Below are 57,027 nucleotides of genomic sequence, written 5' to 3'. Positions count from 1 at the left end.
TGGCCCTTGCCGACCTCGTGGTCGACGGCGGGGAGCGTGAGCGTCACGTCCTTGCCCGCCTTCGCGCCCTCGACGCGGACGGGCGTGACCAGCTGGGAGGGCAGCACCTGCTGACGGCCGTCGGGGCCGACGTCGTACACCTTGGCGAACAGGACGGCGTCCTCGCTGCTGGAGCGGACGTGGACGGTGGCCGTCGGGGATCCGGTGATGCGCAGGTCCTCGGTCAGCGGCGCCGACTCGAACCGCGCGTGCTGGCCCGGGAAGTCGAGCGAGATGCCGACGCCGAGCGCGGAGAGCTGCGCGAGGCCGCCGCCGGCGCCGAGTCCGGGCAGGGCGGAGACGGCGGGCGGGCCGGCGCCGGGCGGGTTGTCGAACGTCTGCTCGGGTCCGGTCAGGGCCACCGGACGCCGGCCGCTGTCCAGGCCCGGGTAGGTGTCCGCGCTCGCGCCCCGCAGCAGGGCCTCGCCGTCGGTGGAGTCGACGCCGCCGGTGCGGGTGACGCGGAAGGCGGGGCCGGTGCCGGCGCCCTCGTCGCCCTTGAGGTGGCGGTCGAACCAGGCCGTGACGCGCTGCTGGGTCCGGCTCGTCTCCATGTCGCCGCCGTCGTGGCCGCCGGCGATCCAGTCGACGTCCACGGGGGCGCCGTTGGCCCGGATGGCCCGCGCCGCGGCGTCGGCCTGGCCCAGCGGGAACAGCGAGTCCGACTGGCCCTGCACCAGCAGCGTGGGGACGTCGATGCGGTCGCCGATCGCCGAAGGGGAGCGCTCCTCCAGCAGTTCGCGTGCCTCGGTGTCGGGGATGCCGGACTCGGCGACCCGCTCGTACATCTCGCACAGCCGCGGCTCGAACTTGGCGCAGCCGCCACCGGAGTTGACGAAGACGCCGGCCCACAGCTTCTTGAAGACGCCGTTCGGGAAGAGGGCGTCGGCCAGGTTCCAGTAGGTGATCGCCGGGGCGATGGCGTCCACCCGGTCGTCGTACCCCGCGGTCAGCAGCGAGATCGCGCCTCCGTAGGAGCCGCCGGCCATGCCGACGCGGGGGTCGCCGGACCTGTCGAGCTCGACCTGGGGCTGCGTGGCCAGCCAGTCGAGCAGCTTCGACACATCGGCGACCTCGCCCCGGGGGTCGTTCAGGCCGATCCTGCCGGTCGAGCCGCCGAAACCGCGTGCCGACCAGGTCAGTACCGCGTACCCGGCGCGGGCCAGGTCCTCCGCCTGCTGCCGCACGTCGTCCTTGCTGCCGCCGAAGCCGTGCGCCAGGAGCACGGCGGGGCGGCGGCCGGCGGCCGCGGTGGTGAAGTACGAGGTGTCGACGCGCACCCCGCCGGCCCCGGGCAGCACCCGGTCGGCGCGGCGCACCGCGGGCGCCTCGTCGTCGGCGACTGCCGTCCACGTACCGGCACCGGCGAGCACCACGACGGCGACCGCGGCGGCCATCAGCCGTCGTGGCCGCCGCAACAGCCCCCGCAGTCCGGGCGAGCGAAGATCCATGCGTCAACGGTACGCGGCGAACCTGCCGGCCATGGACAGCTCAGGGGCTGAACCCCGTGCCCTCCCACGGGAGTACGGGGCCGGTGCCGCGTACCGCGAGCGCGGTACGCGGCGGGGCGGGTCAGTGGTTGCGCGGGAAGCCCAGGTCCACGCCCGCGGGGGCGTCCGCCGGGTCGGGCCAGCGGGTGGTGACGACCTTGCCGCGGGTGTAGAAGTGCGTGCCGTCGTTGCCGTAGATGTGGTGGTCGCCGAAGAGGGAGTCCTTCCAGCCGCCGAAGGAGTGGTAGCCGACGGGGACCGGGATCGGCACGTTCACGCCGACCATGCCGGCCTCGACCTCCAGCTGGAAGCGGCGGGCGGCGCCGCCGTCCCGGGTGAAGATCGCGGTGCCATTGCCGAACGGGGATGCGTTGATGAGGGCGATGCCCTCCTCGTACGTCTGTGCGCGCAGCACGCACAGGACCGGGCCGAAGATCTCGTCCTGGTAGGCCTTCGCCGACGTCGGCACCTTGTCGAGCAGGGAGATGCCGATCCAGTGGCCGTCCTCGAAGCCGGCACCTTCATAGGTGTACGCCGAACCGTCGAGCACGACCTCGCAGCCCTCGGCCGCCGCGCCCTCGACGTAGGAGGCCACCTTGTCGCGGTGGACCTTGGTGATCAGCGGGCCCATCTCGGACGTCGGGTCGTTGCCGGGGCCGATCTTGATCTTCTCGGCGCGCTCGCGGATCTTGTCCACCAGCTCGTCGCCGATCGCGCCGACCGCCACCACGGCCGAGATGGCCATGCAGCGCTCGCCCGCCGAACCGTAGGCCGCCGAGACCGCCGCGTCGGCCGCCGCGTCCAGATCGGCGTCGGGCAGGACGAGCATGTGGTTCTTGGCACCGCCGAGGGCCTGGACGCGCTTGCCGTTCGCGGAGGCCGTGGTGTGGATGTGGCGGGCGATGGGGGTGGAGCCGACGAAGGACACGGCCTTGACGTCGGGGTGCTCCAGGAGGCGGTCGACGGCCACCTTGTCGCCGTGCACGACGTTGAAGACGCCGTCGGGCAGACCGGCCTCGGCCAGCAGCTCGGCGATCCTGATCGACGCCGACGGGTCCTTCTCGGACGGCTTCAGCACGAAGGTGTTGCCGGTCGCGATGGCGAGCGGGAACATCCACATCGGGACCATCGCCGGGAAGTTGAACGGCGTGATGCCGGCGACCACGCCGAGCGGCTGGCGGATGGCGGCCACGTCGACGCGGTGGGCCACCTGCGTCGACAGCTCGCCCTTGAGCTGCACGTTGATGCCGCAGGCCAGGTCGACGATCTCCAGGCCGCGGGCCACCTCGCCGAGGGCGTCGGAGTGCACCTTGCCGTGCTCGGCGGTGATCAGCTCGGCGATCTCGTCGCGGTGCGCGTCCAGCAGGGCGCGGAACTTGAAGAGGATCGAGGTGCGCTGGGCCAGCGAGGACTGGCCCCAGGTCGCGAAGGCCTCCTTGGCGGCCGCGACCGCGGCGTCCACCTCGTCGGCGGAGGCGAAGGCGACCTTCGTGGTGACCGCGCCGGTCGCCGGGTCCGTGACCGGCCCGAACGTGCCCGACGCGCCTTCGGCGGTCCTGCCGCCGATCCAGTGGTTGACGATCTTCGTCATGACCGGTTACTCCTTCACAGATGGCGGCGTCGGGTCGAGACGTGCCGTTCGTACAGCTCACGGGCCTTGACCGCGGACGGTCGGGTCGCGGTTTCGGCCACGGGTACATCCCACCAGGCCTGCGCCTCGGGCGCGCCCGACACTGTGTCGGGCGTTTCGGTCTCGACGTAGACACATGTGGGAGTGTCCGCGGCCCGCGCCTCGGAGAGCGCGCGGCGCAGGTCGCCGACGGTCCGGGCGCGCAGCACCCGCATGCCGAGGCTCCCGGCGTTGGCGGCCAGGTCCACGGGGAGCGGGGCGCCGCAGAAGGTGCCGTCGGCCTCCCGGTAGCGGTAGGCGGTTCCGAAGCGTTCCGCGCCGGTCGCCTCGGAGAGGCCGCCGATGGACGCGTAGCCGTGGTTCTGCACCAGCAGCACCTTGATCGCGATGCCCTCCTGCACGGCGGTGACGATCTCCGTCGGCATCATCAGGTAGGTGCCGTCGCCGACCAGGGCCCACACCGGCCGGTCCGGCGCGGCCAGCTTCACGCCGATCGCCGCCGGGATCTCGTAGCCCATGCAGGAGTAGCCGTACTCCAGGTGGTACTGGTCGCTGGACCGGGCCCGCCACAGTTTGTGCAGGTCGCCCGGCATCGATCCGGCGGCGTTGATGATCACGTCCGTCTCGTCCACCAGCGCGTCCAGCGCGCCGAGGACCTGCGGCTGTGTCGGCCGCGCTTGCGGGTCGGCGGCCTCGTAGGCGGTGTCGACGCGCCGCTCCCAGCGCGCCTTCTGCTCGGTGTAGCGGGTGACGTACGCCTCCGCAACGCGGTGGCCGTGCAGTTGCAGCGCCTCGGTCAGCTCCGCCAGGCCGCTGCGGGCGTCCGCGATCAGGGGCGATCCGGCGAGCTTGTGGCCGTCGTAGGCGGCGATGTTGAGGTTGAGGAAGCGGACGTCCGGGTCGGCGAAGAGCGTTCCGGAGGCGGTGGTGAAGTCGGTGTAGCGGGTGCCCACGCCGATCACCAGGTCGGCCGCGCGGGCCAGTTCGCCCGCGGTGGCGGTGCCGGTGTGGCCGATGCCGCCGACGTCCTGCGGGTGGTCGTACCGCAGGGACCCCTTGCCGGCCTGGGTCGAGGCGACCGGGATGCCGGTGGCCTCGGCGAACTCCGCCAGGGCGCCCTCGGCGCGGCTGTGGCGGACGCCGCCGCCGGCGATCAGCAGCGGCCGCTCGGCGGCCCTGATCGTGCGGACGGCTTCGGCGAGTTCGGCCGGGTCGGCGCCCGGCCTGCGTACCGCCCAGGTGCGTTCGGCGAAGAAGTCCTCCGGCCAGTCGTACGCCTCGGCCTGCACGTCCTGCGGAAGCGCGAGCGTGACCGCGCCCGTCTCGGCCGGGTCGGTGAGCACCCGCACGGCCTGGAGCGCCGCCGGGATCAGCGCCTCCGGGCGGGTGACCCGGTCGAAGTACCGCGACACCGGACGCAGGCTGTCGTTGACCGACACATCGCCCGCGTACGGCACTTCGAGCTGCTGCAGGACCGGGTCGGCGGGGCGGGTGGCGAAGATGTCGCCGGGCAGCAGCAGCACCGGGAGGTGGTTGACGGTGGCGAGGGCGGCGCCCGTGACCAGGTTCGTGGCGCCGGGACCGATGGAGGTGGTCACCGCGTGCGTGGACAGGCGGCCGGACTGGCGGGCGTAGCCGACCGCCGCGTGCACCATGGCCTGCTCGTTGCGGCCCTGCAGGTAGGGCATCTCGTCCGCGTACTCGACGAGCGCCTGGCCGATCCCGGCGACGTTGCCGTGGCCGAAGATGCCCCAGGTGGCGCCGATGAGCCGCCGGCGTACGCCGTCCCGCTCGGTGTACTGCGCGGACAGGAAGCGTACGAGCGCCTGCGCGACCGTGAGCCTGGTGGTCATCGATATCCCTCCGTGTGGTCCGGGTGGAAGCAGATCCGCCACTCCCGGGTCCGGCCAGGTCCCGCCATGACGTTCAGGTAGTACATGTCGTGGCCCGGCTGCGCGATGGACGGCCCGTGCCAGCCGTCGGGGACGAGGACGGCGTCACCGGTGCGGACCTCGGCCAGCACGTCGGCGCCGCCCTCGCGGGAGGGGAACACGCGCTGGTAGCCGAAGCCGTTCGGGCCGTCGATCTCGAAGTAGTAGATCTCCTCCAGCTCGGACTCCTCGCCGGGCCGGTGCTCGTCGTGCTTGTGCGGCGGGTACGAGGACCAGTTCCCGCCCGGGGTGATCACCTCTACGGCGATGAGCTTGTCGCACGCGAAGGCGTCGGCGGAGGCGAAGTTGCGGACGTGGCGGGCGCAGGTGCCGCTGCCGCGCTGCTCGACGGGGACCTCCGGCGCGGGGCCGTAGCGGGCGGGGAGTCGTCGCTCGCACCTCGCTCCTGCCAGGGCGAAGCGGCCTGTCGCGCCGGAGGTGATCTGTGCCTGGGCGTCCCGGGGCACGTACGCGAAGTCGGAGACCGACGCGAAGACGCTCTCCCGGCCCAGCAGCTGGAACACCGCGTCGGCCACGCGCACCGTGCAACCGCCTTGCAGGGGCAGCACGATCCACTCGCTGTCCCCGGTGGTGAAGGTGTGCGTCCCGCCCGCCTCCAGCTCGACGATCCGCAGGCTGCTGTGGGTCCACCCGGCCCGCTTCGGGTCGATGTCGAGCGCGTGGCAGGCGTCGGCGGTGGCGCCCTTCGGGACGTGCAACTCCTTGCTCATGCGGCCCTCACAGCAGTCCTACGGCGGTGTCCACGGCGGCGGCCACGTCGCCGTCCGCCGGGTACAGCAGCGACCGGCCGGCCACCAGCCCCCGCACGGTGGGGAGCCGGAGGGCGCCGCGCCACTTCTCGTACGCGCTGTCCTGGTCGTCCCCGACGTCGCCGCCGAGCAAAACGGCGGGCAGGGTCGTGGTCGCCATGACCTGGGCCATGTCGTCGGGGTTCTCGGTGACCGGGACCTTCAGCCAGGTGTACGCCGAACTGCCGCCGAGGCCCGAGGCGATGGCGATGGACCGGGTCACGGCGTCGGCGGACAGGTCGTTGCGCAGCCGGCCGCCGGTGTCGCGGCGGCTGATGAACGGCTCGACGAAGACCGGCAGTCTGCGTGCCGCCATGGCGTCTATGGCGCGGGCGGTGGACTCCAGGGTGGTCAGGGAGCCCGGGTCCTCGTAGTCGATGCGCAGCAGCAGCTTGCCGGCGTCGAAGCCGAGGCGCTGGATGTCCTCGGGCCGGTGGCCGGTGAACCGGTCGTCGAGCTCGAAGCGGGCGCCCTGGAGGCCGCCGCGGTTCATGGAGCCCATGACGACCTTGCCGTCGAGGGCGCCGAGCAGCAGCAGGTCGTCGAGGATGTCGGCGGTGGCGAGGACCCCGTCGACGCCGGGGCGGCCGAGTGCGAGGCAGAGGCGCTCGAGCAGGTCGCCGCGGTTGGCCATGGCCATCTTGCGGTCGCCGACGCCGAGCGCGCCCCGGGCGGGGTGGTCGGCGGCGACGATCAGGAGGCGGCCGCCGGCGTCGACCAGTGGGCGGCGGACGCGGCGTGCGGCGGCCTCGGCGATCGCCTCGGGCCGGTGGGTGCGGGTGCGGACGAGGTCCGCGATGTCGACGGTCACCGCGAGGCTCCCGTCCGGTCGGCGGGGGCCGGGGTGCCGGCGCGCACGGCGCCCGCGCCGAGGGCAGCCGCCACCTCGGCCTGGGTGGGCATCGCGGAGGAGCACTCCAGGCGGGAGGCGACGATGGCGCCGGCGGCGTTGGCGTGCCGCATGGTCTTCTCCAGGTCCCAGCCGGCCAGCAGGCCGTGGCAGAGCGAGCCGCCGAAGGCGTCGCCGGCACCGAGGCCGTTGAGGACCTCGACCGGCAGCGGCGGGACCTCGACGGACTCGCCCGCGCTGCTGACGGCGAGAACGCCCTCGGGTCCCTGCTTGACGACGGCCACGGACACGCCCGCGTCGAGGAGCGCCGCCGCCGCCGCGTGCGGTTCGCGCAGGCCGGTGGCGACCTCCACCTCGTCGAGATTGCCGACGGCGACGGTCGCGTGCTTCAGGGCCTCGGCGTAGAAGGGGCGGGCCGCCTCCGGGTCCCGCCAGAACACGGGGCGCCAGTCGAGGTCGAAGACCGTGGTGCCGGATCTGTCGCGATGGGCGAGGGCCGCGAGGGTCGCCGTGCGGCTGGGCTCCTCGCTCAGGCCGGTGCCGGTCACCCAGAAGACGCGCGCCGCGTGGAGGGCGTCGAGGTCGAGCTCGTGGGTGTGGATCTCCAGGTCGGGGGCCTTGGGCTGCCGGTAGAAGTACAGCGGGAAGTCGTCCGGCGGGAAGACCTCGCAGAAGGTCACCGGGGTCGGCAGTCCGGGCACGGGCGTGACCCAGCGGTCGTCGACGCCGAAGCCGCGCAGCGCCTCGTGCAGATAGGTGCCGAACGGGTCGTCGCCGGTCCGGGTGATCACCGCGGTACGGCGGCCCAGACGGGCGGCGGCCACGGCGACGTTGGCCGCGGATCCGCCGAGGAACTTCCCGAAGGACGTCACCTGTGGGAGCGGGACGCCGGTCTGGAGCGGGTAGAGGTCCACGCCGATCCGCCCCATGGTGATCAGGTCGTACGCCATCGAAATCCCTTCGCGTTCCCCGTCTCGCCTCCGTCGGCGGCTCTCTCCCGGTTTCTAGTCTCCGCGCGGGAGGCCTGTCAATAGTTTGTCCGGACATTCTGACCAGTGGTTCATTCCCGCCGGGCGGGAAGCCGGTGGCGCCGCCCTGTCAACACGCCTCGCCCGGCATCCGCGTGCGCCCCTTTGCTTCACCTCTGTCACAAGCGCCACTCCCTTGTCACGCATGTCCGGCCTACGCGGGCCGCGCGTCACACCCGGACCACAGCCGCATGCTCGCCGTCACTCTCCGTCGTTGGGCGGGCACAGGCTTGGTGATTGATCGCCAGCGCAGCGCCCGGCTCCCCCGGACGGCCGCCCCCGGCCGCCGCCGCGGCGCGCGCAGGGAGGTGCACCCATGACCGACCGAAGGCTCTGGTCGTACAAGGAGATCGCGGCCCACATCAAAGTGCAGCCGGACACCGTGCGGTCGTATCGCAAGCACGGGCTGCTGCCCCCGCCCGACCACGTGGAGGGCGGCAAGCCCTACTGGTACGCGGACACCGTCCGCGCCTGGGTGGCGTCCCGGCCCGGCAACCGCGGCCGGCGGACGGAGTGACGGGCCGCAGATGAGCCGCCGGCCCGGCGGAATATCCGTGGTGCCCCACGTCCGCGTGGGGCACAGTCATGCGCATGAACTTCTCCCACAAGCCCGTACTCACCGGCGAGAGGACCGTGCTGCGGCCGTTCACGGCGGCCGACGCGGACACCGTCTGGGAGATCCTGAGCGACCCCGAGGTGATCCGCTTCACCTTCGACCCGGACACCGAACTCACGCGGGAGAGCGTGCGTTCCTGGTACGCCTCCCGGTCGGAACAGCCCGACCGGCTCGATCTCGCCGTCACGGACCGGGTCACCGGCGAAGTCGTCGGCGAGGTCGTCCTCAACGAGTGGGACCCTCACACCCGCAGCTGCAACTTCCGCACCCTCATCGGCCCCGGCGGCCGGGGCAGGGGCCTGGGCACGGAGGCCGTCCGGCTCATCGTCGGTCACGGCTTCGAGCAACTGGGGCTGCATCGCGTCCACCTGGAGGCGTACGGCGACAACCACCGCGCCCTGCGGGTCTACCGCAAGGTCGGCTTCGTGGTCGAGGGCGTACGGCGGGAGTCCGCCCGGCGGGACGGGCAGTGGGTGGACGAGGTGCTCATGGCCGTACTCGACCGGGAGTGGGCCGTCCATCGGGGCTTCGCCGAGGTTGCGGAGGCTTCGGGAGGTGTGGGGGCCGGCTGGGGCGCGACGGGGGGCGCCGACGCCGGCTTCTCCGACGGCTGAGTCGCGGGCCCGGACGGCCGGCCGGCTTCAGGGGGCTCCGACGGCTCAGTCGCGCGGGCTCGGACGGCCGGGCGGTCACGCGGGCCGGGGGCACGGGCGTGGTGCCCGTCTCCCGTGGACCTCGCTTCGCCCCGACCTGTTCGGGACCCGGCGGCACCCGGTGTCCAGGTCGCCGGCCGCCGGCCCCTGCGCACTCCTCGCTCCACCCGGGGCCGGCCTGCGCCACACGCCGCACCCGCTTATGGTTCGGACAAATCACTCCATCAGGAGTACCTCCGGAGCACGAGGGACCCGCCGTGACCCACCCCCCGCCACCCGGCGCGCCCCGGGCCCGCATCCCCCATCCGCAGCAGCCTCCCCCGTCACACCCCCGGGTCCGTACGGAGCTGTGGCGGCGCTTCCTGTGGAGCGGGCTGGCGCTCTGGACACTGGCCGCGGCCGTCACCTACGGCACCGGGAACGCCGCTCTGCTGCCCGCGCTCATCCTGCTCGGCAGCTTCCTGGTGCCCGTGGCCTTCGTACTGTGGGCGTACCAGCGGCACGGCCGTGACCTGGGCGTCAACGTGATCCTCGGCTGCTTCCTGACCGGCGGGACGCTCGGGGTGCTGGGCGCCTCGCTGACGGTGGACCGCCTGCTGCACCCGTCCCTGCGGACGTTCGCCGGCGTGAGCCTGGCCGAGGAGGCGATGAAGCTGGGCGCGCTGGTGTTCCTGCTGCGCCGGCGGACCCGGATCCGCGGCCTGCGGGCCGGGCTCGTGCTGGGCGCGTCCGTCGGCTTCGGCTTCGCGGCCATGGAAGGCGCCGGGTACGCGTTCCAGGCGACCGTGGCCACCAGGGGTGTCGAGCTGGGAGCGCTGCTGGAGACCGAGATCCTGCGCGGGTTGCCGGCGTCCCTCGGGCACGGCCTGTGGACGGCGATCGCCGGAGGCGTCCTGGTCGCCTGCCGTCACCCGGACGGACGCTTCCGTCTCACCGGCGCGGTGGCCGGGGCCTGTCTGGGCGTGACGCTGCTGCACACCCTGTGGGACTCCACCCACGGCGTCGCCGTCTGGCTGGTCGTGCGGCTGACCGGCACCGGGCCCGGCCGGCCGCTGTTCGCGGAGGGCTACATCCCGCACCCCACCGAGGAGCAGCAGCATCTGTTCACCGTGCTCTCCCTGGGCGGACTGGCCCTCGTGGCACTGCTCGGCGTCGCCTGGGCGCGTTCGCTGACTCGCCGCGACCCCTCCTGGAGAAGTACCCCCTAGGGGTATAGTCTTGAGTGTACCGGGGACCTTTCTGGGCCCCGCCCGTCCCACCTGCCTCGACGAGGAGTACGACATGACCGCGCAGACCGACACCCCGGGTTCCGTCACCGCCGTCTACAAGGTGAGCGGGATGAGCTGCGGGCACTGTGAGGGCGCCGTCTCCGGCGAGATCTCCCAGCTGCCCGGCGTGAACTCGGTGAAGGCCGTCGCGGCCAGCGGCGAGGTCACGGTCGTCTCGGCGGCCGCGCTGGACGAGGAGGCCGTCCGCGCGGCCGTCGACGAGGCCGGCTTCGAGCTGGTCGGCCGCGCCTGAAGCACGCTTCCCGCACCGGGCCGTACCGGAGCAGGCCGACCCCCGCGCCGGCCGCGTACGGTCCGGTCCGTCGTCTGGAGTCGGAGTCGGACATGACCAGCACCACCACGCGGACCTCCATAGAAACGACCGCAGGGACCTCCATAGGCACGCCGCCCTCCGAGGTCGAGCTGCTGATCGGCGGGATGACCTGCGCCTCCTGCGCGGCCCGCGTCGAGAAGAAGCTCAATCGGATGGACGGCGTCAGCGCCACGGTGAACTACGCGACGGAGAAGGCCCGGATCAGCTACCCGGCCGGGACCTACGTCGCCGACCTGATAGCCACCGTCGAGAAGACCGGCTACACCGCGGAGGAGCCCGCACCGCCCCGGCCGGAACCGCGGGAGGAGACGCCCCGGGATCCCGAGCTCGCCTCCCTGCGGCAGCGTCTGATCGTTTCCGTTCTCCTCGCCGCCCCCGTCATCCTCCTCGCGATGGTCCCCGCCCTCCAGTTCGACAACTGGCAGTGGCTGTCCCTCACGCTCGCGGCGCCCGTCGTCGTCTGGGGCGCCCTGCCCTTCCACAAGGCCGCCTGGACCAACGCGCGGCACGCCTCGGCCACCATGGACACCCTCGTCTCGGTCGGCACGCTGGCCGCGTTCGGCTGGTCCCTGTGGGCGCTGTTCTTCGGCCACGCGGGCATGCCGGGCATGCGGCACCCCTTCGAACTCACCGTCTCGCGCACGGACGGCGCCTCGGCGATCTACCTCGAAGTGGCCGCCGGAGTCACCGCCTTCCTCCTGCTCGGCCGCTATCTGGAAGCCCGCTCGAAGCGCCGCGCGGGCGCAGCGCTTCGGGCCCTGATGGAGCTCGGCGCGAAGGACGTCACGAGGCTGCGCGACGGGCGCGAGGTGCGGGTGCCCGTCGCCGATCTGGCCGTCGGCGACCGGTTCGTCGTCCGCCCCGGCGAGAAGATCGCCACCGACGGCACGGTCGTGGACGGCGCTTCCGCGGTCGACGTCTCGATGCTGACCGGTGAGTCCGTGCCGGTGGACGTGGCGGCCGGGGACGCGGTGGCCGGCGCGACCGTGAACGCCGGGGGCCGGCTGGTCGTCGAGGCCACCAGGATCGGCGGCGAGACCCAGCTCGCGCGGATGGCCCACCTGGTCGAGGAGGCCCAGAACGGCAAGGCGGAGGTGCAGCGGCTCGCGGACCAGGTCGCCGGGTTCTTCGTGCCCGTCGTACTGCTGCTCGCGACCGCCACCTTCGGCGTGTGGCTCGGCGGGACCGGCGACAGCGCCGCCGCCTTCACCGCGGCCGTCGCCGTCCTGATCATCGCCTGCCCCTGCGCCCTGGGCCTGGCGACGCCGACCGCCCTGATGGTCGGCACGGGTCGCGGCGCGCAGCTCGGCATCCTGATCAAGGGCCCCGAGATACTGGAGTCCACGCGCCGGGTCGACACCGTCGTCCTGGACAAGACGGGCACCGTGACCACCGGCCGGATGACCCTCCAGGAGGTGTACGTCTCCGAAGGCACCGACGAGCGGGAGGTGCTGCGCATGGCGGGCGCCCTCGAGCACGCCTCCGAGCACCCCGTCGCCAGGGCCGTGGCCGCCGGCGCCGCCGAGCGGGTCGGGGAGCTGCCGCAGGCCGAGCGGTTCGAGAACGTGCCCGGACGCGGCGTCCGCGGGTATGTGCAGGGCGTCGAGGTGTCCGTGGGGCGCCTCTTCGAGAAGGTGCCGCAGGAGCTGGCGCGTGCCCGCGACAAGACCGAGAGCAGCGGCCGTACGGCCGTCGTGGTCGGCTGGGACGGGATCGCGCGGGGGGTGCTGGCGGTCGCGGACACGGTCAAGGAGACCAGCGCGCAGGCGGTGCGCGAGTTGCGCGACCTGGGGCTCACGCCGGTGCTGCTGACGGGGGACAACCGGCGGGTGGCCGAGACGGTGGCGCAGGCCGTCGGCATCGACCAGGTGATCGCCGAGGTGCTGCCCGAGGACAAGGTGAAGGTCGTGCGGCGGTTGCAGGCCGAGGGCCGGAAGGTCGCCATGGTGGGCGACGGCGTGAACGACGCGGCCGCGCTCGCCACCGCCGATCTGGGGCTCGCGATGGGCACGGGCACCGACGCGGCGATCGAGGCGGGCGACCTGACCCTCGTGCGCGGGGACCTCCGGGTGGCGGCGGACGCGATCCGGCTGTCGCGCCGGACCCTCGCCACGATCAAGGGCAATCTGCTGTGGGCGTTCGGCTACAACGTCGCCGCGCTGCCGCTGGCCGCCGCGGGACTGCTGAACCCGATGATCGCGGGGGCGGCGATGGCCCTGTCGTCCGTGTTCGTCGTGACGAACAGTTTGCGGCTGCGGACGTTCCGCTGAGCCGGGACTTCCACGGAAAAGGCGGGATCCCCTTCAGTCCGGCGCGAGCCTCACATAAGCTCTTCACAAGGCTCGCGCATCTTCCTTACGCTTGACCCCCGTTCTCCGTATCGGGCCGCTTGCGTAGCTAACGGGACATATGCAAGAGACGCAGATCACAGTGATGTGAACGTAACCATCGAAGGGGTTCGACGGTCTAAGTTGGCGATGTCAGAGGGCGTCTTGGGGGGCGTCACCTGGCATCTGGGGATGTCTTGGGGGACTTCCTCAGAGATGCGTTGCCGGGGCACGTACACCGGGGAGCTTTGAGCGGCCCTCCCAGCGTGCGCTGTCCCGGCAGACCGCAGCGGCACGGCAGCACTACGGCAGTACTGGCGAGACGCAGTAGCAGCGATTCAGGCGCTGGTTCTTCACAGACGCCCGGCCGGATCCCGTGGGGGGAATCCGCACCGGGACATGGGAAGGCGCCCTGGTCGTCGGCCCGTGGGGGGACCGGCGCACCAGGGCGCCTTCTGTTTTGCGCCGTGGTACATCCGGCGCGGCGCGCACCGCCGGGGGCGTGCCACCGGGAGCTGCACCGCCGGGTGCGGCCGCCTGCCGTGCGTCAGGCGGCCGCGGGGGGTCAGCGCTCCTCGACCGGAACGAAGTCGCGCTCGACGACGCCCGTGTAGATCTGGCGGGGGCGGCCGATACGGGAGCCCGGCTCCTTGATCATCTCGTGCCACTGGGCGATCCAGCCCGGCAGCCGGCCGAGGGCGAACAGGACCGTGAACATCTCGGTCGGGAAGCCCATGGCCCGGTAGATCAGACCCGTGTAGAAGTCGACGTTCGGGTAGAGCTTGCGCTCGGTGAAGTAGTCGTCGGAGAGCGCGTGCTCCTCCAGCTTCAGCGCGATGTCCAGCAGCTCGTCGGACTTGCCGAGTGCGGACAGCACGTCGTGCGCGGCGGCCTTGATGATCTTGGCGCGCGGGTCGAAGTTCTTGTAGACCCGGTGGCCGAAGCCCATCAGGCGGACGCCGTCCTCCTTGTTCTTCACCTTGCGGATGAAGGTGTCGACGTCGCCGCCGGAGTCGCGGATGCCCTCCAGCATCTCCAGCACCGACTGGTTGGCGCCACCGTGCAGCGGGCCCCACAGCGCGTTGATACCGGCGGAGATGGAGGCGAACATGTTCGCCTGCGAGGAGCCGACCAGGCGGACCGTGGAGGTCGAGCAGTTCTGCTCGTGGTCCGCGTGCAGGATCAGCAGCTTGTCCAGCGCGGCCACGACGATCGGGTCGAGCTCGTACTCCTGGGCCGGCACCGAGAAGGTCATGCGCAGGAAGTTCTCGACGTAGCCGAGGTCGTTGCGCGGGTAGACGAACGGGTGACCGATCGACTTCTTGTACGCGTACGCCGCGATCGTCGGGAGCTTGGCGAGCAGACGAATGGTGGAGAGGTCGCGCTGCCGCTCGTCGAAGGGGTTGTGGCTGTCCTGGTAGAAGGTGGACAGCGCCGAGACGACCGACGACAGCATGGCCATCGGGTGGGCGTCACGGGGGAAGCCCCGGTAGAAGTTCTTGACGTCCTCGTGCAGCAGGGTGTGCCGCGTGATCTCGTCCTTGAAGCTGGTGAGCTGGTCGACGGTCGGCAGCTCACCGTTGATCAGCAGGTACGCCACCTCCAGGAAGGTGGAGCGCTCGGCCAGCTGCTCGATCGGGTAGCCGCGGTACCGGAGGATGCCGGCCTCACCGTCGAGATAGGTGATGGCGGATTTGTAGGCGGCGGTGTTTCCGTAACCGCTGTCCAAGGTCACGAGACCGGTCTGGGCGCGGAGCTTTCCGATGTCGAAGCCCTTGTCCCCGACGGTGCTGTCGATCACCGGATAGGTGTACTCGCTGCCGTCGTACCGCAGTACTACAGAGTTGTCGCTCACGTCTTCCCTCACCGACGTAGTGCCTCATCTTCGAGGTGCCCTGACTGTCTCTACCATCCCCCATTTGGCTCAGGAGAGTGCACTCGGGGTCGACCATTGGGCTTATCAGCGGCACTCAGTGCCGCCAACCTGCCATCCTGCCCGGTTGATACCCCAACCGGAAGTGCTCTGTGACCTTTGCGACTCGTTTGATCGATCATTTTTCGACGGAGGCCGGGATCAGGGCTCCTGCCGCCCGGGTACGAGCCTGAAGTCGAGCGCCGTGCAACGGCGTCCCGCCGACACCGTGCGCACCGCCTGGCCGAGGGCCTTGCGGGAGCCGACGAGCACGACGAGCCGCTTGGCCCGGGTGACCGCGGTGTAGAGCAGGTTGCGTTGGAGCATCATCCAGGCGCCCGTGGTCACCGGAACGACCACCGCCGGGTACTCGCTCCCCTGCGAGCGGTGGATGGTCACCGCGTAGGCGTGCGCCAGTTCGTCCAGCTCGTCGAACTCGTACGGCACCTCCTCGTCCTCGTCCGTCAGCACCGTGAGGCGCTGGTCGACCGGGTCGAGCGCGGTGACCACGCCCACGGTGCCGTTGAAGACACCGTTCTTCCCTTTCTCGTAATTGTTCCTGATCTGGGTCACCTTGTCCCCGACACGGAACACCCGCCCTCCGAACCGCTTCTCCGGCACGTCGGGGCGGCCCGGAGTGACGGCCTGCTGCAGGAGCCCGTTGAGCGTCCCGGCGCCGGCCGGCCCCCGGTGCATGGGGGCGAGGACCTGGACGTCCCGGCGGGGGTCGAGCCCGAACCTGGCCGGAATACGACGGGCCGCGACGTCCACGGTGAGCCGCCCGGCCGCCTCCGTGTCGTCCTCGACGAAGAGGAAGAAGTCCTTCATGCCGTCGGTGACGGGGTGCTGCCCGGCATTGATCCGGTGGGCGTTGGTGACCACGCCGGACTGCTGTGCCTGCCGGAAGACACGGGTGAGCCGCACGGCGGGGATCGGGCTGCCTTCGGCGAGGAGGTCCCGCAGCACCTCACCCGCGCCGACGCTGGGGAGCTGGTCGACGTCACCGACGAAGAGGAGGTGCGCGCCGGGCGGCACGGCCTTGACGAGCTTGTTGGCGAGGAGCAGGTCCAGCATGGAGGCCTCGTCGACGACCACTAGGTCGGCGTCCAGCGGCCGGTCCTTGTCGTACGCGGCGTCCCCGCCGGGCCTGAGCTCCAGCAGCCGGTGGACGGTGGATGCCTCGGTGCCGGTGAGCTCGGCGAGCCGCTTGGCGGCACGGCCGGTCGGGGCGGCCAGGACGACCTTGGCCTTCCTGGCGCGGGCCAGCTCCACGACCGACCGCACCGTGAAGGACTTGCCGCAGCCGGGACCGCCGGTCAGGACGGCGACCTTCTTCGTCAGCGCCAGCTTGACGGCGGCCTCCTGCTCGGGGGCGAGGTCGGCGCCGGTACGGCCCTTCAGCCACGTCAGCGCCTTGTCCCAGGCGACGTCGTGGAAGCCGGGCATGCGGTCCTGGTCGGTGCGCAGCAGGCGCAGGAGCTGGGCGGAGAGGGAGAGTTCGGCGCGGTGGAAGGGGACGAGGTAGACGGCGGTGACGGCTTCGCCGCCGTCGGGGCCGGGGACCCTCTCCCGTACGACACCCGGCTCCTCGCCGTCCTCGGGGCGTGCCGCGAGCTCGGCGAGGCACTCGATGACGAGGCCGGTGTCGACCTGGAGGAGCTTGACGGCGTCGGCGATGAGCCGTTCCTCCGGGAGGTAGCAGTGGCCCTGGTCCGCCGACTGCGAAAGGGCGTACTGGAGACCGGCCTTGACCCGCTCGGGGCTGTCGTGCGGGATGCCGACGGACTGGGCGATCTTGTCGGCGGTGAGGAAGCCGATGCCCCAGACGTCCGCGGCCAGGCGGTACGGCTGGTTCTTCACGACGGAGATGGAGGCGTCGCCGTACTTCTTGTAGATCCGCACGGCGATGGAGGTGGAGACCTCGACGGTCTGGAGGAAGAGCATGACCTCCTTGATCGACTTCTGCTCCTCCCAGGCGTCCGCGATCTTCTTCGTCCGCTTGGGGCCGAGGCCGGGAACCTCGATCAGCCGCTTCGGCTCCTCCTCGATGATCTTCAGGGTGTCCAGGCCGAAGTGCTGGGTGATGCGGTCGGCGAAGACCGGGCCGATGCCCTTGACCAGTCCCGAACCGAGGTAGCGGCGGATGCCCTGGACGGTGGCGGGGAGGACGGTCGTGTAGTTCTCGACGGTGAACTGCTTGCCGTACTGCGGGTGGGAGCCCCATCTCCCCTCCATCCGCAGCGACTCCCCCACCTGCGCGCCGAGCAGCGCGCCGACGACCGTGAGGAGGTCCCCGCCGCCCCGGCCCGTGTCGACACGGGCGACGGTGTAGCCGTTCTCCTCGTTCGCGTACGTGATCCGCTCGAGGACGCCTTCGAGCACGGCCAGTCGCCGTTCGCCGGGTGCGGGGGCCGGTGCCGCCTGGTTGGACATGATCCGACGGTACCGGTGGGGTGTGACAGTGGGAGGAGACGCCCGGGCGGCTCGGCAACGGCCCGTTGCAGGGGCAGGCGCGAGGAAGCGCTCACCCGGCAGCGGTTACGGCCGATCGGTGAGGTCCGGGCGCGGTCGGCGACCGGAGGGCGCTGGATGCCTTCGGGCAGACGTGCCTGTTCCCGTAGGTCCAGTCCCACCCGGGCTTCGTCCTTCGACGGTTCCGAGCTGCCACCGTTCTTGTCAGGATCACGCTGCAGCTCATCGAAGTAATCTGCTCCGGCTTGATCACGCCTTGCCCGCCCCCGGCATGTCCAGCTTCGGCGCCTTCAGCGTGTTGCGCTGCGCCTCCGCCGCCATCTCCTGATCACCGCTCAGATACGCCGTGGTGGCGTCGACCACGCCCTGCAACGACTTACCCGCCCGCGCCGCGACGAACTGCAACTCCTTCGCCGCACGCTCCGCGTACTGCGACAACGCCAGCGCCACCAGACCGCCCTGCGCCTTCTCCCCGCCCCCACCGCCACCCTCGGCGGAAATGGTGCCCGCACTCGAAGCCGCCGACGTCAGATTCTCACCGAACGACTTCCCGTACTTCTCAAAACCCGACGCCGCCTCCCCCGTCGTCTTCAGCACACCCGAAATACCCTGCGGCTTCAGATCCCACCCGGGCACCACAAACCCCCGTACCTAGCCCACAAACCAGCCACCCGCCACCGGCCTCAGCCGATGTTGTCCACCGCGGCCTTCGCCCGCTGCAACGTCGACTGCGCCGTCCCGTCGTTCTTCTCCAACGTCGACTTCAGCAACTGGATGATGTTCCGCACCTCCTGCGAAGCACTGTTCCAGCGCTGCTCCTTGCCGTGATACTCATCCGCCACACCATCAGCCGTGAAATCAGCCATCGCCGCCTTCACCTGCCGATCACGCGCACCGATGACCTCCTCCAGACGCCCGATCACCGTCTGGATATTCGCCTGCGCATCCGTCGACGCACCCATGTCATACGAACGACGATCCGAACCAGCAGCCATCACACACCACTCCCCGTAAAAAGAAACGAACCGGACAAACCGCCCGACCCGACGACCCGACGACCTAACGGAAACGCGCCCCGTCGAAGTTCGCCGCCGCCATCTGCTGACGCGCGTTGTCACCCTGCTCCTGATCACCCGAGCTGAACGCCGTCTCCATACCCGACTGACCACCCAGGATCGCCGACAACGAACCGTTCAACGCCGACGTGATCTCATCCGCACGCGCCTTGAACTGATCGAACATCGCCCGGCCCGTACCGTTGAACTTCCCCTCCAACGGCTGCGCAGCCTGCACCAACTGCCGGATCAACGTGCCCAGATCATCACTCGAACCCCGCGAATCACGCATCAACGACGACAACGTCTGCGCACCCATGTCGAACTTCATGCAGAACCCGCCTCCCCCCATCTCGTGCCATGACGTGACCATGCCTTGCACTCCATGGTCGTTCACCGCCGGTCGCACTTGCAACCTCATTGCGTCACAGCCCAGCTACAACAGCGGAAGATAACGATCCGGTTCCGGTCGTCGGGGCGACTCTTGCCATTCCGTCGTGTAATCGATTTCAATCACCTCCACGCCCATCGGTGTAATCGATTCCATGAGCCACGAGGAGGTGGACCGGAGATGGCGGGCATCAAGGACGTCGCCGCCGAGGCCGGGGTCTCCGTCGCGACGGTCTCGCGCGTGCTGAACGCCCATCCGTCGGTCAGCGCGGACGCACGCACGCGTGTGCTGGCCGCGGTCGAGACGCTCGGCTACCGCCCGAACGCCGTCGCCCGTTCCCTGCGCACCGACCAGACCCACACCCTGGGCCTCGTCATCAGCGACGTGCTGAACCCGTACTTCACCGAGCTGGCCCGCTCCGTGGAGGAGGAGGCCCGGGCGCTGGGCTACAGCGTGATCATCGGGAACGCCGACGAGCGGCCCGACCTCCAGGACCACCATGTGCGGAACCTGCTGGACCGCCGTATCGACGGCCTTCTGGTCTCCCCCACCGACGGCGGCTCGCCGCTGATGCTGGACGCCGTGCGCGCGGGGACGCCGATGGTCTTCGTGGACCGGTGGATCCCGGGCGTCGACGTGCCCGTGGTGCGGGCGGACGGGCGGGCCGCCGTGCGTGACCTGGTCGCCCACCTCCACGGCCTCGGACACCGGCGGCTCGCCATCATCGCGGGGCCGGCGGCCACCACGACCGGGCGGGAACGCGTGAACGCCTTCCGTGAGGCCCTCGGCGCCTGCGGGCTCGGCCTCCCGGACGCCTACGTGGGGCAGGGCGACTTCCAGGCCGGCAGCGGGCGCCGGGTCACGGAGGGCTTCCTCGATCTGGCCGAGCCGCCCGAGGTCGTCTTCGCGGCCGACAACCTGATGGCTCTGGGCGCGCTCGACGCCATTCGCGCGCGCGGGCTGCGGGTGCCCGGCGACATCGCGCTGGTCGCCTTCGACGACATCCGGTGGTTCGTGCACACCGATCCGCCGATCACCGCCGTCGCCCAGCCCACCCGCGAGCTGGGGCGGGCCGCCGTGCGCGCGCTGGTCGCCCGGATCGAGGGGCGGCCGGGCGAGTCCGTCACGCTTCCCGCCCGGCTCGTCGTGCGCCGGTCGTGCGGCGCTCCGGGCACAGGCCGGCACCGGCGGCCCCCAGTTCCCCCGCAGTCCCCCGTACGAAGGAGTACGTCGTGAGCGACCCGGACGAGTTGCTGCGTATCGAGGGCATCCGCAAGACCTTCCCCGGCGTGGTCGCGCTCGACAGCGTCGACTTCGATCTGCGCCGGGGGGAGGTGCATGTGCTGCTCGGTGAGAACGGGGCCGGCAAGAGCACGCTGATCAAGATGCTCTCCGGTGCCTACACGCCCGACGCCGGGCGGATCCTGGTGGGCGGTGAGGAGGTGCGCATCAACGGTGCGCAGGACTCCGAGCGGCTCGGCATCGCCACCATCTACCAGGAGTTCAATCTCGTTCCCGACCTGTCCGTGGCGGAGAACATCTTTCTCGGGCGGCAGCCCCGGCGCTTCGGGGTGATCGACCGGAAGCGGATGGAGGCCGACGCCGAGGAGTTGCTCGCGCGCGTGGGCGTGCGGGTGTCTCCCCGCGCGCGGGTCCGTGAACTCGGGATCGCGCGGCTGCAGATGGTCGAGATCGCCAAGGCGCTCAGTCTCGACGCGCGGGTGCTCATCATGGACGAGCCGACCGCCGTGCTGACCACCGAAGAGGTGGAGAGGCTGTTCGCCATCGTGCGGCAGTTGCGCGCGGACGGCGTCGGGGTCGTCTTCATCACGCATCACCTGGAGGAGATCGCCGCCCTCGGGGACCGCGTGACGGTGATCCGTGACGGCAGGAGCGTCGGGCAGGTGCCCGCCTCTACCGGTGAGGACGAACTCGTACGCCTCATGGTGGGGCGGTCGATCGAGCAGCAGTACCCGCGCGAGCGGACTGATGCCGGGGCCGCGCTGCTGACCGTCGAGGGGCTCACCCGGGACGGGGTCTTCCACGATGTGAGCTTCGAGGTACGGGCCGGTGAGGTCGTCGGGATCGCGGGGCTCGTCGGGGCGGGCCGTACGGAGGTCGTACGGGCCGTGTTCGGGGCCGATCCGTACGACAAGGGTGCCGTGAAGGTGGCCGGTGCGGCCGTGCCGCGCCATGACGTCAACGCCGCGATGGCCGCCGGGATCGGGCTGGTGCCCGAGGACCGCAAGGGGCAGGGGCTCGTGCTCGACGCCTCCGTCGAGGAGAACCTCGGGCTCGTGACCCTGCGGTCCGCCACCCGGGCCGGGCTGGTCGACCTCAGGGGGCAGCGCGAGGCCGCCGCGCGGATCGCGAAGCAGCTCGGGGTGCGGATGGCCGGGCTCGGGCAGCATGTGCGCACACTGTCCGGCGGCAATCAGCAGAAGGTCGTCATCGGCAAATGGCTGCTGGCGCACACCAAGGTGCTGATCCTCGACGAGCCGACGCGCGGGATCGACGTCGGCGCAAAGGTCGAGATCTACCAGCTCGTCAACGAACTGACCGCCGCCGGGGCCGCCGTGCTGATGATCTCCAGCGATCTGCCCGAGGTGCTCGGCATGAGCGACCGGGTGCTGGTGATGGCGCAGGGGCGCCTCGCCGGCGAACTCCCCGCCGGCGAGGCGACGCAGGACACCGTGATGGCCCTCGCGGTCAGTACCCCCGGCACCCCTGCCACGCATGCCACCACCACCGACGCCGGCACCGACGGCGGCACCGACAACGACGGAACGGAGGCCTCCCGTGGCCACTGACACGCTCAAGAGCTCCGCGGGCGCGGGTGGCGCCTCCGGCCCCGGCGGCCTGCGCCGGCTGCTGCTCGACAACGGGGCGCTCACCGCGCTCGTCGTCCTCGTCATCGCGCTGTCGGCGCTGTCCGGGGACTTTCTGACCGCCGACAACCTGCTCAACATCGGCGTCCAGGCCGCCGTCACCGCGATCCTCGCCTTCGGCGTCACCTTCGTGATCGTCTCGGCCGGCATCGACCTGTCGGTGGGTTCGGTGGCGGCGCTGTCGGCCACCGTGCTGGCGTGGAGCGCCACGAATGAGGGCGTGCCCGTGGTGCTGGCGGTCCTCCTCGCCGTGGCCACCGGCATCGCCTGCGGTCTCGTCAACGGCTTCCTGATCTCGTACGGCAAGCTGCCGCCGTTCATCGCGACGCTCGCCATGCTGTCCGTGGCGCGCGGGCTGTCGCTGGTCATCTCGCAGGGCTCGCCCATCGCCTTCCCGGACTCGGTCTCGCACCTCGGTGACACGCTCGGCGGCTGGCTGCCGGTGCCCGTGCTGGTGATGGTCGTCATGGGCCTGATCACGGCGTTCGTGCTGGGCCGGACGTACCTCGGGCGGTCGATGTACGCGATCGGCGGCAACGAGGAGGCGGCCCGGCTGTCGGGGCTGCGGGTGCGGAAGCAGAAGCTCGCCATCTACGCGCTGTCCGGCCTGTTCGCGGCCGCGGCCGGCATCGTGCTCGCCTCCCGGCTGTCCTCCGCGCAGCCGCAGGCCGCGCAGGGGTACGAGCTGGACGCCATCGCGGCCGTCGTCATCGGCGGCGCCTCGCTGGCGGGCGGTACCGGCAAGGCGTCCGGCACGCTGATCGGCGCGCTGATCCTGGCGGTGCTGCGCAACGGCCTCAACCTGCTGTCGGTGTCGGCGTTCTGGCAGCAGGTGGTCATCGGTGTGGTGATCGCGCTGGCCGTGCTGCTCGACACCGTGCGGCGCAAGGCGGGGTCCACTCCGGTAGGTGCCGGTGGGGGCGGCGACAGACGCAAGCAGGCGGTCACGTATCTGCTCGCCGCCGTGATCGCGGTGGCGGTGGTCGCGGCGACCTCGCTGCTGCACACCGGATCCTCCGGCACGCAGAGGAAGGTCGGGCTGTCGCTGTCCACGCTCAACAACCCCTTCTTCGTGCAGATCCGGGCGGGCGCGGAGGCCGAGGCGAAGAGGCTCGGCGTCGACCTCACCGTCACCGACGCGCAGAACGACGCCTCGCAACAGGCCAACCAGTTGCAGAACTTCACCAGCGAGGGCGTGTCCTCGATCGTCGTCAACCCGGTGGACTCGGACGCGGCGGGTCCGTCGGTACGGGCCGCCAACCAGGCCGGCATCCCCGTCGTCGCCGTCGACCGGGGCGTCAACAAGGCGAAGACGGCCGCGCTCGTCGCGTCCGACAACGTCGAGGGCGGTGAGCTGGGCGCCAAGGCGCTCGCCGAGAAGCTGGGCGGCCGGGGCACGATCGTGATCCTCCAGGGGCAGGCGGGCACCTCCGCCAGCCGGGAGCGCGGCGCGGGCTTCGCCGCGGGGCTGAAGGACTACCCGGGCATCAAGGTGGTCGCCAAGCAGCCCGCCGACTTCGACCGCACCAAGGGCCTGGACGTCATGACGAACCTCCTGCAGGCGCACCCCGACATCGACGGTGTCTTCGCGGAGAACGACGAGATGGCGCTCGGCGCGATCAAGGCACTGGGTTCGAAGGCCGGCAAGTCGGTCCAGGTCGTCGGCTTCGACGGCACGCCGGACGGGCTGAAGGCGGTCGGGAACGGGACACTGTTCGCGTCGGTGGCCCAGCAGCCGAAGGAGCTCGGCCGGATCGCCGTGGACAACGCCCTGCGGGCCGCGGAGGGCGAGAAGGTGAGTGCGACGGTCAAGGTGCCGGTGAAGGTGATCACGAAGGAGAACGTGGCCGGCTTCGGCGGCTGACGCCCGCCCGCCGGGGCCGGCTCCGGCCCCGGCAACCGCCGCAGCTGACGTCACTTGTCACGTACGCGTATCAGGGAGACCTTCATGTACGACTACGACCTCCTGGTCGTCGGGTCGGCCAACGCCGATCTGGTGATCGGGGTCGAGCGGCGGCCGGGGGCCGGGGAGACGGTGCTCGGGTCCGACCTGCTCGTCCATCCGGGCGGCAAGGGCGCCAACCAGGCGGTCGCGGCCGCCCGGCTGGGAGCCCGAACGGCCCTGCTGGCCCGGGTCGGTGACGACGCGTACGGCCGGCTGCTGCTCGACTCGCAGCGGGCGGCCGGAGTCGACACGGTGGGCGTGCTGGCCGGCGGCGCGCCGACCGGTGTCGCGCTGATCACCGTGGATCCGTCCGGCGACAACAGCATCGTGGTGTCGCCGGGGGCCAACGGCAGGCTCACGCCCGGCGACGTGAGGGCGGCGGGCAGCCTGTTCCACGCCGCCCGGGTCGTCTCGGCGCAGCTGGAGATCCCGCTGGAGACGGTCGTGGAAGCGGTGCGGTGCACGGCGCCCGGCAGCCGGTTCGTGCTGAACCCCTCGCCGCCGCGGCCGCTTCCGCCACAGGTGCTGGCGGCGTGCGACCCGCTGATCGTGAACGAACACGAGGCGAAGGTGATCCTCGGGGACGCGGTGGTGGGTGACGACCCGGCCGGGTGGGCGCGCGTCCTGCTGGCGCGCGGGCCGCGTTCGGTGGTCGTGACGCTGGGTGCGCAGGGGGCGCTGGTGGCGTCCGCGGAGGGCGTGACCCGGGTGCCCTCGGTGCGGGTCGAGGCGGTCGACACGACCGGCGCGGGAGACGCCTTCACGGCGGCGCTGGCCTGGCGGCTGGGTCAGGGCGACGCCCTCGCCGAGGCGGCTGCCTACGCCGCGCGGGTCGGGGCGGCAGCGGTCACGAAGGCGGGGGCGCAGGAGTCGTACCCCACGCCGGAAGAGGTCGCCGCGCTGTGAAGAAGGCCGGGATCCTGAACCGTCATCTCGCCGGCGCCATAGCCGAGTTGGGGCACGGGGACGGGGTGCTCGTGTGCGACGCGGGGATGCCGGTGCCCGTCGGGCCGCGCGTCGTCGACCTGTCCTTCCGGGCCGGTGTGCCCTCGTTCGCCGAGGTGCTGGACGGCCTGCTGGCCGAGCTGGTCGTGGAGGGCGCGACCGCGGCCACGGAGGTACGGCGGGCCAATCCGGCGGTGGCCGCGCTGCTGGGCGCGCGCTTCCCGGAGCTCGGCCTCGTCTCCCACGAGCGGCTCAAGGAGCTCTCGGGGGGCGCGCGGTTGGTCGTACGCACCGGGGAGGCGACGCCGTACGCGAATGTGCTGTTGCGGTGCGGGGTGTTCTTCTGACCGTGCCGTCCCCGCCGGCGCGCGTGGAGGGGGCCGGTCGACGGACCGGCCCCCTCGGCTTTCCCCTCCCGTCAGAACCCCCCGCGATCCCCCCGGATCCCCCTCAGATTCCCCCCACGGAAGCTCTGACTCCAAGTACGACCCACGAGGGCCGGGGAGGGTTGCGTCCTGGCGCAGAATTCTCCTGCCCGATTCTCACGGGGCCGCCGGCCTCAGCGGCGCAGGGCGGTCGCCCGGTCGATCCGCGACAGCTTCTCGGGGTTGCGCACGGCGTAGAGGCCGGTGATGAGACCGTCGTCGACACGTACCGCCACGACGGTGTCGATCTCGTCGCCGACGTGCAGGAAGAGCCCCGGATGGCCGTTGACCTCCGCCGGCCGCAGCCGCGCCACGCCGGGGACCCTGCCCAGCCCGCCGATCATCAGGCGGGCCACAGCGCGAGCAGGGTCCTCATCCGGTCCTCCGCCAGCTGCGGGTCGGGGAACAGGCCCAGCCCGTCGGCGAGTTCGTAGGCGCGGACCAGGTGCGGCAGGGAGCGGGCCGACTGCAGGCCGCCGGCCATGGTGAAGTGCGACTGGTGACCGGCCAGCCAGGCCAGCAGGACCACGCCGGTCTTGTAGAAGCGGGTGGGCGCCTGGAAGAGGTGGCGGGACAGCTCGACGGTCGGGTCGAGCAGCGCGCGGAAACCGCTTGCGTCCCCCGTGTCCAGGACCCGTACCGCCCGCGCCGCCAGCGGCCCCAGCGGGTCGAAGACGCCGAGCAGGGCGTGACTGAAGCCCTGGTCGTCGCCCGCGATCAGCTCGGGGTAGTGGAAGTCGTCGCCGGTGTAGCAGCGGACGCCCTCCGGGAGCCGCCGGCGCAGGTCCGTCTCGCGCCGGGCGTCCAGCAGGGAGATCTTGACGCCGTCCACCTTTCCGGGGTGGGCCGCGACGACCTGAAGGAGGACGTCCGTGGCCCCGTCCAGGTGCGGTGAACCCCAGTAGCCCTCCAGCGCCGGGTCGAACAATCGGGCCGAGCCAGTGCAGGATCACCGGGTCGGCGGACTGGCGCAGCAGGTGGCCGTACACCTCCAGGTAGTCCTCGGGGCCGGTCGCGGCGGCGGCGAGCGCCCGGGAGGCCATCAGGATCGCCTGGGCGCCGGATCGCCCGGTCAGCTCCAGCTGCTCCTCGTAGGCCGCGCGGACCTCCGCGAGGGTGCCCGAGGTGAGCCGGTCCGTGCCGACGCCGCAGGCGATCCGGCCACCGACCGCCTTCGCCTCCGCCGCCGACCGGCGGATCAGCTCCGCCGCGCCCGCCCAGTCCAGGCCCATGCCGCGCTGGGCGGTGTCCATCGCCTCGGCGACGCCCAGCCCGTGCGACCACAGATGGCGGCGGAATGCCTGGGCGTCGAAGTAGATGTCGACGGCCGGGTCGGCGAGGACCGCGTCGAGGTCGGTGGAGACGTGTTCCAGGCCGTGCCGTTCGGCGATCGCCCGCAGGGCGTGCTCGCGCCGGCCGACGAGCACGGGCTCGGGCCACAGCACGGTGCCGTCGCCGAGGTCGAGGCCGCCCTGTTCACGCAGGGCCAGAAGGGAGCGGACGAGGTGCTGGCGACAGCCCATGCGCCCGGTCACGCCGTTCATGGCGATACGCACCGTCTTGCGGTTCACGTGGGTCCCTCTCGCTGTGCTGTGGCCGGTGGGGAGCGAGGCAGTGAGGCAGTGCAGCAAGCGCTTTCTACACGGAGAAGCCAACTTCTGGGCAGGGGTCCGGCAAGGGTGTGACCGTCTTGAGTTGTTCGAGGGGGCGAACAACGTGAGGCCGTGGCCTTATGGTCAACGCGGATAGTCACAGGATGCGCTACCGGAGGACGACATGACGGTGACCCTGGCGGACGTGGCGGCCCGCGCCCAGGTCTCCCCCGCGACGGTGTCGCGCGTGCTGAACGGGAACTATCCGGTCGCCGCGTCCACCCGCGAGCGGGTGCTCAAGGCGGTCGACGAGCTGGACTACGTCCTCAACGGGCCCGCCAGCTCGCTCGCCGCCGCCACGTCCGACCTGGTCGGCATCCTGGTCAACGACATCGCCGACCCCTTCTTCGGGATCATGGCGAGCGCGATCCAGTCGGAGATCGGCGGCCCCGGCGGCAGGGCCGGCGGGGAACGGCTCGCGGTCGTCTGCAACACCGGCGGCTCCCCCGAGCGCGAGCTGACGTATCTGACCCTGTTGCAGCGGCAGCGCGCCGCCGCCGTCGTCCTCACCGGTGGCGCGGTGGAGGACGCCGCGCACGTGGCGGCCGTGTCGGCGAAGCTGCGGAAGCTGACCGACGCCGGGACGCGGGTCGTGCTGTGCGGCCGGCCGCCGGCACCACAGACCCAGGCGGTGGCGCTGACCTTCGAGAACCGGGCCGGCGGTCGGCAGTTGACGGAGCATCTGATCGGGCTCGGGCACCGCCGGCTCGGCTACATCGCCGGACCTCAGGAGCGGACCACGACCCGGCACCGGCTGGAGGGGCACCGGGCCGCGCTGGAGGCCGCGGGCATCCCGGACGACCCGGACCGGACGGTCCACGGCCGCTACGACCGCCGTTCCGGCTACGAGGCCACGCTGGAGCTGCTGCGCCGAGATCCGTCCCTCACCGCCGTGGTGGCCGCCAACGACTCCGTGGCGCTGGGGGCCTGTGCGGCGCTGCGGGAGTCGGGGCGCCGGATACCGCAGGACGTCTCGGTCGCCGGCTTCGACGACCTGCCCTTCGGCATCGACGCGGTGCCCGCGCTGACGACGGTCCGGCTGCCGCTGGCGGAGACGGGGGCACGGGCGGGACGGATCGCGATGGGACGCGAGGAGCCACCGCCGGGCGGGATCGCGACGGTGCGGGGGGAGTTGATGGTGCGGGGGTCGACGGGCGTGCCCCGGGGGTGAGGGGCGAGCGCAGCCGCGCAGGCGCAGGAAGGCCGCCGGGGAGCCCTGACCGTCCCACCGGGGCACCGGGCACGTGAGGGCCGCGAGGGCCTGGTCTCAGGACGGCAGGCGATGGGTCACGTGGGTCACCGAACTCGCGGCGCGCGACGAAGGCGCCCCGTTCAAGGTGTAGGCCAGGTCGGCCAGGGTGCCCTGCGGTGAGGTCGCCTCGATGGGCTTGGGGCGGCTGGTGTTGTCGACGTCGGCCTTCTGCACCGTTCCGCCGGGATACGTCGTCGTGGTGCGGACGTCTTTGTTGTTGTACCTGTACGTCGTCACGCGGCCCTGCGGATTCTTCAGCTCGGAGAGCCTGTTGACCTCGTTCCAGGTGTAACGGTCGGCTTCGTCGTCCGGGACCGGGAGGTCGGCTTCGTCCGTCCGGCACGGCCCTGGAGCAGCAGGCGGCCCCCTCACGGGCCCACGTGGCCGTCGGCCCGTGACGGCGCGGCGACGACGGCGAAGCCCGTGACGTGCGGCGGCCGGACGTACGGTTCAGGCCGCCGTCCCGCATCCGCCCTCAGGGACGGATCCCGTCGCAGGCGATGGGCAGGTGGCGGGGGCCGCGCAGCACCGCGTTGCGGCGGTACGGGGGCGGGTCCTCCAGCAGGCGGGGGTTTTCCAGGCGGCGGGCCAGTTCGGAAAGGGCGAGCTGGGCCTCCAGGCGGGCCAGCGGTGCGCCGAAGCAGCTGTGGACGCCGCTGCCGAAACCGAGGTGCTGGATGTCCCCGCGGTCCGGGTCGAAGCGGTCCGGATTGTCGAACCGGCGCGGGTCACGGTTGCCGGACGCCAGCACCAGCCAGAGGGAGGCGCCCTTGGGGATGGTGACGCCGCGGATCTCGATGTCGGCCAGGGTGGTGCGCTGCGGCACCAGCTGCACCGGCGGTTCGAAACGCAGCAGCTCCTCGACGACGGGCACGGCGAGCCCCGGCTCCGCCCGCAGCCGGCGCAGGACGTCCGGGTTGCGCAGCAGGGTCAGCATCCCGTTGGTGACGAGGTTGACCGTGGTCTCGTGCCCCGCGATCAGCAGCAGCGCCGCCGTGCTGAGCAGCTCCATCGTGGTCATCGCGCCGTCCGGGCCCTCGGCGGAGGCGAGCGCGGAGATCATGTCGTTCTGCGGGTGCTTGCGGCGCTCCTCGATCAGGCCGGCCAGGTACATGCCGAGCTGCAAGCGGGCGTCGTGCGCCCCCTTGCCCCGGTCGGCGGGGTCCGCGTCCGGGTCGGGGTCCAGGCTCGCCGCGATGGCGTCCGCCCAGCCGTGGAAGCGCGGCTCGTCCTCGCGCGGCACTCCGAGCAGCCGGCAGATCACGGTCACCGGGAACGGGTAGGAGAACTCGTCCACCAGGTCGAACCGCCCCGGGTCGGCGATGCCGTCGACGAGGCCGGAGACGATGCCGTGCAGCTCCTGGCGCATCCCGTCGAGCCGGTGCGGGGAGTGCGGCGGCCCGAACGGCCGGTTCGTCATGCGCCGCAGCCTGTCGTGCTCGGGCGGGTCGAGCCGCAGGAAGCTCGGCGGCAGGACCGCCTGCTCCTCCTGGTCCGCCTCGGCCAGCGGGTCGTGCGCGGTGGAGGCGAGGTTGCGGGCGTCGGAGCTGATGCGGGGGTCGTGCAGGAGGCTGCGGATCTCGTAGTAGGTGCTGACGACGTACGGCCCGTCGTCCTGGTGGAGCACCGGCGTCTTGCGCAACTCCTCGTAGATCGGGTAGGGGTCGGCGCGGTTGGCGTAGTCCAGGATCTGATGCAGCGGAGATGGCGTCATCGTCAGTCCTCGTGGCCGTGCGGGTCAGTGCGCGGGAGTGAACGTCATCCGGCGGTCGGCCGGTGAGTATCCGCTGAGGGTCACCGTGGGGCCGTGGGTGGGCACCGACGGGTCGGGGAAGTCCGCGTCCACGGGACGCTGCCCGCCCGGGCTCCGGCCGACCGTGGGGAACGGCGGCGGGAACGGCGCGGTGGTCTCGATCAGCTCCTGGTAGAACGGCAGCCACCGGGCGTGGTCGAAGGAGACCGCGCCGATGACGCGGCCCTGGTACCCGTAGACGCCGACGAACCGCCGGTCGGTCAGCGAGCCCTGGGAGACGAGGATCTCGGTGCCCAGCGACGGCACCCCGACCGACTTGATGTTCACGCCGAACTGCGAGGACCAGAAGGCCGGCACCCACATGTGGGGCAGGCGGTCGGCGCTCTCGCTGAGCATGTTGTGCGCCGCGATCCCGGCCTGCTGGACGGCGTTGCCCCAGTGCTCCAGAGACAGGAACTGGTAGCCGAACAAGGGGTGCGGGGAGCGGGCCACGTCGCCGGCGACGTAGATGTCGTCGGTCACGATGCCGCGGATGTCGAAGGCGCGGCAGCCGGCGTCGCAGGCGATGCCGCGGGGGCCGGCACCGAGCCCGGAGCCGGCGAGCCACTCCGTGTTGCGGGTGGCGCCGAGCGAGACGATCACCAGGTCGGTCTCGACGGTGGACCCGTCGGACAGGTGCGCGGCCCGCACCCGGCACGAGGCGTCACCCTCCAGGGCCGTCACCATGACCCCGCACCGCAGGTCCACGCCGTGCTCCTGCTGGAGGTCGGCGGCGACCGCGCCGACCACTCCGCCGAGCGCGCCCACCAGGGGCGTCGCGCCACGCTCGGCGACGGTCACGGCGAGGCCGCGCTCCCGGCAGGCGGAGGCGATCTCGGAGCCGGTGAACCCGGCGCCGATCACGAGGACCCGCTTGGGCCCCTGGGCGAGCCGGCGCGCGAGCCTGGCGGCGTCGTCGCGGGTGCGCAGCACGAAGACACCGTCGAGCTCGGCCTCGGTCTCCCGGGGCCATGGCCGCGCCCGCACGCCGGTGGCGATCAGCAGACGGTCGTACGGCACCTCGTCGCCGTCGGCCAGCCGTACGCGCCGCGCTGCCATGTCCAGGCCGGTGGCCGGGACGCCGAGCCGCCAGGTCGCGTCGACGGCGCGGCGCCGGGGCAGCGCCGTGCGGTCGGCGGTGGTCATGCCGAGCAGCACCTGCTTGGACAGCGGGGGCCGGTCGTAGGGGTCGTGGGGCTCGTCGCCGACGATCGTCAGGGAGCCGGTGAAGCCCTTCTCCCGCAGGGTCTCCGCGGCGCGCAGCCCCGCGAGCGAGGCGCCGACGACGACGATGCGGCCCTCGCGCCGGAGCCTGTCCAGGGATCCGTCACCGCTCATCGGGCACCGCCTCGGCGGGTGGGTCCACCTTGTCGACGAGGATGGCCTGGACGGGGCAGGCGGCCGCGGCCTGCGCGAGTCTTCCGCGCTGTGCCTCGTCCGCCTCCGGGTGGTAGAGCAGTCCCTCCTCGCCGTGCATGACGAAGACGTCGGGCGCGAGGAACGCGCACTGCGCGTATCCCTGACAGCGGTTCAGGTCGACGACAAGTCTCACCAAGGGTCGTGTCCTCTCCGGCGGCCCGGTCCCCCTGCGGCCATCGTGCGCGCCCCGGCGGGAGGCGGCGACGAGGAGGGGTCCGTCGGAGTGAATCCCGCCCGCCGCCTCAGGCTCCGGCGGCAGGCGGCCGGCCGGGGGCAGGCGGTCCCGCGGGCCGCCCGCCACGCAGGATGTGCAGGCTGACGATTAGCGCCCAGGCCGGGAAGACCAGCTCGGACCAGGGCAGATTCGCTCCCACCACGAGCAGCACCAGACCGACGAGGTAGCCGAGCAGGATGAGGGGGCGCGGGAGGACGCCGAGGCGGGCGCCGATGGTCGAGGCCGTGAAGACGAACACCGCCGCCATCCGCAGCCCGTACGTGGTCAGCAGCGTGTAGGCGAAGAAGCGGCCGAACGACGAGTGCTGCCGGCTGTCGTCGAGTACGGTCCCGGCCGCCGCGCCGCTGCCGAACAGCATGGCGACGAAGACCAGTCCGCTGCCCAGGAACACGGTGGACACGAAGCGGTCCTCCCCCGCGCCGGCCTGCTCGCGCAGCGCTCCCATGAACCACAGGAAGGCGATCCCGGCGAACGGCAGGAGCTCCAGCGCCGTCTGTACGGCGCCTCGCTGTCCGGCGTCGACGGTGACCTCGGTGCCGTCCGCCCCGCCGGGCAGGGCGAGGCGCACCAGGATGATCGCCGCGGCCATCAGGAGCGCGAACACGACTCCGGCGATCCCGGCGGCCCGGGGTGTCCCGAGACGCTCGTCCTTGTGCCCCATGGTTCCTCGCTCTCTCTGCGGCCTTCCCGCCCGCGGGCGTCCGCCGTGCTCCGCCGGGCCTTGCGCCCCTCCTCCGTACAGACAGCAGCAATCCGGGACGTCCCGCCACCGGGCCGCGACGGCCTTCGGACGGCCGGTGGTCCCGGGCTTGACCTCAAGCGCGCTTGACGTACGACGCTCGTGGCATGAGCGATCACCACGCGTCCCAGGACAGCCCCGTCCAGACCCTTGTCCAGACCTCTGTCCAGACCCTTGTCCACCGCCTCTTCCGCGCACTCGACGCCCGCGAGTTCGCCCCGGGCTGGATGGGCGGCCTCGCCACCGAGGACGTACGGATGGAGACACCCGTCGGCACCGCCGAGGGGCTGGAGGCGGTCGGGCGGCTCGCCGAGGAGGCGGTCGGGCGGTTCGCGCGGACGCAGCACATGGCGTCCGGGATCCTGATCGACATCGCGGGCGGGCGGGCCGACGTCTCCTGGAACGCCCACATGACCCATGTCCACGACGACGAGACCCTGTTCACCGTCGGGGGGCGTTTCGACGCCGAGGTGCGGCATACGCCGGACGGCTGGCGGTTCAGCCGGATGGCGGTGCGGCCGGTGTGGACGCAGGGGCGGCCGCCCGTCGTGGAGTGAGACCGAAAGGAGCGGCCGCCGGCGATGAGCGGTCCGGGTCACGGTCCTGCCGAGCAGTCTCCCGGCGACGCTTCCGCGCCGCGATGCCACGACGCGGAAGCGTGCAGCGGGGGCCTCTCAGCGCGGTTGAGGCGCCGTCGGCCGACCGACCCGGACAGCGGTACGCGCGGTCCTCGGCTCCGGCCGGGCGCCGCGCCCCGAGGACGTGGTGCTGCGCGAGCCCGCCCCCGGCGAGCTGGGCTGGATCGTGCAGCGCAACGCCGCGCTGTACGCCGCCGAGCACGGCTGGAACACCGACTACGAGGGGCTGGTCGCCCGGATCGTCGCGGACTTCGCCGAGGACCACGACCCGCATCTGGAGCGGGTGTGGATCGCCGAACTGGACGGGCGTCCGGTGGGGTGCGTGATGTGCGTACGGGACGAGGCGCCGGCGACGGCCCGGCTGCGGCTGCTGCTGGTCGAACCGGACGCGCGCGGCCTCGGCATCGGCGACCGGCTGGTGCGCTCGGTCGTCGGCTTCGCGCGCGGGGTCGGCTACCGCGACCTCGTCCTGTGGACGAACGACGTGCTCACCGCCGCCCGCCGCGTCTACCAGCGGCACGGTTTCGTGCTGGTCGCCGAGAAGCCGCACCGCTCGTTCGGCAAGGACCTGGTCGGCCAGGACTGGCGCCTGGATCTGCGCACGCCACGGGAGTGACGGCGGCACCGCGCAGGAGTCGGCGGCCACCGCACGGCACGGGCCCCGGCGGCGCCGCGCGGGGCGAATCGGCGGCACCGGAGTGACGGCAGGGCCCCGGGTGTACGAAGCTGGATACATGAAGCTCGCGTTCTCCACCCTCGGTGTCCCCGGCCTCCCCCTGCCGGAAGTCCTCCGGCTCGCGACCGAGCACGGCTACCACGGTGTGGAGCTGCGCGCCCACCCCGAGGAGCCGGTGCATCCCGGCATCGGGGCCGCCGAACGGGCGGATGTCGCCGCCGAGTTCAAGGCGTCCGGCGTCGAGCTGCTCGGTGTCGCCGGGTACACGCGCGTGGCCGCGCCGGGCGACGACGAGCCGGTCCTCGCCGAGCTGCGCGCCCTGCTCGACCTGGCCCGTGACCTGGGCGCGCCGTACGTCCGGGCGTTTCCCGGCGGCACGGCGGAGCAGAGCCCCGAGGAGGCCGACGCGACCGCCGCGCGCCGTCTGGGCGCGGCCGCCGAGCACGCCACCGACGCGGAGGTGCGCATCCTCCTCGAGACCCATGACTCGCACCGCACGGGCGCCGACGCGATGCGCGTCCTCGGCCTGGTCGGCCACCGCCAGGTCGGCGTCCTGTGGGACGTGATGCACACGTGGCTGGGTGGTGAGCAGCCCTCGGAGACGTACGCGGCCCTCTCCCCCCACCTGGGCTATGTCCAGGTCAAGGACATCGCCTCCGCCGACGACAGGACGCCGCTTCCCCTCGGCGCCGGAGTGCTCCCCCTCGCCGAGACCGTGGAGCTGCTCTCCCGGCAGGGCTGGGACGGCTGGCTGTGCTGGGAGTACGAGAAGCGCTGGTACGAGGAGGCGGCGCCGCTCCCCGGCCTGCTGGACGCGGGCCGCGACCACTTGGGGCGACTGCTCAACGACTCGGCCTGAACGGCGTCGCGGGCCGCCCGAGTTGACCGGCGGGGCGACCCCTCGGCAGACGCTCGGCTGCGCGAACGCCTGGCGGGAGCCCGGCAGGACTCATGAGCGGACCACGTCCGCCCGGCGCGCCGGTGCGTCCACGGGACGGACCGCCAGGGGGCGCCGGGGCGTCACGGACGTGAGGGCCACTCCGCCCACGAGCAGCGCCGCCGCACACCAGCGCAGTGGCGTCATCGACTCGCCGAGGAACAGCGCCGCCGACGTCATCCCGAAGGCCGGGACCAGCAGCGAGAAGGGCGCGACGGTGGAGGCCGGGTGGCGGCGCAGCAGCCAGCCCCAGGCGCCGAATCCGAACACGGTGGCGATCCAGGCGACGTAGAGGACGGTGCCGGCGCCCTGCCAGTCGAGGGCGCGCAGGGCCTCGTGGTCCCGGGTGGGCCCTTCCAGGAGGAGGGACAGGGCGAGGAGGGGCAGGACGGGGACGGTGCTCACCCACACCATGAAGTTGAGGGCGTCCGGGGGTGCGGCCCTGCGGGTGAGGACGTTGGAGGCGCCCCAGCAGGCGGCTGCCGCGACGACCAGCGCGAAGGCGGTCAGGGGGCCCGAGGTGCCCTCGTCGACGGCGGCGACGGCGATGCCGGCGAGAGCCACCAGCATCCCCGACGCCCGGATCCAGGTGGGTCGTTCGCCGAGGGCCAGGAAGGCGATCAGCGCGGTGAACACCGCCTGCGCCTGGAGCACCAGTGACGACAGCCCGGCCGGCATCCCGGCGTCCATCCCGACGAACAGCAGGCCGAACTTCGCCACCCCGAGAGCCAGTCCGACCGCCATGATCCACTTCCAGGCCACCTTCGGCCTACCTACGAGGAAGACGGCGGGGACGGCCGCCACCAGGAAGCGCAGGGCGGAGAAGAGCAGGGGCGGGAAGTGGTCGAGACCGATTTCGATGACGGTGAAGTTGACGCCCCAGACGGCGGCGACGAGGACGGCGAGCAGGAGGTGGGCGGGTCGCATACGTCGAGGATCACCTGCAACGACCATGTAGCACCAGCGATGCTTGCTGCATGGTTGGATGAAGCGGAGCTAATCGACCGAGGAGTGGCCGCCATGCTCGACCTCCAGCGACTGCGGGCCCTGCACGCCGTCTTCGTGCACGGCACGGTCGGAGCGGCCGCCGCCGCGCTCGGCTACACCCCGTCGGCCGTGTCCCAGCAGATCGCCAAGCTGGAGCGGGAGACGCGCACGGTGCTGCTGGAGCGGGAGGGGCGGGGCGTACGACTGACCGCCGAGGCGCTTCAGCTGGCCGCCACCGCACGAGAGTTGCTGGCCATCGTCGAGCGGGCCGAGACGGAACTGGAGGAACGGCGCGGGCTGCCGGCCGGCCGCCTGACGGTGGCGGCGTTCCCGTCGGCGGCGCGGGGGCTGCTGCCGGGGGTCCTGGCCGACCTGGCGAAGCGCCACCCGGCCCTGGACGCGCGCCTGACCGAGGTCGACCCCCATCTGTCGGTCGACCTGGTGGCCAGGGGCGCCGTCGACCTGGCCGTGGCCCACGACTGGGACATCGCACCGCTGCCCGCCCCGGCGGGCGTGGAGCAGGCGGTGATCGGGGACGACCTGTGCGACCTGCTGGTCCCCCGGGACCACACCTTCGCGGGCCGAACGGCGGTACGGCGACAGGAGTTGGGTGGCCAGCGGTGGGTGTGCCAGCCGCCCGGCCGGGTCTGCCACGACTGGCTGATGCGCACCCTGCGCTCGGCCGGCCACGAGCCGGACGTCGTCCACATGGCGGAGGAGAACCCGACCCTGGTGGCCCTGGTCGCGGCGGGCCTGGGCGTGGCCCTCATCCCCCGCCTGGGCCGGGGCCCGCTCCCCGGGGGCGTAGTGGAGGTCCCCCTGGATCCCCTGCCCGTCCGCCACCTCTACGCCCTCTGGCGCGAGGGCGCGGCCCGCCGCCCGGCGATCGCGGAGACGGTACGGACGTTGCAGGAGCGGTGGGCGGGGGTGGCGGAGCGGTAGGGACCTCCGGCGCGACCGGCACCTGGGACAGCCGAGTCGGGCGCGGCCCGGCGGTCGCCCCGGGGCGGCGCGGGAACCCATCCCGCACACCGCCCGTCCAACGCGCACGGCTGCCGGACGCGTCCGCTCGCACCCCCTCCGCGCCGTGACCCGGCCGGCGGTCCGCCGCCGTCGGCGCGACCCCTCCCTGCGCCGACGGCGGCCCCTCACCCGGTGGGGTGCTGTGCGTCCCCTTGACCGGCAGAAACTTCCCGGATATTGGTGGCTCCCTGGAAGTTTCCTTCAGCGATCTCCTCCGGAAGGAGCGCACGTGCACCACGCCAGCACGAAAAGCGCGGGAAACACCGCCGCCACCCCTTCGAGACGTACGGTGCTCGCCGCCACCGCGGGTGTCACCGCGGCCCTGACGGTCGGGCAGAGCACCGCGCACGCCGGCGACGACAGACGCCTGCGGAATCTCATCTCCCGGATGAGCCTGGAGGAGAAGGTCGGCCAGCTCTTCGTCTCCCGGGTCTACGGCCACTCCGCCACCGCCCCCGACCAGGCCGACATCGACCTCAACCTCGGCGAACTCGGGGTCCGCACGGCCGCCGAGCTGCTCGCCAAGTACCGCCTCGGCGGCATCATCTACTTCACCTGGGCACACAACACCCGCAGCCCGCACCAGATCGCGGACCTGTCGAACGGCATCCAGAAGGCCTCCCTCGACCTGCCCCGCGGACTGCCCGTGCTGATCTCCACGGACCAGGAGCACGGGATAGTGGCCCGCGTGGGCAGGCCCGCGACGCTCTTCCCGGGCGCGATGGCCGTCGGCGCCGGCGGTTCGCGCGCCGACGCCCGCACCCTCGGCCGGATCGCCGGCGAGGAACTGCGCGCGATGGGCATCCGGCAGGACTACGCCCCCGTCGCCGACGTCAACGTCAACCCGGCCAACCCGGTCATCGGCGTACGGTCCTTCGGCGCCGATCCGGACGCGGTGGCCGAGCTGGTCGCGGCGCAGGTCGCCGGGTACCAGCGCGCGGACGTCGCCGCCACCGCCAAGCACTTCCCCGGCCACGGCGACACCGAGGTGGACAGCCACTACGGGTTCCCGGTCATCGAGCACACCCGGCAGGAGTGGGGGGCGATCGACGCGCCCCCGTTCCGCGCCGCGATCGAGGCCGGCATCGACTCGATCATGACCGCGCACATCATGGTCCCGGCGCTGGACTCCTCCGGCGACCCGGCCACCCTCTCCCGCCCGATCCTCACCGGCATCCTGCGTGAGGAGCTGGGCTACGACGGGGTCGTGGTCACCGACTCGCTCGGCATGGAGGGCGTCCGCACCAAGTACGGCGACGACCGGGTGCCGGTGCTGGCGCTGAAGGCCGGCGTGGACCAGCTCCTCAACCCGCCCAAGCTGGACGTCGCCTGGAACGCGGTCCTGAAGGCCGTCCAGGACGGCGAGCTCACCGAGGAACGGCTGGACGAGTCGATCCTGCGGGTGCTGCGGCTGAAGGCGAAGCTGGGGCTGTTCGAGGCGCCCTACGTCAGCGCGCGGGGCGTCGACCGCGCGGTCGGCACCCGGGCCCACCTCAAGGAGGCCGACCGGATCGCCGGGCGGACGACGACACTGCTCGTCAACGAGGGCGAGCTGCTGCCGCTGTCCCGGCGCGAGCACCCCCGGCTGCTCGTGGTCGGCGCCGACCCGGCCTCGCCGTCCGGCACGACCGGCCCGCCCACCGGCGTCCTCGCGGGCGCGCTGAGCGAACTCGGCTTCACCGCCACCGCGTTGTCCACGGGTACGGCGCCCTCCGCGGCGACCGTCGACCGGGCCGTCGCGGCGGCCCAGGACGCGGACGCGGTGGTCGTGGGGACGTACAACGTCACGGCGACCAGCTCGCAGAGGACGCTGGTCGAGCGGTTGCTGGCGACCGGGAAGCCGGTGGTCGCGGTGGCCGTGCGCAACCCGTACGACGTGGCCCAGCTGCCCGGCGTCCGCGGCTACCTGGCGTCCTACTCCTGGACGGACGTGGAGGTGCGGGCGGCGGCCAGGGTCATCGCCGGAAAGGTACGGCCCCGCGGGAAGCTGCCGGTGCCGGTGCAGCGGGCCGACGACCCGGCGAGGGTGCTGTACCCGGTCGGGCACGGTCTGTCGTACTAGGAGCCGACCGGACGCAGGGCCCGGTACGCCGGGACCGTGGGCTGCGCCCGCCCGTTGTGGTCAACGGGCGGGCGCAGCACCGACGTCACGGACGCAGCGTCCGCTCCGCGCCCCGCTTGTCGAGCCGGGCGTCGTACCTGGCCAGCGGCTCGGCCAGCGCCGGGTCGGCCTCGACCGCGGTGGACGCGACTCCGGCCCACTTCAGGATCCTGGCCGTGGCGAACGCCTTCTGCTTCTCGGGGAGGCCGGCCACGTTGGCACCGTGGTTGGCGCCGGGGGCGGTGAAGACGTACGAGTCACGCGCGCCCTTGCCGAGCCGGAACTGCTCGGCGCCCCACGGGTCGTTCTCGCCGTAGACGAAGAGCATGTGCCGCGCGTTGTGGCGGACCCAGCTGTCGACGTCCCTCATCGCGCCCTGCTGGAACTTCATGGGGATCGACCGCGGCACGAAGTAGCGCGGCGGCAGGTAGCCGTAGCGGATGTACTTCTTCTCGATGTGCGGGAAGACGATCGTCGGCGCGCCCAGCTGGGTGCCCGCCTGGTAGTAGTACGGCGTGTACGGCGCCAGGCCCTGGTCGGTGTAGAAGGAGAATCCGGCGACCGTGTCGATGGAGTTCCAGATCTCGTCGTCGGTCGCGTTCCTGGCGTCCGCCGGGATGGTGTCGCAGTCGGACAGCAGGCTGTACTGCCAGAAGCCCCAGACGTAGTCGAGGACGGTCGCCTCGTACGCCTTGTCGAGGCTGCCGACGGTGTCGAAGGTGTAGCCGTTCTCCGCCGCGTAGGCCTGGTAGCGCTGCTCCAGCGGCTCCCGGCGCACCAGGGCCTCGCGCTGCACGCCGTTCAGCCGGTCGCGGCACTCCTTGGTGCCGACGCCGGCGAAGAAGCGGTCGTACGCCTTGTCCTGGTCGTTCACGACGTCGTTGGGGGCGACGTAGGCGACCACGCCGTCCATGTCACGGGGGTAGAAGCGCTCGTAGTAGGTGGCGGTCATGCCGCCCTTGGAGCCGCCCGTGGAGATCCAGTTCTTGGAGTAGAGCGGCTTCAGCGCCTTGAAGATGCGGTGCTGGTCGCTGGCGGCCTGCCAGATGTCCAGCTTGGTCCAGTCGGCCGGGCTGGGCCGGGACGGCGTGAAGAAGCGGTACTCCATGGAGACCTGGTTGCCGTCGACGATCTGGGTGGGTTCGCGGCGGCTGGGGTTGGTCGAGACGTTGTAGCCGCCGGTGTAGAAGACCGTCGGCCGCGAGACGTCCTTGTGCAGCACGGTGACGCGCTGCTGGAACGTGCCCTTGGAGGGCCCCCGGTGGTCCACGGGCTGCGTGTAGTTGAGCACGAAGAAGCGGTAGCCGGGGTACGGCTTCTCCTCGATCAGGCTCATGCCGGGTATCGAGAGCAACCGGTCCTTGATGTCGGTGGCCTCCGGCTGGGCGGCGGTGGCCGCCCCCGCCGTGCTCACGGTGCCTATGAGCACGGTGAGCGCGAGCAGCCATCTGAGCGCCTTGCGCATGCACCCTCCCTGTCAGAACAGATGTGCGCCGGAAGCTATCGGAGCAACACACCTGTGCACCAGGGTGGTTGGCGAATCAGCAGGTCAGCACAGTATCCAGCCGGAGCTCACCGACCCCCGCCCCACCGAGCCCTTCACCCACACGCACCGCTGCCCGGCGTGCACCGTCACCGGGCCCGCCCGGTGCGCGTACCTGCCCTTGTCGACGACCGGCCGGTTGCCGCGTGCCTGCACGCTGACCGACATCGAGCGCCTGGGTCCGGGGTCCTCCGGGAGCGTCACGGCGCAGACGTACCCGCCGCGCTTGTAGACCTTCACGACCCCGGTGGCGAACGGCAGCGTCCTGACCTTGCGCCCGGCGCAGCCGGACGCCGCCGCGTGCGCGTCCACCGGCGCGGCGAGCGCCAGCAGCCCGGACGCGGTCAGCAGGGCCACGCCGAGCGCCATCCGACGTCGTATCGCACCCGTGTCCACAGTCGTCCCCTCCGCGCCCCTCGGATCGACGTACGGATGTACGGACGCAGGGCGTAGGCCCGATGGTTGCACGGACGTCAGACGCCTACGGTCTCCTCGGGCTCCGGCGCCCCGACGAAGGTCCGCCACAGCGCGGCGTACCGCCCGTCGCGCGCCAGCAGTTCCTCGTGCGTGCCGTCCTCCACCACCCGGCCGTGATCCATCACCACGACCCGGTCCGCGCGGGCGGCGGTGGTCAGGCGGTGGGCGACGACGAGGGTGGTGCGGCGGCCGGTCAGCCGGTCCGTGGCCTGGTTGACCTGGGCCTCGGTCGCGAGGTCGAGCGCGGCCGTCGCCTCGTCGAGGAGCAGGACGTCCGGGTCGACGAGTTCGGCGCGGGCCAGCGCGATCAACTGCCGTTGCCCGGCGGAGAGGTTGCGGCCGCGCTCGTCGACCTGGTGGAGGTAGCCGCCCTCCAGCGTCGCGATCATCTCGTGCGCCCCGACCGCGCGGGCGGCCGCCTCCACCTCGGCGTCGGTGGCGTCCGGACGGCCGTAGGCGATGGCGTCGCGGACGGTGCCGGGGAAGAGGTACGCCTCCTGCGGTACGACGCCGAGGCGGTGCCGGTAAGCGGTGATGTCCAGGTCGCGCAGGTCGGCGCCGTCGACGGTGACCCGGCCGCCGGTCGGGTCGTAGAACCGCGCCACCAGCTTCACCAGCGTCGACTTGCCCGCTCCGGTCTCGCCGACGAACGCGACGGTCTGCCCGGCGGGGACGACCAGGTCGATGCCGCTGAGGGCCTCCTCCTCGTCGCCGTAGGAGAAGTGCACGTCCTCGAAGGCGATGTCGCCCCGCAGGGAGAGGACTTCGCGGGGTTCGTCGGCGGACTTCGTCGACGTCGGCTCGCGCAGCAGTTCCTGGATCCGGCCGAGCGAGACGGACGCCTGCTGATAGCCGTCGAAGACCTGGGAGAGCTGCTGGACGGGCGCGAAGAACAGGTCGATGTAGAGCAGGTACGCCACCAGCGCGCCCGTGGTGAGCGTGGCCGCCTCCACCCGCCCGGCGCCCACGACGAGCACGGCCGCCGCCGCGGCGGACGACAGGAACTGCACGAAGGGGAAGTAGACGGATATCAGCCACTGGCCACGGATGCGGGCCTGCCGGTAGCTGTCGCTGCGCTCCGCGAACCGCCGCCCGCCGTCCCCCTCGCGCCGGAAGGCCTGCACGATCCGCAGCCCGGACACCGTCTCCTGGAGGTCGGCGTTGACCGTCGAGACCCGCTCACGGGCGAGTTCGTACGCCTTCACGCTCGCCTTGCGGAAGAAGTACGTGGCGATGATCAGCGGCGGGAGCGTGGCGAACACCACGAGCGCGAGCTCGACGTCGATGACAAGCAGGGCGACCATGATCCCGAAGAAGGTGACCACCGAGACGAACGCGGTGACCAGGCCCGTCTGGAGGAACGTCGACAGGGCGTCCACGTCGGTCGTCATCCGGGTCATGATCCGGCCCGTGAGCTCCCGCTCGTAGTAGTCGAGTCCGAGCCGCTGGAGCTGGGCGAAGATCTTCAGCCGCAGTGAGTACAGCACGCGTTCGCCGGTCCGGCCGGTCATCCGGATCTCGCCGGTCTGCGCCACCCACTGGGCGAGGACCGCGAGGAGGGCCAGCAGCGACGCGGCCCACACGGCACCGAGCGCGGCCTTCGTGACACCGCTGTCGATGCCGTGCCGGATCAGCACGGGGAGCAGCAGCCCCATACCGGCGTCGACGGCCACGAGGCCCAGGCTGAGCAGCAGGGGTGTGCCGAAGCCCCGCAGCAGCCGCTTCAGCCCGTACGACTGCTCCGGCCGCACCGCGTGGGACTCGTCGACGGCGGGGACGTCGGTGGCCGCCGGCAGGGCGTCGACCTGGGCGAGCAGCTCCGGGGTGGCCGGGGCGCCGGTGCGGACGGCGTCCTTGGGCTCGCGGTCACCGGCCCACAGGCGGGGTGTCACCCCGCGTTCGGCGTCGAACTCGGCGTCCAGCTCGTCCCGGACGGAGGTGTCCTCCTGGGGCACGGAGGGCAGGGTGTGGCCCGGGGAGACCGCGCCGAGTTCGTCGGGGTCGGTGAGCAGGCGGCGGTAGAGGGCGGAGCGTTTCTGGAGCTCCGCGTGGGTGCCGATGTCGGCGAGCCGGCCGGCGTCCAGGACGGCGATGCGGTCCGCGAGGTTGAGCGTGGAGCGCCGGTGGGCGATGAGCAGGGTGGTGCGGCCCCGCATCACCTGCTGGAGCGCCTCGTGGATCTCGTGCTCGACGCGGGCGTCCACGGCGGAGGTGGCGTCGTCGAGGACGAGCAGACGCGGGTCGGTGAGCAGGGCGCGCGCGAGGGCGATGCGCTGGCGCTGGCCGCCGGAGAGGGTGAGGCCGTGCTCACCGACGGTGGTGTCGTAGCCGTCGGGCAGTTCCCGGATGAAGCGGTCGGCCTGGGAGGCGCGGGCGGCGGCCTCGATCTGTGCGTCGGTGGCGTCGGGGTGGCCGTAGGCGATGTTGTTGCGGACCGTGTCCGAGAAGAGGAACGAGTCCTCGGGGACCAGGCCGATCGCCGCGCGCAGCGAGTCGACGGTGAGCTCGCGGACGTCGTGTCCGCCGACGAGGACGGCGCCGCGGGTGACGTCGTAGAAGCGCGGCAGGAGGAGGGAGACCGTGGACTTGCCGGAGCCGGAGGAGCCGACGACCGCGAGGGTCTCGCCGGGGCGGATCTCGAAGCTCAGGCCGCCCAGCACCGGTTTGCAGTCGTCGTATCCGAAGTGGACGTCGTCGAACTCGACGGTGGCGGGCGCGTCGGCGGGGAGGTCGTGGTGCCCGTCCTTCATCGACGGCTCGGTGTCGATCAGCTCCAGGACGCGCTCGGTGCCGGCGCGGGCCTGCTGGGCGACGGTGAGGACCACGGCGAGCATGCGGACCGGGCCGACGAGCTGGGCGAGATAGGTGGAGAACGCGACGAAGGTGCCGAGCGTGATGTGGCCGCGCACCGCCAGCCAGCCGCCGAGGGCGAGCATCGCGACCTGGCCGAGGGCGGGGACGGCCTGGAGGGCCGGGGTGAACTTGGAGTTCAGCCGGACGGTGCGCAGCCGCCCGGCGTAGAGCTTCCTGCCGACCTCGCGGAGCTTGCCGGTCTCCTGCTCCTCCTGCCCGAAGCCCTTGACCACCCGGACGCCGCTGACGGCACCGTCGACGACGCCCGCGACGGCGGCTGCCTGGGCCTGGGCGTACCAGGTGGCGGGGTGGAGCTTGGTGCGGCTGCGCTTGGCGATGAACCACAGGGCCGGGGCGACGGCCACGGCGACCAGGGTGAGCGGCGGCGACAGCCACGCCATGATCACGAGGGAGATCAGGAAGAGCAGGAGGTTCCCGATGGTCATCGGGAGCATGAAGAGCAGGCCCTGGATCAGCTGCAGGTCGCTGGTGGCGCGGCCGACGACCTGGCCGGTTGACAGCTCGTCCTGCCGGCGGCCGTCGAGACGGATGATCGTCCCGTACATGTCCGTCCGCAGGTCGTGCTGGACGTCGAGGGCGAGACGGCCGCCGTAGTAGCGGCGGATGTAGGTGAGGACGTAGACGACGAGGGCGGCGGCGACGAGCAGGGCGGCCCAGGGGGCCATGGCGCGGGTCCTGGCACCGACCACGTCGTCGATCATCACCTTGGTGATCAGCGGGACGAGGGCCATCACGGCCATGCCGGCGAGCGAGGAGCCGAGGGCCAGCACCACGTCCTTCGGATGACGCCAGGCGTAATCCCACAGCCGTCGTGCCCATCCCCGTTGCGGTCCCACGCGGGTGCCCTCCGTCGTCCGATCGACCGGCCGCCATGATCGACCGGTCGTCCTGGTCCACCAGTCGTCCTGGTCCACCGGTCGTCCTGGTCGGCCGATCGTCCTGATCTACCGGAAGGCACCAACACCGACGGGCCCCGATTTCATCCCGCCTCAGCGATCGCGGGGCCTCGTCAGGACGCGGCGAGGTCCTGGTGCACGGCCTTGGCCACGCCCTGGACGGTGGCGACGCCGTGGTTCATGGTGCCGTTACCGTGGGTGAGCACGGTGATCATGTAGTCGTGGCCGCGGCCCTTGAAGGCCCCGACGCTGTGCACCCGCCTCAACTGGAGCCCGCTCGAGAAGCGCGACGTCTTCGACGGCGACTGGCGCTCCCGCTACCTCGGCGACTTCGGCGGCCGGATCGACCGGGTCGGCCCGGGCTCCTGCTGAACCGGCGTCACCCCAGATGCGTCGGCGCGAACATCCGCAGCACCGCCGGGAGCACGACCACCGAAGGCCCCGGTGCCGCCAGCGCCTTCGTCAGGTCGGCCTCCAGGTTCTCCGGCGTCGTACGGATGCCCGGGACGCCGAAGGACTCCGCGAGCGCCACGTAGTCCGGGCGGGTCAGTTCCGTCGCCGTGGCCTGACCGAAGGCGTCGGTCATGTACTCGCGCAGGATGCCGTAGCCGCCGTCGTCGACGATCAGCCAGGTGACGTTCAGGTCGTACTGCCGGGCCGTCGCCAGCTCGGCGATCGAGTACAGCGCGCCGCCGTCACCCGACACCGCCAGCACCGGCCGGGCCGGGTCGGCGGCCGCCGCGCCCAGGGCCGCCGGGAAGCCGTAGCCCAGGCCGCCCGCGCCCTGGGCGGAGTGCATGGTGTTGGGGCCCTTGGCGTCGAAGGCCGACCAGGCCCAGTACGCCAGGATCGTCATGTCCCAGAAGGACGGGGAGCTGTCGGGCAGCGCCCGCCGGACGGACGCCAGCACGTCCTGTTCCAGGGTGAGTTCCTGGGAGGCGATGCGCTCGGCGACCTTCGCGAGGACCTCGCGCACACGCTCCGGCGCCGACGGGTCCTGGCGCTCCGCGACCGTCTCCAGCAGCGCCTGCAACGCCAGCCGCGCGTCCGCGTGGATGCCCAGCGCCGGGTGGTTGGACTCCAGCTTGCCGAGGTCGGCCTCGATCTGCACGACCCGGCCGCGCGGCTTGAACGTGTGGTAGTTCGAGGAGAGTTCGCCGAGGCCGGAGCCGACGACGAGGAGTACGTCCGCGTCCTCCAGGAAGTCGGTGGTGTGCCGGTCCTCGATCCACGACTGGAGCGACAGCGGGTGCCCCCAGGGGAACGCGCCCTTGCCGCCGGCGGTCGTGACGACCGGTGCCTGGAGCGCCTCCGCCAGCTGAAGGAGTTTCTTCGAGGCGTCCGCCCGGACCACTCCCCCGCCCGCGATGATCGCCGGGCGGGCGGCGTTCGAGAGCAGGTCGGCCGCCACAGCGGTGAGTTCGGGACGCGGCGGCAGTTCCTCGGGAAAGGCGTCGCCGCCCGTCACGACCGGGATCGACGTCTCGGCCAGCAGTACGTCCTGCGGGATCTCCACCCACACCGGCCCGTGCGGGGCCGTCAGCGCCGACTTCCAGGCCGCCGCGACGGCCGAGGGGATCTGCGACGGCGTGCGCACGGTGTGGACCGACTTCACCACGCCCCGGAACGAGGCGGCCTGGTCGGGCAGTTCGTGCAGATAGCCGTGCCGGCCGCCGCCGAGGCCCGCCGTCGGGACCTGGCTGCTGATCGCCAGCACCGGCGCCGAGGCCGCCGCCGCCTCCTGGAGCGCGGCCAGCGAGGTCAGCGCCCCCGGGCCGGTCGACAGCAGCAGCGGCGCCGCCTCGCCGGTGGTCCGGCCGTACGCGTCGGCCGCGAACCCGGCGTTGTTCTCCACCCGCAGCCCGATGTACCGCAGGTCGGACCGCCGCAGGGCGTCGAACATGCCGAGCGCGTGCTGACCGGGCAGCCCGAAGACCGTCGTCGCGCCGAGCCCGGCCAGCGTCTCCACGACCAGGTCTCCGCCGTTGCGGCCGGGCGGCGGGTTCAGGGCCGCCGTGGTCTGCGCGGCCGTCGGACGGAGTACCAGGTCGTGGTCGTGAGTCACTTCGCGCGCGCCTCGGCAATCTGTCGGGACATGATCGTGGTCAGTTCGTACGCCGTGTGGGAGGCCGCCACCGACGTGATCTCCGCGTGGTCGTACGCGGGGGCCACCTCGACGACGTCGGCCGACACCAGGTTGCAGGATGCCAGTCCGCGCAGGATCTCCAGCAGCTCGCGGGAGGTCATGCCGCCCGCCTCGGGGGTGCCGGTGCCGGGGGCGTGCGCCGGGTCGAGGCAGTCGATGTCGATGGAGATGTAGAGGGGCCTTCCGCCGATGCGCTGGCGGAGCTGGTCGGCGACCTCGTCGGCGCCCCGGCGGTAGACGTCCGCGGAGGTGACGATGCCGAAGCCCATCTTCTCGTCGTCGGTGAGGTCCTGCTTCCCGTACAGCGGGCCTCGGGTACCGACGTGGGAGAGCGCCGAGGTGTCGAGGATGCCCTCCTCCACCGCGCGCCGGAAGGGCGTGCCGTGGGTGTACTCGGCGCCGAAGTACGTGTCCCACGTGTCGAGGTGGGCGTCGAAGTGCAGCAGCGCCACCGGGCCGTGCTTCTTGGCGACCGAGCGGAGCAGGGGCAGCGCGATCGTGTGGTCGCCGCCCAGCGTCATCAGGCGGGCGCCGGTGCCGAGCAGGTCGTCGGCGGCCGCCTCGACGGTCTCCACGGCCTCGTTGATGTTGAACGGGTTCACCGCGATGTCGCCGCCGTCCGCGACCTGGGCGAGGGCGAACGGGGAGGCGTCCTGCGCCGGGTTGTACGGCCGCAGCAGCCGGGACGCCTCGCGGATCGCGTTGCCGCCGAAGCGGGCGCCCGGCCGGTACGAGACGCCCGAGTCGAACGGCACGCCCACGACGGCGACATCGGCGGTGCCGACCTCGTCGAGGCGGGGCAGCCGGGCGAACGTCGCGGGGCCGGCGTACCGCGGGACGCGGGACGAGTCGACAGGGCCGCGGGGGGTCGGCGTCTCGTTGCTGCTCATCGGGAAATGCCTTCTTTCTCACGCCTCATCGCGTATGTACGACTTCCGTACGACTCTACTGGTGGGCCGGGGCCGCGTCCGACCGGGGTTCGGGCGCCCGCCCGGCGAGCCGCTCGCGCCAGGCGGCGAGTACGGCGGCGTCCGTGGCCGGGGTGGCCAGCGAGACGATCACGTACGCGGCGAGGGAGGCCAGCAGGCCGTAGTAGACGGGCTCGTTGGCGAGGATGCCGTAGGTGGCCATCAGGACGACCACGGAGACGCCGCCGACCGCGACGCCCGCGAGGGCGCCCTGGACCGTGCCGCGCCTCCACAGCAGTCCGCCGAGGATCGGGACCAGCAGACCGCCGACGAGCAGGTTGTACGCCACCGTCAGCGCCTGCACGACGTCGTTGAGCGCGATGGCCGTGAGGATCACGGCGACTCCCATGAGCAGGATGAAGGCGCGGTTGCCCTTGACCTCGTCGTGCTCCTGCCCGGACGGGCGCACCAGGCCCCGCAGCCGCGACCAGATGTCGTTGTTGGCGACCGTGGCGCAGGCGATCAGGGCGCCGGACGACGTCGACATCACGGCCGCGAGCGCCGCCGCGAGCACCAGCCCCCGCACCCCGACGGGCAGTTCGTCCTTCACGATCGTGGCGAAGGCGTCGTCCGCGCTGGCCAGGTTCGGGTAGAGGACCTTGGCGGCGGTGCCGATGACGGCGCCGGCGAGCGCGTAGGCCAGGCAGTAGGTGCCGGCGACCGTGCCGCCCCACTTGGCGGTCCCGTCGCTGCGGGCGGTGAAGACGCGCTGCCAGATGTCCTGTCCGATCAGCATGCCGAACGTGTAGATCAGGACGTAGGTGAAGATCGTCTCGCCGCCGATGCCCAGCGGGTCGAAGTACTCCGTGGGCAGCTGGGCCTTCATCTCGCTGAAGCCGCCCGCCTTGACGACGGCGATGGGCAGCAGGAGCAGCAGCACGCCGATCGTCTTGACCACGAACTGCACCATGTCGGTCAGCGTGATCGACCACATGCCGCCCAGGGTCGAGTAGGCCACGACGATCGAGCCGCCGAGGACGATCGCGAGGGTGCGGTTCATGTCGAACAGCACGTCGAAGATCGTGGCGTACGCGATGGTCGAGGTCACCGCGAGCATCAGGGTGTACGCCCACATCACCACGCCCGAGATCACGCCCGCTCTGCCGCCGTAGCGCAGGTCCAGCATCTCGGAGACGGTGTAGACCTTCAGACGGGCGATGCGCGCGGAGAAGAAGATCGACAGGGCCAGCAGACCGAGACCGATGGTGAAGACCATCCAGGCGCCGGACAGGCCGTACTGGTAGCCGAGGCCCACGCCGCCGATGGTGGACGCGCCGCCGAGGACGATCGCCGCCATGGTGCCGGAGTACATGGCCGGGCCGAGCCTGCGGCCCGCGACCAGGAACTCGCTCTTGGACTTGGCGCGGCGCATGCCCCACCAGCCCATGGCCAGCATGCCGGCCAGATAGACGACGATCACGATGTAGTCGACGGCCATGGGGCCCTCCTTCGCACACTCTCGGTGGCGTGTCGTGCAGATGGGAGTTGTCCGGTGTGATGGCGCGGGGACATCCGCCCGTACCCGCGGCTGCCGGTCTGGACCGACCCTAGGTGGCCGGAAAGCGACTGCGAAGTGTACGTTTCATCCATTCGCGCGGAACGGACTGCAGGAAGTGCACACCATGTCCGAGACCCCGGCCCTCCCACCCACTCCGCCGGTACCCCTGTCCGCCCTGCTGGCCAGGGAGGATCTCGCCCTGCGGCAGATCGCCGGGCCGTCCGGCCCCGGGATCGTGCTGCACGGGGCGCACACCTCGGAGATGTCCGACCCGTACCCGTACCTGCTGGGTGGCGAGCTGCTGCTCACGGCCGGGGTGCACATTCCCAGGGCGGCGGGGTCGGGGACGTACTTCGACGACTACGTCTCGCGGATCGTCGCGGCGGGCGGCGCGGCCCTCGGCTTCGGGCTGGCCCCGGTGCACGACACGGTGCCGCGGGCGCTGGTCGAGGCGTGCGAGGCGTACGGCCTGCCACTGCTGGAGGTCCCGCCCCGGACCACCTTCTCCGGCGTCGCCCGCGCCGTCTGGCAGCTGATCGCCCGGGCCCGGCTCACCGAGCTCCGCCGGGTGACGGAGGCCCAGCAGAGCCTGGCGGCGGCCGCCGCCCGGCCGGACCCGGTGCCGTCGGTACTGCGTCAGCTCGCCCACGGGGTCGGCGGCTGGGCGGTGCTGTACGGCCCCGACGGCGCCCGTCTCGCCGCGGCGGGCAGGTCCCCGGCCGACGAAGTGCGCGGGGCGCTGGCGGAACTGGCCCGCGTGGTGCGACGCCCCGCCGGGCCCTCCCCGTCCTCGCCGTCCTCGCCGTCCTCCCCGTCCTCCCCCTCCTCCCCGTCCTCCCCGTCCTCCCCCTCGCCCTCGCCCGCCCCCACCTCGGCCACCGACGCCGTCGCGGGCTGTCACCTCTCCGCCTACGCACTCGGCGCGGGCCAGGGTTTCGCGCTCGGGATCGCGGCGGAGCACCGCGACCCCGCCGACCACACGATCGCCGCCGTCGCCGCCGTGCTGCTCTCCCTCCTGACCGGCGAGCACCACAGCCGGGCCGGCGCGGCCCGCTCCTCGGCGCTGGTGCGACTGCTGCTGGGGGCCGAGCCGGAGGCGGTGGCACCGCTGCTCGGCACCGGGAGCCTGCGGGTCGTGCACGCCCGGCCCGACGCGCAGGTCCCCGACCCGGTCGCCGCCTCGGCGCTCGGCGCGGCGCTCGGTTCGCCGCTGGTGGACCTCGCCGGGGACGTCGTACGCGTCCTGCTGCCCGCCGATCGCGAACCGGCCCCGCAGCCCGGCTGGACCCTGGGCGTCAGTGCCCCCGCCGGCCCACCTCAGTGGCCGGCCGCGGACACCCAGGCGGCCCGCGCACTGGCCCGCGCCCGCGCCACCCGGACGGCGCTGGTGCGCCACGGCGGCCGGCCCGCCCTGGCGGACCTGCTGCCGGGCGGCGAGGCCGCGGCGCATGCCCGCGCGGTGCTGGGACCCGTGGCGGGCAACACCGCCCTCACCGACACCCTGCGCACCTGGCTGTCCCTGCACGGCAGTTGGGACCGCACCGCCGTCGCCCTGTCGGTGCACCGCAACACCGTGCGGCAGCGCATCTCCCGCTGTGCGGCGCTGCTGGACACGGACATGGACGATCCGGACGTACGGATGGAGCTGTGGTTCGCGCTGCGGCAGCTGTGACCCCGGGTGAGTGACCCACGTCCCAGCGTGCGGGACGGCGGGGACGGGTCCAGGCGCGTACCGCACAATGAGAGCCATGCCGATACCCGGGACACCCAGCCGCGCCGAGCTCGTCGAGCACCTTGTGAAGACCCGCATCGCGGGCGATGTCGCCACCCCGCGTGAGAACAACCTCTCCCACTACCGCCAACTGGCGAACGGCGTCCGCAACTTCTGGCTCGGCCTGGAGCTCGGCGACCGCTGGACCGACGAGCAGGACGTGCTCGCGGTGATGGCGGAGCGGGTCGGCGTGAACGACGACGCCGAGTACCGGCACGGCCAGGACACCATCGACCCCGAGCTGACCGTCGCCGCTCTGGAGCGCCTGGCGGCCCGGCTGCGCAAGGCGGCGGACGGCGGTCAGCGGGTCCTCTTCGCGACCGGCCACCCCGGCGGCCTGCTCGACGTGCACCGTGCCACGGCCGCCGCGCTGCGCGCCGCGGGCTGCGAGATCGTGGTGATCCCGGAGGGGCTGCGGACGGACGAGGGGTACGTCATGCAGTTCGCGGACGTGGCGGTGCTGGAGCACGGCGCCACCCTGTGGCACACCCACTCGGGCGAGCCGATGAAGGCCATCCTCACCGGCCTGGAGCGCGAGGGCCGTCCGCTGCCGGACCTGGTCGTCGCCGACCACGGCTGGGCCGGATACGCGGGGCGGCACGGCGTCGACTCGGTGGGCTACGCCGACTCCAACGACCCGGCCCTGTTCATCGCGGAGGCCGAGGGAACCGTCCAGGTGACGGTCCCCCTCGACGACCACGTGGTGAGCCCCCGGTTCTACGACCCGATGACGGCGTATCTGCTCTCGGAGGCGGGGCTCAGCCAGTCCGAGGGATCCTGACCACGCCCTCCTGGATCACCGTGACGGCGAGGCGGCCGTCCTGCGTGTAGATGCGGGCCTGGCCGAGGCCGCGGCCGCCGTACGCCGACGGGGACTCCTGGTCGTACAGGAGCCACTCGTCGGCGCGGAACGGACGGTGGAACCACATCGCGTGGTCCAGCGAGGCCCCGACGACGTCACCGACGGCCCAGCCGCCGCGGCCGTGCGCGAGCAGCACGGAGTCCAGGAGCGTCATGTCGGAGACGTACGTCGCCAGCACGACGTGCAGGAGCGGGTCGTCGGCCAGCTTGCCGTTGGCGCGGAACCACACCTGGGAGTGCGGCGCGCGCGGCTCGCCGAACCTGCCGTAGGGCGGCTCGTCCACGTAGCGCAGGTCGACCGCGGCGCGCGCCTCCAGGAACTTCTCGACGACCTGCGAGGGCAGGTGGCCGTATCCGCTGAGCCGCTCCTCGGAGGTGGGGAGCGTCTCGGGGTCGGGCGCGTGCGGCATCGAGGTCTGGTGGTCGAAGCCTTCCTCGTCCTTCTGGAAGGACGTGGAGAGCGCGAAGATCGGCTGACCGTGCTGGACCGCCACGACCCGGCGGGCGGTGAAGGAGCGGCCGTCGTTCATCCGGTCGACCGTGTAGACGATCGGCGCGCCGGGGTCGCCGGTGCGCAGGAAGTACGCGTGCAGGGAGTGCGGGTGGCGGTCGTCGGGGACCGTACGCCCGGCGGCGACCAGCGCCTGGGCCGCGACCTGTCCGCCGAAGACGCGCGGGACGACGGCGGACCGGGACTGGCCGCGGAAGATGTCCTGCTCGATCTGCTCCAGGTCGAGCAGATCGAGCAGACCCTGTAGTGCCTCGTTCATGGCACCTTTTCTACTGGCCGGTAATTGTGGGAACCTTACAGGCCCATGTCCTTCGCGATGATCGACTTCATGATCTCGCTGGTCCCGCCGTAGATGCGGTTCACGCGGTTGTCCGCGTACAGGCGGGCGATCGGGTACTCGTTCATGTAGCCGTAGCCGCCGTGCAGCTGGAGGCAGCGGTCGATCACGCGGTGCGCGACCTCGGTGCAGAACAGCTTGGCGGAGGCGGCCTCGGCGGGGGTCAGCTCGCCGGCGTCCAGGGCCTCCGTCGCGCGGTCGGCGACGGCCTCGGCGGCGTCCACCTCGGCCTGGCAGGCGGCCAGCTCGAACTTGGTGTTCTGGAAGTGGGCGACGGGCTTGCCGAAGACCGTGCGCTCCTGCACGTACTGCTTGGCGAACCGGACGGCGGCCTTGGCCTGCGCGTAGGCGCCGAAGGCGATGCCCCAGCGCTCGGAGGCGAGGTTGTGGCCGAGGTAGGAGAAGCCCTTGTTCTCCTCGCCGAGCAGGTCCTCGACCGGCACCTTGACGTCGACGAACGCGAGCTCGGCCGTGTCGGAGGTGCGCAGGCCCAGCTTGTCCAGCTTGCGGCCGACGGAGTAGCCCTCGGACTTGGTGTCGACGGCGAACAGCGAGATGCCGAAGCGGCGGTCGTCCTCGCGCGGGGAGGAGGTGCGGGCGCAGACGATCACCTTGTCGGCGTGCACACCGCCGGTGATGAACGTCTTGGCGCCGTTGAGGACGTAGTGCGTGCCGTCCTCGGAGAGCTTGGCGGTGGTCTTCATGCCCGCGAGGTCGGAGCCGGTGCCCGGCTCGGTCATCGCGATGGCCCACATCTCCTCGCCGGTGACGAACTTCGGCAGGTACCGCTTCTTCTGCTCGTCGGTGGCCAGCATCTTGATGTACGGCAGGGCGAGCAGCACGTGCACGCCGGAACCGCCGAACTGGACGCCCGCGCGGGCGGTCTCCTCGTACAGGACGGCCTCGAACTTGTGGCTGTCCAGACCCGCGCCGCCGAACTCCTCGGGCACGTTGATGCCGAATATGCCCAGCTCACCCAGCTTGTGGTAGAACTCGCGCGGCGCCTGGCCGGCGGCGAACCACTCGTCGTAGACGGGCACGACCTCGGCCTCGATGAAGGCGCGCAGGGTCTCCCGGAACGCCTCGTGATCCTCGTTGAACACCGTACGGCGCACGCCGCCACCTCCACCGTCACATGTCTAAGCGCTTGCTCACCCAACCGTACCGGCGAGTACGAACCGCCGACAAGACCGTGCCGTGGGTAACGCTCGTCACGCCCGTGACACCGCCGGGGAGGCGCCGCCGGAGGCCGCCCAGGCCAGCGCGTAGCCGAAGGCGTTGACCGCCCAGTGCAGGGCCGCCGGAGCGAGCAGGCTGCCGGAGCGGCGGCGCACCTCGCACAGGACCACGCCGGCCACGGCCGTGACGGCGACGGCCACCGCGACGGTCGCCGCCACGTCCGCCGGACCGCCGCCGAGGGCCGATCCCACGGCGGCGTTGGCACGGTTGAGGCCACGGGAGGGCAGCACGTGCCACAGACCGAAGAGCAGCGAGGAGCCGGCGGTCGCCCACGCCGCGCCCCACCGGCGCCGGAGCATGGCCCACAGGACCCCGCGGAAGGCGGTCTCCTCCAGCAGCACGGTGCCGAGCGGCACGCGCACGAGCACGTTCCACAGCAGCTCACCAGCGGACAGGTCCGCGGCCCTGGAGTCCTGGAACACCTCCCGGCCGGCCGGAACGGCGAGCAGGAGGAGGTAGCCGGCGAGGACGGCGCCGGCGAGGACGGGCGCCCACCGCAGTCCCCGCCGCAGGGCCGCGGCGTCGAGCCCGAGACCGGCCCGGGTGAGCCCGTCCCAGCGGGCGGCCAGCAGCAGGAGGGCCGTCGCGGCGGCGCAGGTCAGGACGTACGCGAGAGGGCCGCGCACCAGCCAGTTGTTGACCAGGTTCGCGAGGACCAGGACGGCGACGACACAGACGACCGGCATCCCGCCTCCAGCTCTTCGGCAGCGCCCCGAGGGGCGCACGACGGCCCGTCGCGGCTACGACCCCACGGCCGCGAAGGCCCCCCTCGCCATCCGGTGCAACAACTCCGCCGTCGCCCCCCGTCCCGGCAGGGAACCCGGGCGGCCCAGGTGCGGCGTCGAGTTCAGCAGGCCGAAGACCGAGTGGACGGCCGAGCGGGCCGTGGACTCGTGGAGCCCGGGGTAGACCTCACGCACCACCTCCACCCACAGCTCCACGTACTGCCGCTGGAGCTGGCGCACCAGCTTGCGGTCGCTGTCCCGGAGGCGGTCCAGCTCACGGTCGTGCAGCGTGATGAGCGGGCGGTCGTCCAGCGCGAAGTCGATGTGGCCCTCGATGAGCGAGTCGAGGAGCGCCTCGGCGTCCCCGTCCGCCTCCGCGGCCCTGCGCTTGCCGCCGGTCAGGAGCTGACCGCTGATCCCCACCAGCAGCTCGGCGAGCATCGCGTCCTTGCCCGGGAAGTGGCGGTAGAGCCCGGGGCCGCTGATGCCCACCGCCGCGCCTATCTCGTCCACCCCGACGCCGTGGAAGCCCCGCTCGGCGAACAGCCGCGCGGCCTCCTTGAGGATCTGCTCGCGGCGGGTGGGGGCGTCGGTTCTCGTGGCCATGGAAGCAATTCTAGACAGCGAGGTTAGCGGTCGTTAACCTGGAGGAAAATGCGTTAACGCTCATTAACAAGGTGAGGGGACCGCAAGGATGGACCAGGCACCGGAGCTGCACGGCGCGGCGGACCCCGCGTCGGAGGCCTGGCGGGTCAACGAGGCAGGGCACCTCGCGCTCGTGGAGGAGCTGCACGGCAAGCTCGCCGCCGCCCGGCTCGGCGGGGGTGAGAAGGCGCGCGCCCGGCACACCGCGCGCGGCAAGCTGCTGCCGCGCGACCGCGTCGACACCCTTCTCGACCCCGGCTCGCCCTTCCTGGAGCTCGCACCGCTCGCCGCCGACGGGATGTACGACGGGCAGGCCCCGGCCGCCGGTGTCGTCGCCGGCATCGGGCGGGTCAGCGGCCGGGAGTGCGTCGTCGTCGCCAACGACGCGACCGTCAAGGGCGGGACGTACTACCCGATGACGGTGAAGAAGCACCTGCGCGCGCAGGAAGTCGCGCTGGAGAACCGGCTGCCCTGTCTCTACCTGGTGGACTCCGGCGGCGCCTTCCTGCCCATGCAGGACGAGGTCTTCCCGGACCGCGAGCACTTCGGGCGGATCTTCTACAACCAGGCCCGGATGTCCGCCGCCCGGATCCCCCAGATCGCCGCCGTCCTCGGCTCCTGCACGGCCGGCGGGGCATACGTCCCGGCGATGAGCGACGAGGCCGTCATCGTCCGCAACCAGGGCACGATCTTCCTCGGCGGCCCGCCGCTGGTGAAGGCCGCCACCGGCGAGGTCGTCACCGCGGAGGAGCTCGGCGGCGGCGAGGTGCACTCCCGCGTGTCCGGCGTCACCGACCACCTCGCGCAGGACGACGCCCACGCCCTGCGCATCGTGCGGAACATCGTCGCCACCCTCCCCGCGCGCGGGCCGCTGCCCTGGGAGGTGAGGCCCGTGGTGGAGCCCAAGGCCGACCCCTACGGGCTGTACGGGGCGGTGCCCGTCGACTCCCGCACGCCCTACGACGTCCGCGAGATCATCGCGCGCGTGGTCGACGGCTCCGGGTTCGCCGAGTTCAAGGCCGAGTTCGGGCAGACCCTCGTCACCGGCTTCGCCCGGATCCACGGCCACCCGGTCGGCATCGTCGCCAACAACGGCATCCTCTTCTCGGAGTCCGCCCAGAAGGGCGCGCACTTCATCGAGCTGTGCGACCAGCGCGGCATCCCGCTGCTGTTCCTGCAGAACATCTCGGGGTTCATGGTCGGCAAGGACTACGAGGCCGGCGGCATCGCCAAGCACGGCGCGAAGATGGTCACGGCCGTCGCCACCACGCGCGTGCCGAAACTGACGGTCGTGGTCGGCGGCTCCTACGGCGCGGGGAACTACTCGATGTGCGGCCGGGCGTACTCGCCGCGCTTTTTGTGGATGTGGCCCAACGCCAAGATCTCCGTGATGGGCGGCGAACAGGCCGCCTCGGTCCTCGCCACCGTCAAGCGGGACCAGCTGGAGGGCCGCGGCGAGTCCTGGCCCGCCGAGGAGGAAGAGGCGTTCAAGGCGCCGATCCGCGCGCAGTACGAGCGCCAGGGCAACGCCTACTACGCCACCGCCCGCCTCTGGGACGACGGGGTGATCGACCCCTTGGAGACCCGTCAGGTGGTCGGCCTGGCCCTGACCGCGTGCGCCAACGCGCCCCTGGGTGAACCCCAGTTCGGCGTATTCCGGATGTGAGGGGACCGATGTTCGACACCGTTCTTGTGGCCAACCGCGGTGAGATCGCGGTCCGTGTCATCCGTACGCTGCGCTCGCTGGGCGTCCGCTCCGTCGCCGTCTACTCCGACGCCGACGCCGACGCCCGGCACGTGCGCGAGGCCGACACGGCGGTGCGGATCGGGCCCCCGCCCGCCGTGGAGAGCTATCTGTCGGCCGAGCGGATCCTTCAGGCCGCGGCCGCCACGCACGCCCAGGCCGTCCACCCGGGGTACGGCTTCCTCGCCGAGAACGCGGCCTTCGCGCGTGCCTGCGCCGCCGCCGGGCTCGTCTTCATCGGGCCCCCGGCCGACGCCATCGCGCTGATGGGCGACAAGATCCGCGCCAAGGAGACCGTCGCGGCGGCCGGCGTCCCCGTCGTCCCCGGCGGCC

At 72.2% G+C, this 57,027-nt stretch carries 48 protein-coding genes and 2 pseudogenes (2 of these 50 running past the window's edge); 21 read left to right on the top strand and 29 right to left on the bottom strand.

Going from position 1 to position 57,027, the window contains the following annotated elements:
* The 6 genes from ACGF8A_RS06845 to iolC all read right to left on the bottom strand — a co-directional run.
* On the bottom strand, window positions 1–1,490 hold the 5' portion of the coding sequence (locus ACGF8A_RS06845) for an alpha/beta fold hydrolase (protein ID WP_393104981.1). 1,162 nt of this gene lie to the left of the window's left edge; only the first 1,490 of its 2,652 coding nucleotides appear in the window; its start codon is at window positions 1,488–1,490; its stop codon lies beyond the left edge, outside the window.
* A 121-nt stretch (window positions 1,491–1,611) separates the two neighbouring features.
* Complete coding sequence (gene mmsA / locus ACGF8A_RS06840; RefSeq protein WP_393104979.1) at window positions 1,612–3,120, bottom strand: CoA-acylating methylmalonate-semialdehyde dehydrogenase; 1,509 nt, start codon at window positions 3,118–3,120, stop codon at window positions 1,612–1,614.
* A 14-nt stretch (window positions 3,121–3,134) separates the two neighbouring features.
* Window positions 3,135–5,012 carry a 3D-(3,5/4)-trihydroxycyclohexane-1,2-dione acylhydrolase (decyclizing) gene (gene iolD, locus ACGF8A_RS06835; protein ID WP_393104977.1) on the bottom strand — a complete coding sequence of 626 codons (1,878 nt, stop codon included), beginning with the start codon at window positions 5,010–5,012 and terminating at the stop codon, window positions 3,135–3,137.
* On the bottom strand, window positions 5,009–5,821 hold the full coding sequence (gene iolB / locus ACGF8A_RS06830) for a 5-deoxy-glucuronate isomerase (protein WP_393104974.1): 813 nt from the start codon (window positions 5,819–5,821) through the stop codon (window positions 5,009–5,011). The genes iolD and iolB overlap by 4 nt, the downstream gene beginning before the upstream one ends.
* 7 nt (window positions 5,822–5,828) lie before the next feature.
* Window positions 5,829–6,710 carry a deoxyribose-phosphate aldolase gene (locus tag ACGF8A_RS06825; RefSeq protein ID WP_393104972.1) on the bottom strand — a complete coding sequence of 294 codons (882 nt, stop codon included), beginning with the start codon at window positions 6,708–6,710 and terminating at the stop codon, window positions 5,829–5,831.
* The gene (gene iolC, locus ACGF8A_RS06820; protein ID WP_393104970.1) at window positions 6,707–7,699 is read right to left on the bottom strand and encodes a 5-dehydro-2-deoxygluconokinase; all 993 of its coding nucleotides are present in this window, start codon (window positions 7,697–7,699) and stop codon (window positions 6,707–6,709) included. Before iolC ends, ACGF8A_RS06825 begins: the two co-directional genes overlap by 4 nt.
* A gap of 394 nt (window positions 7,700–8,093) precedes the next feature.
* On the opposite strand from iolC, the gene ACGF8A_RS06815 reads away from it, so the two are divergent.
* From ACGF8A_RS06815 to ACGF8A_RS06795, 5 genes are all read left to right on the top strand, one after another.
* Window positions 8,094–8,294: a helix-turn-helix transcriptional regulator gene (locus tag ACGF8A_RS06815; protein WP_393104968.1), complete on the top strand. Its 201-nt coding sequence runs from the start codon at window positions 8,094–8,096 to the stop codon at window positions 8,292–8,294.
* Between the two features lie 74 nt (window positions 8,295–8,368).
* On the top strand, window positions 8,369–9,007 hold the full coding sequence (locus ACGF8A_RS06810; protein ID WP_393104966.1) for a GNAT family N-acetyltransferase: 639 nt from the start codon (window positions 8,369–8,371) through the stop codon (window positions 9,005–9,007).
* Between the two features lie 296 nt (window positions 9,008–9,303).
* Window positions 9,304–10,254: a PrsW family glutamic-type intramembrane protease gene (locus ACGF8A_RS06805; RefSeq protein WP_393104964.1), complete on the top strand. Its 951-nt coding sequence runs from the start codon at window positions 9,304–9,306 to the stop codon at window positions 10,252–10,254.
* Window positions 10,255–10,327: 73 nt separating this feature from the next.
* Window positions 10,328–10,567, top strand: coding sequence for a heavy-metal-associated domain-containing protein (locus ACGF8A_RS06800; RefSeq protein WP_393104962.1), 240 nt, complete (start codon window positions 10,328–10,330; stop codon window positions 10,565–10,567).
* 92 nt (window positions 10,568–10,659) lie between these two features.
* Window positions 10,660–12,918: a heavy metal translocating P-type ATPase gene (locus tag ACGF8A_RS06795; protein WP_393104960.1), complete on the top strand. Its 2,259-nt coding sequence runs from the start codon at window positions 10,660–10,662 to the stop codon at window positions 12,916–12,918.
* Window positions 12,919–13,540: 622 nt separating this feature from the next.
* On the opposite strand, the gene ACGF8A_RS06790 is transcribed toward ACGF8A_RS06795, so the two are convergent.
* The 5 genes from ACGF8A_RS06790 to ACGF8A_RS06770 all read right to left on the bottom strand — a co-directional run bounded on the left by ACGF8A_RS06790 (window position 13,541) and on the right by ACGF8A_RS06770 (window position 18,745).
* Window positions 13,541–14,830, bottom strand: coding sequence for a citrate synthase (locus tag ACGF8A_RS06790; RefSeq protein ID WP_393104958.1), 1,290 nt, complete (start codon window positions 14,828–14,830; stop codon window positions 13,541–13,543).
* 219 nt (window positions 14,831–15,049) lie between these two features.
* Window positions 15,050–17,320 (bottom strand): ATP-dependent RecD-like DNA helicase, encoded by a 2,271-nt coding sequence (locus tag ACGF8A_RS06785; protein WP_393104956.1) that lies wholly within the window; start codon window positions 17,318–17,320, stop codon window positions 15,050–15,052.
* Window positions 17,321–17,608: 288 nt separating this feature from the next.
* Window positions 17,609–17,998, bottom strand: coding sequence for a DUF6507 family protein (locus ACGF8A_RS06780; RefSeq protein WP_393104954.1), 390 nt, complete (start codon window positions 17,996–17,998; stop codon window positions 17,609–17,611).
* A 44-nt stretch (window positions 17,999–18,042) separates the two neighbouring features.
* A complete protein-coding gene (locus ACGF8A_RS06775) occupies window positions 18,043–18,354 on the bottom strand; it encodes a pore-forming ESAT-6 family protein (protein ID WP_393104952.1) in 312 nt (103 codons plus the stop codon).
* Between the two features lie 64 nt (window positions 18,355–18,418).
* Window positions 18,419–18,745 (bottom strand): hypothetical protein, encoded by a 327-nt coding sequence (locus tag ACGF8A_RS06770; protein ID WP_393104950.1) that lies wholly within the window; start codon window positions 18,743–18,745, stop codon window positions 18,419–18,421.
* A gap of 240 nt (window positions 18,746–18,985) precedes the next feature.
* Between ACGF8A_RS06770 and ACGF8A_RS06765 the strand changes: the two genes are divergently transcribed.
* The 5 genes from ACGF8A_RS06765 to rbsD all read left to right on the top strand — a co-directional run bounded on the left by ACGF8A_RS06765 (window position 18,986) and on the right by rbsD (window position 24,930).
* Window positions 18,986–20,041: a LacI family DNA-binding transcriptional regulator gene (locus tag ACGF8A_RS06765; RefSeq protein ID WP_393104948.1), complete on the top strand. Its 1,056-nt coding sequence runs from the start codon at window positions 18,986–18,988 to the stop codon at window positions 20,039–20,041.
* The gene (locus tag ACGF8A_RS06760) at window positions 20,038–21,615 is read left to right on the top strand and encodes a sugar ABC transporter ATP-binding protein (RefSeq protein WP_393104946.1); all 1,578 of its coding nucleotides are present in this window, start codon (window positions 20,038–20,040) and stop codon (window positions 21,613–21,615) included. The genes ACGF8A_RS06765 and ACGF8A_RS06760 overlap by 4 nt, the downstream gene beginning before the upstream one ends.
* The gene (locus ACGF8A_RS06755) at window positions 21,605–23,557 is read left to right on the top strand and encodes a substrate-binding domain-containing protein (RefSeq protein ID WP_393104944.1); all 1,953 of its coding nucleotides are present in this window, start codon (window positions 21,605–21,607) and stop codon (window positions 23,555–23,557) included. Before ACGF8A_RS06760 ends, ACGF8A_RS06755 begins: the two co-directional genes overlap by 11 nt.
* An 84-nt stretch (window positions 23,558–23,641) precedes the next feature.
* Entirely contained in the window at window positions 23,642–24,544 is a 903-nt protein-coding gene (locus tag ACGF8A_RS06750) for a ribokinase (protein ID WP_393104942.1), read from the top strand.
* Window positions 24,541–24,930, top strand: a complete 390-nt coding sequence (gene rbsD, locus ACGF8A_RS06745) for a D-ribose pyranase (protein ID WP_393104939.1) — start codon at window positions 24,541–24,543, stop codon at window positions 24,928–24,930. Before ACGF8A_RS06750 ends, rbsD begins: the two co-directional genes overlap by 4 nt.
* Window positions 24,931–25,142: 212 nt before the next feature.
* Here rbsD and ACGF8A_RS06740 read toward each other — a convergent pair whose 3' ends face one another.
* Both ACGF8A_RS06740 and ACGF8A_RS06735 read right to left on the bottom strand, forming a co-directional pair.
* Complete coding sequence (locus ACGF8A_RS06740; RefSeq protein ID WP_393104937.1) at window positions 25,143–25,364, bottom strand: hypothetical protein; 222 nt, start codon at window positions 25,362–25,364, stop codon at window positions 25,143–25,145.
* Window positions 25,352–26,531 (bottom strand): annotated as a pseudogene (locus ACGF8A_RS06735) (DUF993 family protein). The gene ACGF8A_RS06740 and the pseudogene ACGF8A_RS06735 overlap by 13 nt, the downstream one beginning before the upstream one ends.
* 253 nt (window positions 26,532–26,784) lie before the next feature.
* On the opposite strand from ACGF8A_RS06735, the gene ACGF8A_RS06730 reads away from it, so the two are divergent.
* Entirely contained in the window at window positions 26,785–27,831 is a 1,047-nt protein-coding gene (locus ACGF8A_RS06730) for a LacI family DNA-binding transcriptional regulator (protein WP_393104935.1), read from the top strand.
* A 96-nt stretch (window positions 27,832–27,927) separates the two neighbouring features.
* Here ACGF8A_RS06730 and ACGF8A_RS06725 read toward each other — a convergent pair whose 3' ends face one another.
* From ACGF8A_RS06725 to ACGF8A_RS06705, 5 genes are all read right to left on the bottom strand, one after another.
* Window positions 27,928–28,284: an RHS repeat domain-containing protein gene (locus tag ACGF8A_RS06725; protein WP_393104933.1), complete on the bottom strand. Its 357-nt coding sequence runs from the start codon at window positions 28,282–28,284 to the stop codon at window positions 27,928–27,930.
* 103 nt (window positions 28,285–28,387) lie between these two features.
* Complete coding sequence (locus ACGF8A_RS06720) at window positions 28,388–29,626, bottom strand: cytochrome P450 (protein ID WP_393104931.1); 1,239 nt, start codon at window positions 29,624–29,626, stop codon at window positions 28,388–28,390.
* Window positions 29,627–29,650: 24 nt separating this feature from the next.
* Complete coding sequence (locus tag ACGF8A_RS06715) at window positions 29,651–31,042, bottom strand: NAD(P)/FAD-dependent oxidoreductase (RefSeq protein WP_393104929.1); 1,392 nt, start codon at window positions 31,040–31,042, stop codon at window positions 29,651–29,653.
* Entirely contained in the window at window positions 31,032–31,256 is a 225-nt protein-coding gene (locus tag ACGF8A_RS06710) for a ferredoxin (RefSeq protein WP_393104927.1), read from the bottom strand. Before ACGF8A_RS06710 ends, ACGF8A_RS06715 begins: the two co-directional genes overlap by 11 nt.
* A gap of 109 nt (window positions 31,257–31,365) precedes the next feature.
* Complete coding sequence (locus ACGF8A_RS06705; protein ID WP_393104925.1) at window positions 31,366–32,019, bottom strand: hypothetical protein; 654 nt, start codon at window positions 32,017–32,019, stop codon at window positions 31,366–31,368.
* Window positions 32,020–32,204: 185 nt separating this feature from the next.
* On the opposite strand from ACGF8A_RS06705, the gene ACGF8A_RS06700 reads away from it, so the two are divergent.
* The 3 genes and pseudogenes from ACGF8A_RS06700 to ACGF8A_RS06690 all read left to right on the top strand — a co-directional run bounded on the left by ACGF8A_RS06700 (window position 32,205) and on the right by ACGF8A_RS06690 (window position 34,270).
* The gene (locus tag ACGF8A_RS06700) at window positions 32,205–32,654 is read left to right on the top strand and encodes a nuclear transport factor 2 family protein (protein ID WP_393104923.1); all 450 of its coding nucleotides are present in this window, start codon (window positions 32,205–32,207) and stop codon (window positions 32,652–32,654) included.
* A gap of 160 nt (window positions 32,655–32,814) precedes the next feature.
* A pseudogene (locus ACGF8A_RS06695) lies at window positions 32,815–33,351 on the top strand (GNAT family N-acetyltransferase); the annotation flags it as partial.
* Between the two features lie 118 nt (window positions 33,352–33,469).
* Complete coding sequence (locus ACGF8A_RS06690) at window positions 33,470–34,270, top strand: sugar phosphate isomerase/epimerase family protein (protein ID WP_393104921.1); 801 nt, start codon at window positions 33,470–33,472, stop codon at window positions 34,268–34,270.
* Window positions 34,271–34,360: 90 nt separating this feature from the next.
* Here ACGF8A_RS06690 and ACGF8A_RS06685 read toward each other — a convergent pair whose 3' ends face one another.
* Window positions 34,361–35,275, bottom strand: coding sequence for an EamA family transporter (locus ACGF8A_RS06685; RefSeq protein ID WP_393104919.1), 915 nt, complete (start codon window positions 35,273–35,275; stop codon window positions 34,361–34,363).
* 93 nt (window positions 35,276–35,368) lie between these two features.
* On the opposite strand from ACGF8A_RS06685, the gene ACGF8A_RS06680 reads away from it, so the two are divergent.
* Together ACGF8A_RS06680 and ACGF8A_RS06675 are read left to right on the top strand one after the other, a co-directional pair.
* Window positions 35,369–36,277 carry a LysR family transcriptional regulator gene (locus ACGF8A_RS06680; protein ID WP_393104917.1) on the top strand — a complete coding sequence of 303 codons (909 nt, stop codon included), beginning with the start codon at window positions 35,369–35,371 and terminating at the stop codon, window positions 36,275–36,277.
* 310 nt (window positions 36,278–36,587) lie between these two features.
* Window positions 36,588–38,420, top strand: a complete 1,833-nt coding sequence (locus tag ACGF8A_RS06675; RefSeq protein WP_393104915.1) for a glycoside hydrolase family 3 protein — start codon at window positions 36,588–36,590, stop codon at window positions 38,418–38,420.
* 85 nt (window positions 38,421–38,505) lie between these two features.
* Here ACGF8A_RS06675 and ACGF8A_RS06670 read toward each other — a convergent pair whose 3' ends face one another.
* The 3 genes from ACGF8A_RS06670 to ACGF8A_RS06660 form a co-directional block, all read right to left on the bottom strand.
* Window positions 38,506–39,924, bottom strand: a complete 1,419-nt coding sequence (locus ACGF8A_RS06670; RefSeq protein ID WP_393104912.1) for a S28 family serine protease — start codon at window positions 39,922–39,924, stop codon at window positions 38,506–38,508.
* An 84-nt stretch (window positions 39,925–40,008) separates the two neighbouring features.
* Window positions 40,009–40,371: a hypothetical protein gene (locus ACGF8A_RS06665; RefSeq protein WP_393104910.1), complete on the bottom strand. Its 363-nt coding sequence runs from the start codon at window positions 40,369–40,371 to the stop codon at window positions 40,009–40,011.
* A 104-nt stretch (window positions 40,372–40,475) separates the two neighbouring features.
* Complete coding sequence (locus ACGF8A_RS06660) at window positions 40,476–44,189, bottom strand: ABC transporter ATP-binding protein (protein WP_393104908.1); 3,714 nt, start codon at window positions 44,187–44,189, stop codon at window positions 40,476–40,478.
* A gap of 294 nt (window positions 44,190–44,483) precedes the next feature.
* On the opposite strand from ACGF8A_RS06660, the gene ACGF8A_RS06655 reads away from it, so the two are divergent.
* A complete protein-coding gene (locus ACGF8A_RS06655; protein ID WP_393105154.1) occupies window positions 44,484–44,621 on the top strand; it encodes a hypothetical protein in 138 nt (45 codons plus the stop codon).
* A gap of 7 nt (window positions 44,622–44,628) precedes the next feature.
* Here the strand turns inward: ACGF8A_RS06655 and ACGF8A_RS06650 are convergent, their stop codons facing one another.
* Genes ACGF8A_RS06650 through ACGF8A_RS06640 form a run of 3 tightly spaced genes read right to left on the bottom strand, consistent with a single transcriptional unit; the run spans window position 44,629 to window position 48,801 of the window.
* Window positions 44,629–46,314, bottom strand: a complete 1,686-nt coding sequence (locus ACGF8A_RS06650; RefSeq protein WP_393104906.1) for a thiamine pyrophosphate-binding protein — start codon at window positions 46,312–46,314, stop codon at window positions 44,629–44,631.
* Window positions 46,311–47,285, bottom strand: coding sequence for an agmatinase (gene speB / locus ACGF8A_RS06645; RefSeq protein WP_393104904.1), 975 nt, complete (start codon window positions 47,283–47,285; stop codon window positions 46,311–46,313). Before speB ends, ACGF8A_RS06650 begins: the two co-directional genes overlap by 4 nt.
* Window positions 47,286–47,340: 55 nt before the next feature.
* On the bottom strand, window positions 47,341–48,801 hold the full coding sequence (locus ACGF8A_RS06640) for a sodium:solute symporter (RefSeq protein ID WP_393104902.1): 1,461 nt from the start codon (window positions 48,799–48,801) through the stop codon (window positions 47,341–47,343).
* A gap of 184 nt (window positions 48,802–48,985) precedes the next feature.
* Here ACGF8A_RS06640 and ACGF8A_RS06635 point away from each other — a divergent pair, with 184 nt between their 5' ends.
* Together ACGF8A_RS06635 and ACGF8A_RS06630 are read left to right on the top strand one after the other, a co-directional pair.
* Window positions 48,986–50,533 carry a helix-turn-helix domain-containing protein gene (locus ACGF8A_RS06635; protein ID WP_393104900.1) on the top strand — a complete coding sequence of 516 codons (1,548 nt, stop codon included), beginning with the start codon at window positions 48,986–48,988 and terminating at the stop codon, window positions 50,531–50,533.
* 76 nt (window positions 50,534–50,609) lie between these two features.
* Window positions 50,610–51,413 carry a phosphatase gene (locus ACGF8A_RS06630; RefSeq protein ID WP_393104898.1) on the top strand — a complete coding sequence of 268 codons (804 nt, stop codon included), beginning with the start codon at window positions 50,610–50,612 and terminating at the stop codon, window positions 51,411–51,413.
* Here ACGF8A_RS06630 and tesB read toward each other — a convergent pair.
* The 4 genes from tesB to ACGF8A_RS06610 all read right to left on the bottom strand — a co-directional run bounded on the left by tesB (window position 51,391) and on the right by ACGF8A_RS06610 (window position 54,911).
* Window positions 51,391–52,263: an acyl-CoA thioesterase II gene (gene tesB, locus ACGF8A_RS06625; RefSeq protein WP_393104896.1), complete on the bottom strand. Its 873-nt coding sequence runs from the start codon at window positions 52,261–52,263 to the stop codon at window positions 51,391–51,393. The two genes, ACGF8A_RS06630 and tesB, sit on opposite strands and share 23 nt — an antisense overlap.
* Window positions 52,264–52,298: 35 nt before the next feature.
* Window positions 52,299–53,456 (bottom strand): acyl-CoA dehydrogenase family protein, encoded by a 1,158-nt coding sequence (locus tag ACGF8A_RS06620; protein ID WP_393104894.1) that lies wholly within the window; start codon window positions 53,454–53,456, stop codon window positions 52,299–52,301.
* Between the two features lie 96 nt (window positions 53,457–53,552).
* Entirely contained in the window at window positions 53,553–54,266 is a 714-nt protein-coding gene (locus ACGF8A_RS06615) for a CPBP family intramembrane glutamic endopeptidase (protein ID WP_393104892.1), read from the bottom strand.
* Window positions 54,267–54,320: 54 nt separating this feature from the next.
* Complete coding sequence (locus ACGF8A_RS06610; RefSeq protein WP_393104890.1) at window positions 54,321–54,911, bottom strand: TetR/AcrR family transcriptional regulator; 591 nt, start codon at window positions 54,909–54,911, stop codon at window positions 54,321–54,323.
* 88 nt (window positions 54,912–54,999) lie between these two features.
* On the opposite strand from ACGF8A_RS06610, the gene ACGF8A_RS06605 reads away from it, so the two are divergent.
* Window positions 55,000–56,616, top strand: a complete 1,617-nt coding sequence (locus ACGF8A_RS06605; RefSeq protein WP_393104888.1) for a carboxyl transferase domain-containing protein — start codon at window positions 55,000–55,002, stop codon at window positions 56,614–56,616.
* 8 nt (window positions 56,617–56,624) lie between these two features.
* A protein-coding gene (locus ACGF8A_RS06600; RefSeq protein ID WP_393104886.1) for a biotin carboxylase N-terminal domain-containing protein crosses the window boundary here: on the top strand, window positions 56,625–57,027 show its start. Its footprint extends 1,607 nt past the window's final position; 403 of the gene's 2,010 nt are visible here — the first part of the coding sequence; it begins with the start codon at window positions 56,625–56,627; the stop codon falls past the right edge of the window.

This window comes from Streptomyces sp. NPDC047706, assembly GCF_043204795.1.
GTDB lineage: Bacteria > Actinomycetota > Actinomycetes > Streptomycetales > Streptomycetaceae > Streptomyces.
Note: the sequence above shows the minus strand (reverse complement) of the source record. Positions and strands in the feature narration are given on the sequence as shown.

Coding starts and splice junctions, on each gene's coding strand:
- ACGF8A_RS06765 (WP_393104948.1), top strand. CDS start 18,986: ATGGCGGGCATCAAGGACGTCGCCGCCGAGGCCGGGGTCTCCGTCGCG.
- ACGF8A_RS06750 (WP_393104942.1), top strand. CDS start 23,642: ATGTACGACTACGACCTCCTGGTCGTCGGGTCGGCCAACGCCGATCTG.
- ACGF8A_RS06610 (WP_393104890.1), bottom strand. CDS start 54,911: ATGGCCACGAGAACCGACGCCCCCACCCGCCGCGAGCAGATCCTCAAG.
- ACGF8A_RS06715 (WP_393104929.1), bottom strand. CDS start 31,042: ATGAGCGGTGACGGATCCCTGGACAGGCTCCGGCGCGAGGGCCGCATC.
- ACGF8A_RS06730 (WP_393104935.1), top strand. CDS start 26,785: ATGACGGTGACCCTGGCGGACGTGGCGGCCCGCGCCCAGGTCTCCCCC.
- speB (WP_393104904.1), bottom strand. CDS start 47,285: ATGAGCAGCAACGAGACGCCGACCCCCCGCGGCCCTGTCGACTCGTCC.
- ACGF8A_RS06770 (WP_393104950.1), bottom strand. CDS start 18,745: ATGAAGTTCGACATGGGTGCGCAGACGTTGTCGTCGTTGATGCGTGAT.
- ACGF8A_RS06615 (WP_393104892.1), bottom strand. CDS start 54,266: ATGCCGGTCGTCTGTGTCGTCGCCGTCCTGGTCCTCGCGAACCTGGTC.
- ACGF8A_RS06605 (WP_393104888.1), top strand. CDS start 55,000: ATGGACCAGGCACCGGAGCTGCACGGCGCGGCGGACCCCGCGTCGGAG.
- iolB (WP_393104974.1), bottom strand. CDS start 5,821: ATGAGCAAGGAGTTGCACGTCCCGAAGGGCGCCACCGCCGACGCCTGC.
- ACGF8A_RS06720 (WP_393104931.1), bottom strand. CDS start 29,626: ATGACGCCATCTCCGCTGCATCAGATCCTGGACTACGCCAACCGCGCC.
- ACGF8A_RS06635 (WP_393104900.1), top strand. CDS start 48,986: ATGTCCGAGACCCCGGCCCTCCCACCCACTCCGCCGGTACCCCTGTCC.
- ACGF8A_RS06640 (WP_393104902.1), bottom strand. CDS start 48,801: ATGGCCGTCGACTACATCGTGATCGTCGTCTATCTGGCCGGCATGCTG.
- ACGF8A_RS06700 (WP_393104923.1), top strand. CDS start 32,205: ATGAGCGATCACCACGCGTCCCAGGACAGCCCCGTCCAGACCCTTGTC.
- ACGF8A_RS06795 (WP_393104960.1), top strand. CDS start 10,660: ATGACCAGCACCACCACGCGGACCTCCATAGAAACGACCGCAGGGACC.
- ACGF8A_RS06685 (WP_393104919.1), bottom strand. CDS start 35,275: ATGCGACCCGCCCACCTCCTGCTCGCCGTCCTCGTCGCCGCCGTCTGG.
- ACGF8A_RS06815 (WP_393104968.1), top strand. CDS start 8,094: ATGACCGACCGAAGGCTCTGGTCGTACAAGGAGATCGCGGCCCACATC.
- ACGF8A_RS06705 (WP_393104925.1), bottom strand. CDS start 32,019: ATGGGGCACAAGGACGAGCGTCTCGGGACACCCCGGGCCGCCGGGATC.
- mmsA (WP_393104979.1), bottom strand. CDS start 3,120: ATGACGAAGATCGTCAACCACTGGATCGGCGGCAGGACCGCCGAAGGC.
- iolC (WP_393104970.1), bottom strand. CDS start 7,699: ATGGCGTACGACCTGATCACCATGGGGCGGATCGGCGTGGACCTCTAC.
- iolD (WP_393104977.1), bottom strand. CDS start 5,012: ATGACCACCAGGCTCACGGTCGCGCAGGCGCTCGTACGCTTCCTGTCC.
- ACGF8A_RS06775 (WP_393104952.1), bottom strand. CDS start 18,354: ATGGCTGCTGGTTCGGATCGTCGTTCGTATGACATGGGTGCGTCGACG.
- ACGF8A_RS06785 (WP_393104956.1), bottom strand. CDS start 17,320: ATGTCCAACCAGGCGGCACCGGCCCCCGCACCCGGCGAACGGCGACTG.
- ACGF8A_RS06810 (WP_393104966.1), top strand. CDS start 8,369: ATGAACTTCTCCCACAAGCCCGTACTCACCGGCGAGAGGACCGTGCTG.
- tesB (WP_393104896.1), bottom strand. CDS start 52,263: ATGAACGAGGCACTACAGGGTCTGCTCGATCTGCTCGACCTGGAGCAG.
- ACGF8A_RS06680 (WP_393104917.1), top strand. CDS start 35,369: ATGCTCGACCTCCAGCGACTGCGGGCCCTGCACGCCGTCTTCGTGCAC.
- ACGF8A_RS06630 (WP_393104898.1), top strand. CDS start 50,610: ATGCCGATACCCGGGACACCCAGCCGCGCCGAGCTCGTCGAGCACCTT.
- ACGF8A_RS06670 (WP_393104912.1), bottom strand. CDS start 39,924: ATGCGCAAGGCGCTCAGATGGCTGCTCGCGCTCACCGTGCTCATAGGC.
- ACGF8A_RS06800 (WP_393104962.1), top strand. CDS start 10,328: ATGACCGCGCAGACCGACACCCCGGGTTCCGTCACCGCCGTCTACAAG.
- ACGF8A_RS06665 (WP_393104910.1), bottom strand. CDS start 40,371: ATGGCGCTCGGCGTGGCCCTGCTGACCGCGTCCGGGCTGCTGGCGCTC.
- ACGF8A_RS06690 (WP_393104921.1), top strand. CDS start 33,470: ATGAAGCTCGCGTTCTCCACCCTCGGTGTCCCCGGCCTCCCCCTGCCG.